The following is a 57043-nucleotide window of genomic DNA, read 5'->3' as shown; positions in this document are numbered from 1 at the left end:
TGCAGATCCTGCGCGCCAACACGCGCATGCCGGACTTCATGGAGGGCGACCTGTGGGCGGGCGTGGCAGCGGTGCGCAGTGGAGCCTTGCGCCTGCGTGAGCTGACCGCCAAATACGGCACGGACCTGTTCCTGATGGCCATGCAGGACTTCATGGACTTGGGCGAAAAGGTTTCGCGCAAGGCCCTGATGGAGCTGCCCAATGCCAGCCTGTTTCTGGAGGAACCGCAGGACGACGGCAGCCTCTTCAAGGTCACCGTACACATTCATGACCACACCTTGACTATCGACTTGCGCGACAACCCCGACCAGTGCGCAGGGCCAACCAACCTGAGCCGGGACGGCGCCGTGGTGGCGGCGCAGATGGTCTTCAAGGCGCTGACGGCACCGCAGGGCATCACCAACGGCGGCACCTTCCGTCCGCTGACGGTGCTGACGCGTCCGGGCTCGCTGTTCGATGCCCAGTCACCGGCGGCTGAAGGCTTCTATTTCGAGAACCTGATCCGCGTGCATGACCTGATCCTGCGCTGTCTGGCCCAGCGGTTCCCCAATCGGCTGCCCGCCGGCAACTTCGCTTCGGTCTGCGCCACCATTATCGGCGGTCGGCATCCGGACACCGGCCGCGTTTTTACCCTGGTGGAGCCAGAGATTGGTGGTTGGGGCGCTGAGCCCGGACGCGATGGCAACAACGCCGTTTATTCCGGGCTGCACGGCGAAACCTACAACTGTCCGGTTGAGGTGTGCGAGGCCCGCTACGGCCTGTACGTGGAACGCATGGCGTTGAACGACGAACCGGGCGGGCATGGGCAGTTCCGGGGCGGTCGCGGCATTTGCATCGACTACCGCGTGCGGGCCGACGGCAGCTTCCTGACCTGCGGCTACACCCGCTCGGTCGTACCACCATGGGGCTTGCAAGAGGGTCTGGACGGCACGCCCAACTACGTCGAAGTCCTGCGCGGTGACCAGCCGCCGCAACGCTACGCCATGGCCAGCGCAGTGCCGCTCAATGCAGGCGACCTGGTACGCGTACGCACCGGTGCCGGCGGGGGCTACGGACCGCCGGCCGCACGCGACCCCGCCGCCGTGCGCAACGACCTGAAGAATGGCTACCTCGACGAACGAACGGCATACGCCGTGTACGGCGTCATGCCCTGACCCCAACCCGCCGCCAAGCGGCGGCCTTCCCATGCGTTCACCTACAACAATAAGAGGGAATCGTCATGTTGCAACATCCGTTGACGCGCTTCGGCGCTGTGGTTTCGCTGGCGCTGGTGCTGGGCAACAGCCCTTCGGCCCACGCCGAACAGTTCATTGGCTTTGGACAACCCGGGTTGCCCGGGCGCTGGGCCCTGGAAACCTTTCCCGTGTTCAACCGCGACGCCGAAGGCAATGTACGTGCTGGCGGCAACACGGTGCTGGCGTACTTTTCCGAAACCGGCTTTACCGACACCACCCGCGATCAATTGCAGTTCTGGGTGGGCGCCGTCCCGGGTTACGCCAGTACCCAAGGTGCGAAGAACACCAGCCCATGGGGAATTGCCTCCCCCAATCTCGGCCTCGCCTACTACTACAACGTGCTTGAACCCACCAGTGCCTACGGCGCTGCGGACTACACCACGTTCTGGGTCAACCCGACACTGATGGTCGAGTTTCCCAACGGCAACAACGAGGTCGCCGGCTACGGTGCCTTTGCCAACCGTTACGCGGTCAGTTTCAGCGTGGCCAACTATTGGCGGCAGGGCAAATTCGCCGCCACTTTCACCCCCGCCGGCGTGCATTACGCCGCACGCAATCGCAACTCCACCGACCTGGGGGACGGCGACCTGCGCCAGCTGCGTGGCGGCATCAGCTACTGGTTCGCCGACATTGCCGCAGGCTACCTGGTGCGCGATGACCTCTGGCTGGGCGTGCATCACGTCTACCACGTCAATAACCGCGCGGCCGCAAGCTTTGCATCGTCGCGTGTGGGAAAGATCGGCCCCTCCATGACCTACACCGGGTTTGCCCAACAAGAGCTCTTCCTGTCCGCCAATATGAATTTCGATTACTACCGCAGCGCCAATCTGCCGCGCTCCACTGAACTGACCATGGCGCTGGTGAAGTTCTTCTAGCCCTGGCACCCCTTTGATGTGAGGACATCGCGCATGGATACTGCAACAACCCCTCCCCTCCAGCCCCACGATGTAGCGGTTTCGGTACGCTGGCTCAATCCGATTGGCTGCCCCACCTTTGATGCACCGATTGCCGACTTACTGCACGGCATTAAACAACCGTCGACCCACGTTGAAGTGGTGTCCTTTGACATGGCGCCCAGTCCGACGCACCTGGAATACCGGACCTATGAGGCACTGACCTATGAACGCACCGTTCGCATTGCGCGTGATTGCGCCCAGCAGCACATCGACGCCTTGGTGATCGGCTGCTTCTACGATCCGGCGCTGGAGGACGCGCGAGAAATTTCCGGCAACTGCCTGGTTGTCGCGCCCTGCCAGTCGAGCCTGCAGGTGGCCGCACAACTGGCCAACCGCTACTCGATTATTGTCGGGCGTGACAAGTGGATGGAGCAGATGCGTGGGCGCGTTCGTGGCTATGGCGCGGGAGATCGACTTGCTTCGATGCGCGCACTCGCAATGGGCGTCGATGAATTCCAGAAAGACCCTGCCCTCACCCGGCGCCGCATTATTGAACAAGCCATTCGGGCCGTCGAAGAAGACGGCGCCGAAGCCATTATCCTGGGTTGCACCATTGAGTTCGGCTTCTTTGAGCAAGTGCAGCGTGAGGTGGGCGTGCCGGTTATCGATCCCGTCGTGGCCGCGTTCAAGATGGCCGAGGCGCTGGCCGGCATGAAGCAACGCTTCGGCTGGTCTCCAAGTCGCGTTGGCAGCTGCGAGCCACCGCCTGAAAGCGAGATCACAACCTTTGGCCTGTTCCAGGGCCCCGTGCCCATCGGCAATCGCGTGGACGCCTAGCGTCTCAACCTTGAGATGGCCGAGCGGCCATCTCCCTTAAAGGGACCTCACCCTCATGAGCGAATCCATTGCAATGCCCAAGCACGAAGCACGCTCCACCCGGCAAGTGGGCGACGTTTTCCGCGATGTGCCCCTGACCCGCGAGCACCTCAAGTGTTGCCTTGCGTTGTTCTTCGTCTTCGCCATCGAGGCGTGGGAGATGATGATCATTGTCTACACCGCGCCGCTGATCGCCCAGGACTTTGCGCTGGACGCTTTAGCCGTCGGCCACCTGATTGGCGCCATGTTCATCGGCATGCTGCTGGGCTCGTTGATCTGGGGCAAGCTGGCCGAACGCATCGGACGCAAGGGGGCGGTGATCTGGAGCCTGGCCAGTTACGGCGTGATCTCGCTGGCCAGCGCCTTCGCGCCGGACTACATCACCCTGTACGTACTGCGACTGCTCTCCGGCGTCGCGGCCGTGGGCATGATGGTGGTCACCTTCGCCCACTACCAGGAGTTGTTGCCTGTGCGCCAGCGAGGCGCCTTGACGGTATACCTGGCGTCGGGCTGGCCAATCGGCATGCTCCTGGCGCTGGGGGCTACCGTGTGGCTAATGCCCTATGGCTGGCGCACGGTCATTGCGGTGAGTTCACTCGGTGGCCTGTGGGCACTGGTGGTCGCGCGCTGGGTGCCGGAGTCGCCGTACTGGCTGGCCAGTGTGGGGCGCCAGCCGCAGGCCCGCGCCGTGCTCGCCCGCCTGAGCCGAGGTGCCGTGCAGGTGCCGCAGGACTGCCAACTGCAGGTGGACACGGTCAACCGCGGTCGGCAACGGGAGCTGTTCGCCCCGGCGTTGTTGAAAGTCAGCGCGTTGCAGATCCTGGTCAATTTCACGTTTTCCTGGGGCTATTGGGGCCTGCAAACCTGGCTGCCGACGTTGCTGCAACAACGCGGCCTGACCCTGCCGCAGAGCTATGGCTTCATCGCGCTGTCAGCGCTGTGCATGATCCCCGGCTACATAGCCGCGTCATGGTTGACCCATCGCTATGGTCGCAAGAAGATCATCGTCGGTTTTATCAGCGCCTCGGTGATCGCCGGCTATGGTTTTGCCAACTCACAAACACTGGAGATGCTGTACCTGAGCAACTTCGCGCTGGCGTTCTTCAGCCTGGGTGCCTGGGGCGTCTGGGGCACCTGGATCGCCGAGTTGTACCCCACCCGGCTACGCACCATCGGTTACGCCTGGGCGATTCTGGCCCAACGCATCGCCAACATCCTCGCCCCCTCCTTGATCGGTGCGCTGGTGGCCTATGGCACCTCGTTCAACATCACCACCACCTTCATCAACGCCTTCATGCTGGTCACCGTGGTGCTGACGCTGTTCATTCCCGAAACCGAAGGCAAGACACTGGACTGACGTGCAACACATCGCGCTTTCACACGCGCCCCTCGGCGGTCACCGACATCCGCCCGTCAGTGACTGCGTTTGAATAGCAGCACGCCGCGAGCTTAACGGATCGCTTCCACGGGTCCGCTACAGCCGCGTCGATCACGACTACCAGAAACGGAATTCACCATGAACAATGAACATCGAGTGCAAGGCATTACCCTCGCCATGCGTCGTGCCCCCTACCAGAACAACGGTGCCACACCTTGGTACTCAACCCTGCACCTCGGCACCCCGGGGCAACCCTTGAAATTCTCGCTGGACACGGGCACCAACATCACCTGGGTCACCTCCAGCCTCTGCGCAGCGGATCGGTGCCAGCACTACAGCGCAGGCCGGTTTGACTGTGAGGCGTCCAGCAGCTTCACCTTCACGGACTGCCTACAACGGCCCTACAGCTTTGGTCCATGGGGAACCATGCAGGTCGAGTCGGGCGCGGACGTATTGCACATCGACCAGACGCCGCTACCCACCCAACTGCTACTGGCGGCGGACTACGACGGTGTGCAGTTTCGCCAATTGGATTGGGACGGCGGCATTGGCTTGCCCAGCAGCAGCGCCTATGTCGACGGCCGTAGCGCGTTCGTGTTTCAGGCGTTAATGAACAGCGGCAAGGTTGATCCCACACACCCCTTCATCGCCTTCGATTGGGATGCCGCATCACGGCGCGGCAGCAGTCAGTTGGGCGGCGTTGATGCCAGCAAGACCCGCGGCCCGCACCTATTTCTGCCGTGGTCGCTCTACAACAAGGTCGCTGGGGTGGAATACATCTGGTCCACGCCACTCACCTCCTACGCCGTCGGCGGCCAGGTGCTGGCCACAGACCTGAGCTTTGCCCTGGACTCCGGTTCCTCTCGGTTCAAGGGAGACGACCGGCTGATGCGCCAGACCCTGGCGTGCATCGCTCAAGGTGGCTCCCCTGACGTGGTCCTTGGTTTTGCCGATGGCGAGATTACACTCGGGGCCAACCTCTACAACGTACTGATTGAGGAAGGCCCCGGCAAAGGCAAAACCCTGCCTCAATTTGAGCCACTCGGCCTGGCCGACCTGATACTGGTGGGCGCATTGGTGATGGAACATTGCTACACCGTCTATGAGTACCGCGTGGTCCAATGCCGTCCGGGTGCGTACTCATTGGCGCCCGCCGGCGTGTGGCTCTTCAATCGCCCAGGCGGTCCGCAGATCATCACGCGTTCGTCCTCGCAACCGTTCGACACGGCCCCCAGACCACTCAGCCATGGAAAGCTCAGCTTCAACGCCGAAGCGCCTTCGCGGCCGATGTCGGCCGCAGGCACCTGGCAGAATGACTATGGTTCGGTCATGACGCTGACGCTTGAAGGGAACCGGATCAGCGGCACATACCAATCCTCGACGGGTTCCACAGGCAAATATGCGGTGGCGGGCTATCAAGCACCCGCCACCAACAACGCAGAACAAGGCCTTCCAATAGCGCTGGCCATCGAATGGCATTCCTTGGGTGATGACCCCGCTGATCCCAGCTGGCACTGGTCTTCCGGGCTCAGCGGACAAATGCTGCGCGTGAAGGACCAGGACAGGCTGGCACTCTCGCACCTGCTGGTGGCCACCCGTGACTTCCCGGGGCTTGCTGACCAGGGCACCTACGTCGACAAGTTGCTGTATCACAGAGTCGCCTGCGAGCCGCAAAAACCACCGGTTAGCGCGCCCACATCAACGCCGGACATTGCAGACCCCCTGAGCGGTACCTGGGCCGCCGTTGATGGAAGCCGCTTGAGCCTACGTGTGCATGCAAGCCAGCACCATGCGTTTGGCTATGTCAGCGGCACACTGTCGGCCAGCACCGGCGAATCCGAGGTATCCGGGTTCACCGACATCAATGCCCGGGGCAACGGCCTACCCTTGCAATCGGTCAGCCTGACGACAACAGCACGCGAAGGCGACACCGCGCTGTGCCTATCCGGCTCGGTCGACTTGATGGATCACAGCTTGACGGTCCTGGTCATGGCCAGCTCGCCAACCAGCGTTGTGCACAGCTATGTGCAGACGCAGGTGAAGTCCCTGACGTTCTATCGGCAAGATGCGCAGCGGATACTCACGAGGCAGCGCGCCGAATGCCTGCCATCGCTCGAAACCTAAGTAAAACGGCGACTGAGGACCCCGCCAAGGGCTCACGCAATAGCCCTGTATGTCACCGGCCTTGGCCTGATTGGGTAGTTTCAGCCAATCAATGACTTCCTTGCCGAGGCCCCTTATGGCACCGACTCACATCGCTTGCGCCTTTCTGTATGTCCTATTGCTGAGCACTGTCTGGCCTGGCCACGCCAGAGACTTGGCCGAGGGCCTTACCGAACAGTCACCTTCGGTGGCACTTGAAAATAAAAACCACCGGTACCCGCAATGGACCGGCATCGGTTCACTGAAAAATGCCTTGGGCCAGACCTGCAATGCCGTTCTGCTGGACACGCGCAATCGCCGGGGTAAGGCCGTCGGTCCGGCGTATGTGCTGACCAGCGGGCATTGTGTGTTCTACAGCTACGGTACAGCGCGCATCCGCCAGGCGTTCAACGCCGATGTGACCTTCAATTACTTTCATGACACCCCCGAACGGCATGCCACCTACGCCGTCAAGACAGCACATTGGAGCAGCATGGCGGGCACTGACCTGGCCATACTCGAACTGGATACGTCACTGGCCGCGCTGGTGGCCAGCGCGATCATGCCACTCAAGCTGGCTTCTCATCGTCAGACATCGGATCGAGAAGTGATCAACGTGGGCGCGCCGACCGGTTTTCTGAAAAAGGGCCTGCGCATGAGTGTCTGCGTGGAGTCGCCCCTGAACAGTTTTGCCGAACACCCCGGCGTGTTTCCCAGCGCCTTGCACAACCGCTGCAACGGTCTGCGCCCAGGCAGCTCCGGCAGCCCGATGCTGGACCGCAACACCAATGAAATCACCAGCATCATCAGCAAGGTCGCGTCTGCCATTCAGAAGGACATTCTCAACAGCTGCCAGAACAACTCGGCGTGCGAAGCGGCCAAATTCAATTACAGCTATCCCGCCAACGACGTGTACTACTGCTTTGTAGACGGTGTTTTCCGTAACGACACCCCAACCTGCCAGCTCAAGGCCGTTGACATCACGCTGGACGAGCCGTGGGATCTGAAACCGTATGTGCACTTGCAACGTGACGCCGCCGACCAAATTACCCGTCCGACCTGGAACCTGAGGTTCTCGATCCAGGAGCCGTTCTACCGATTCAAGGCCGTGAATGACATCAGCGATTGCGCACGCACGCACGGCTACCAAGTCGCTGCCGGCTCTGACGAGGCCTATATCGACCAGCCCATCGGCCCAGTGCTGGGGCCGCATGTGCTATGCATACTCGGCGTGCAAAAGGCCGAGCAGCCGCTGACCCAAGCATTGCTGCGCAATGTGTTCACCCATTCGGTATTCCTGACCAACCCGGCACCGGCCCCGCAGCTCAAGCACCGCTATCACATCGCCTGGGAAAGCCAGCACAACGGTTTCAACCGGCATTACTACTACAGCGTGAACCCGGCGATCAGCACCCTCTGCGGCGATATTGACGACGATCGCTACACCCTGGCCACGGATGGCATTTTTCTTGATATAGCCGAGCTGCCGATCACGCTATGCAGTTATGCGCGTAACAGCGCCGGGCAACCGTCGGCCATTCGTACAGACGTGATCAAAGGTGCGACGGTTCGCTCGCAGCGTCATGCGAGGTGAGGCAGCTGGCCACGGCCTGTCAGCCCACCGGCAACGCTGGGGAGGGGGGTGTTTGCCAGGCTGAGGCGCATCACTACTCCTCCAATCCCTCAGTTGCGCATGGCATAGGCCACGGCGATCTGGCCGGCCAGTCCTTTGCCGCGAGCCTCCCCCATAACGTGCGCGCCAGGATGTCCAGGCCTTTTTCGGTTGCGTTCATACTTCTCTCCCAGCGAAAAAGCGCGGCACAGTGGCCGGGCGGAAAACTGCTCTGAGTATATTCACTGACACAAAGATGCGTTGGCCTGTAGACTCCGCCCCGCTATCAATTTACCCCGGTCACCCCGGGGAAAGGGAGGTCATACAAGTCAAAACTCAAGCCTATAGGCCAGACATTGACGGCCTTCGTGCCATCGCTGTGCTGCTAGTTGTCCTCTACCATGCAAAATTCCCCGTACTGGGCGGGTTCGTCGGCGTAGACGTGTTCTTTGTTATTTCAGGCTACTTGATTACGTCGATTCTGCGCCGGGAAATACTGGCGGATAAGTTTTCGTTCAAGTCGTTTTACATTCGTCGCATCAAGCGCTTGTTGCCAGCCTATGCGTTCATGATGTTGTGTCTTACTATTTACTGCTACAACTACCTCATGCCGGACGACCTTATATCGTTTGCAAAGAGCGCTGTGTACTCATTGGTAGCCGTCAGCAATATTTATTTCTTCTCTGGTACAGGATACTTTGGATCGGCCAGCACCGAGCCTCTGCTGCATACCTGGTCAATTGCAGTCGAAGAACAGTTCTATATCGTTTGGCCGGTAATCATGCTGGGGCTAGCTTGGATCAGCAATAACAAGATCGCTCGCCACATCATTGCAGGCCTGTTCGTTGTGTCGCTGGTCGCATCCGAGTATTACGCAGTAAGCTCTAAAAACGCTGCTTACATGCTGCTGCCGTTCCGGTTCTTCGAACTTATGATTGGCTGCATGCTGGCTCTGTACCAACATCGCATCACCCGATACGCCAAGTTGCCAGGCACCATGTCCGTCGCGGGTGTCGCGCTCATCATCGGCAGCGCCTTGTTGCTGGATGAGTCGTTCGCATTCCCTGGTCTGAATGCACTACCAGTCTGTCTGGGTGCCGCCCTAGTAATTGCTGCGGGCTTTCGGTCTCAATCCGGAATAGGAACCAGGCTACTGGGGTTCGCCACTATTCGCTACGTGGGTAAAGTGTCCTATTCCTTTTACCTGTGGCACTGGCCCGTGCTGGTGCTCGCAGCCTATCGCGGCATAGAACTAACCCACACCAACGCAGCAATCCTGATGATCATTGCCTTTGCTGCGTCTGCGATCAGCTACCACTTAGTGGAAACCCCGTTTCGGAACGTTCGTCAAAAACGTTTCGCTCCGATCTTCGCCGGCATGTATCTGGTGCCTTTGACTGTCATTGCTGTCTTCGCCTACGTGATCATCGAGAACGACGGCTACCGCGCCCAGTCTGGCGCATTGGTGGCCGAACTGGATGAAGCCAACACGTCGCACGTACAGCGCTCGCAATGCATCAGTTTGATGCTGGTTGGCAACATGGAGGAATGCCATCTTGGCGTTGATAAGCCCACGATGGATGGCATGTTGGTGGGCGACTCCTTTGCTAATGCCTACGCCCCATTCGTTGGTGAGCTGGCCAAAGATGCCGGCTTGATGATCCACGACACGACGGCAGGCTCAACCCCAGCCATACCCGGTGTGTTCATGATGGACATGCAAAATAAGTTGTCTACCGTAGAAGCAATAAAGATCGCCAATTACAACACCGAGCGGTTCGAACTGGCGAAAAAGCAGAAGATAGTGATCTTGTCCAACTTCTGGAATAACTACGCTAGCTGGCAAGTCAGGTTCAGAATCCAAAATGAGAAAATGGAGGACGTCACAAACGAAGTCGATAGCCTGCAAATGCAAACAGTCAAAGCGTATCTTGATGCTGGCGTAAAGGTGGTGGTGATCGTTCAGCCATTTGCTGAAATTGGCAGAACCACAGTCAACAAGCTACGCGGCATGAAATTGAGACACGCGGACGCATCGGAAGTAATGCTGCCGCCAGTTGAAAAAAATGCAGACCGCATTGAATACAAGATAAAAAAGGCTTACCCGCAAGTTGTACTGATTGATCCCAATGAGGTGATTTGTAACGAGACGTGCACTTCGGTGGTGGCCGGAAAAATTATATTCAGGCTTGATGGTTCTCATCTAAACGCGTCTGGCGCCGCCGCCCTTGGCGCTGAGTACAAAAAGCTCAAAGGCAACCCCCTGAAAACTCTGTAATGAAAGGGGGCGTATGCGCCCTCGATCAGGGTTTCTTTTAATCAGGATTAAAGATTTGGCTCTTGGCCCGAATTGTGTAAATACGCGGAGTCGACATCGGGCCGGAGCCCTTTACCGTTCACCGCCCTGCTCGACTCCCGCTCAAGATTGATGGCGAGGCTGGGCCTGCCCGGCGAAAGCCATGGGCGATTTGTTTACGGTTCCCGGCACCCACTCCTGGTGTGCTGGTCAAGGGGACCTTCACGGCCCCCTTTGTTTCTCGTTACTCCGCCATTTGACGTATGGCTCTCTCAATGCGCTGACGTCCCGCATGAGCAAGCTTGCTTACACCAGCTTCTTTCGCGACCGCGTATATCAAGCCCTCCCCCGCATGCCCCCGCTGCACCATCTCATCGACCAAAGACCGTAGTTCCGGCAGGCAGATTTCAGATAGCCCTCTTGTAGTGTCTTCGTCGCCGGGCTTCCGGAAGACCACACTGGCGTCCGATTCGATATGAGCCGGCCAGAAAAAGACTCCTGTCTGCTCCTCTTCATGTGAGCGGAATCGAGCACGGGCAATTTGGTCAACGCGATCACGTATCCGTGAGCCGGTTCGTACCCAGCCATGAGCACGGGCAATGCGCCTTGCGAGTGCCGTGTCCAGAACCGGCCCCTCTTGCGTTACGACATGAGCAATCATCTGCTCCAACGTTTCCGTGTAACTCGCCTCAAAGAACTGATCTGGATCGACCAACCCTACTGCCTGACGAGGGTCGGCTTCTTTATAAATCAGATATGCAGAGGGACGAGCAAAATCCAAGACATCCTCATCTGGTGTGATAGATGCAGCCTTGGCGTACTTCAAATCAGGCAACGCGCCTGACGGGTCATTGGATTCGGCCACACTGTCCACTGTGGCAACCACAGCAACCTGACTTACTACCTCAATGACCTCAGCCATAGCTGCGTCGATTTTCAGTCGCTCTACCTCTTGAGCGGCATCGATGACAGCCTGCTTGGCTCGGGACTCAGCAAGGAGTTCGTTCAGACGTAGATGTACCTTTTCGGCAGTTCCAATTGCATCAACCCACCAGTCTGTCGACCATATCCTAACGATCTCCCAACCAAGTCCACGCAGTACAAACTCACGGAGCTTGTCACGATCACGAGCTGTCGCACTGCGGTGATAGGTAGCACCGTCGCATTCAATCCCGGCAAGGTACCGTCCAGGCGCGTCAGGGTGAACAACCCCAAGGTCTATTCGAAAGGAGGAAACGCCAATCTGGGTAAATATCTGCCATCCCTTTTTAGCCAAGGCCGCTGCAACTGCCTCTTCGAATGGGCTGTCAAAACTACCCACGCTACCAAAGTCAGCCTCTGCGAGAGCCTGTGGGCCACGCTCTGCAAACTCCAAGAAGTGCTTAAGATCTCGAACCCCGATCGCTTGCGTACGAGCTAGATCAATATGCTCTGGGCGCAAGGTCGAAAACACCACAAGCTCCTGGCGAGCACGGGTTATTGCCACGTTCAGTCGACGCTCACCACCAGGGCGGTTCATCGGACCGAAGTTCATGGAAAGCACACCGGCAGCGTCTTTTCCGTAGGTGGTCGAGAAATAGATGATGTCTCGCTCATCGCCTTGAACGCTCTCAAGGTTCTTGACGAACACAGGTTCCAGCTCGGACTCAGCGAAATACGAATCGAGTGATGGGTCTTTCCGGCAAGCCTCATCCAGCATGTCCATGATGAGCTTCTGTTGCTCGCCGTTAAAGGTTACGACCCCCACGGTCCGCCCGCTTTCGCGGAAGGCCGGAGACTGTAGGCGGGCAACCAAATCAGCAACTAAATATCTTGCTTCAATTAAGTTTGTTCGCGACCCACCCTTGTCATATACACCCGGGACTGGGCATAACCGTACTGCTTTGTCGGCCGTAAACGGTGATGGGAAAGTCACCAGCTTCGACTGGTAGTATCGCTGGTTCGAGAAAGCGATCAGACTTTCGTGGCGGCTACGGTAGTGCCAGTTCAGATTACGCATTGGCAGATTGGCACTGATGCACTCGTCCAGAATACTCTCGAGGTCAGCCTCTACATCCTCATCTTCAGCGGTCGACTCAGCTCGGTTAAAGAACGAAGTCGGAGGGAGCTGTTTGGGGTCGCCCACCATCACCACTTGCTTCCCTCGGGCCATTGCGCCGATGGCATCCCAGACAGGTATTTGAGATGCCTCATCGAAGATAACGAGATCGAACGGCGTCGAGGCAGGAGGCAGATACTGAGCAATGGATAGAGGGCTCATGAGCAAACATGGAGTCAGCTTGGTTAGCGCTTCTGGCGCACGACTCATTAGCTCCCGCAATGGGATGTGCTTGGTCTTCTTGCCCATCTCATGTCGCAGAACGCCCCACTCTGAAGAGCGACTTACACTGTCTTGGCTTGGTAGGTCGGAACATAGCCGAGCCCGGAGCCAGTCCTTGGTCAACTCGGTGAACTTGTCATCCAAAGCCCGGAAATCGCGAATTCGTTGCTCATGCTCCACGCTGACGAACGTCCGGATCACCTCTTCATTATCGACAGTCGTATTCAGCCACCAGCGGGCGTAATTTACTTCCAATACACGACGGACTTTTCCAGAGCTGATGGCTCCTGTTTCCATCGATTGAACAATCGGAGCCAGGCCGACAGCGTAGGCTTCATCGCGAACCTTCCGCCAAGCGCACCATGCCTTAAGGCGCGATTCAGACGAGACGACAGTTTCGCAGTTTGTCTTGATATCACTTAGCGCCAGGTGAGCAGTTTCGATGACGCCCATTTCGGTGAAATGACCGACAGCCGTCAGGTGCGCCGCTCGCGCCTGTAGCAACTCAAGCTTTTCTCGAAGAGCAACACCGGCATTGGCTATAGCAGCCTCCGGTTCAAGTAGTGCGTTACCATCCCCCAACAGAGTTTGAAGCGGTGTTTTGTAGGCCGCGACCTGCTCAGGATTGAGTGCCAGCTTCGCCACCGCGGTAGCCATCTCCCCCTGAAACGCTGCCGCACTACGCACGACATCAACTTTCGTTTTCAAGTCATTCCAGACAGGAACGATTTCTCGCAGATCGGCCAGATCCACCAACTCTCGCTCAACTGCTGCTCTGTTCTTGAGCAACTCAAAATCAGCTTTTAACGACGAGCCACAACGCCCCTCCTCTACATGAGGATGGTCGTCAACAAGCCGACCGCGTTCCTCTATGCCACGTCGTTCAGCCTGGAAGCGCAGAGCTGCAGTCAGCACGTCAATATCCGTGGTCAAACCGCTCCAGAGAGAGCTAGTTGCTGAGCTGAGATCAACCAGCTCATCTAACCCAGCATCGAGACGAGTCAGCGCACGCAGCCGGCGGAGTTCCTCCTTCAGGCCATCACCTAGCTGGCCCTGCTCAACCAACTGCAAGCCGTCATCGATCCAGGCAGAATTACTTTTCTGAAGCCGCATAGCCTCTTGCAGCTTGATCGCTGTCGCGAGATGCGTTGCTTCGGATTTGGCACCTTGCCAAACAGCAACACACTCATGACCTGGCTCCAGCTCATCGATTGCTCGACGCACCGACCGAATCTCTACCCAAGTAGCGAGATCCTTGCCATTGTCGACTTCACCTGTTGACGTCTGCGTCGGAGCCAATAGCCCAGCGATGCGGCGTTTTCCGAACCAAGACTTAGGCCAGAAAGACTCCTCCGCGTCTTTCCACTCGCGCAGCAGGAGTTCGGTATCAAGTACTTCAATCGCATCAACGTAGGACGCCGTTAGCTGGTGCTTGAGGTCGTCTATCTGACACAGCAATGTGACAGCTTGCCCGAGAACGTCAGTGACATTTTCTGGCCAGGCCGAGCCTAGATCAACGAACGTAGCGCGGCGTTGCTGCAGCAAATCAATGCCTTGTTTAGCTTCAGCAATAATACGAGAGGACCAGAGGGATGAGAGTCTGGAGTTAATGTCCCGGTGTTCGTCGACCCAAGTGCAGCCGTCACTCAGACGTTTAGAAATCGAGCGAGCATCGGGGCGCAGTGCGAAACGCCAATCATGCCCAGCGGCAGCAGGAAGTGCTCGAGAAAGGATCGATAGCCCCTCAAGCGCTGTTGGGGTGTACTCCGTAACAGGAAGCCCAGACAGCTCAACAAAGCGATCGGCAGCTCTCTGGACTTCAAGCACAGCGGGAAGCACGTCACGAGCCGCCTGCACGAATTGTTGCTGCCAATGAGGCGACCACTCTGCTTGGCCTACCCCGGACAAAGCGTTGCCTGCCAGCTGACTGTAACCCACAGCGTGTGCGTTCACTTCAAGGCGGTCGCCCAGCTCTCGAAGTTCAAGCATGGCCTTCTGATCATGCGTTTCCGGAGATGGCCAACCAAGTGGAGCTACTGCCTCATCAACACCCGATGTCACCGTCCCGATGGCATCGTAGATGGTGTAGCCGTTGCGGTGCCGGCGATGCAGACGCTCGACATAAATATTGAGGCTGTCACGCAGGGACGCGAGCCGCTGCGCTTCCACCTCCCATGCGGCAGCATCTACCTGCCCTTTCGCTTCCCAAGCCGACTGTAACTGAGCAAGGACATCCGTTTTCCGAGCTTTGCTGGAGTGAAGTTCAAGGCAGAACTCACCCAGACCGATTTCACGCAAGCGCCGGTACACGACGTCCAGGGCAGCAATTTTCTCAGACACGAACAGCACCCGGCGCCCTTGAGCGATCGACTGGGCGATCATGTTGGAAATCGTTTGGCTTTTACCCGTGCCAGGTGGGCCGATGAGAACGAAGTCTTTACCCTTGGCTGCGGCCATCACAGCCGCAAGCTGAGATGAATCAGATGGCAATGGGCAAAACACATCAGTCGGGCCGTAATCACGGTCCAGTGACTCCGCCTCCGGAAACGGGGTATCGGAGATGAACGAATCACGTGGCGTATCCAGAAGGTGCTGGACTACAGGGCTCTGTCGAAGGTGCTCTGCATTCTCGGCAAGATCCTTCCACATAAGATACTTGGCAAACGAGAACATCGAGAGCACAACGTCCTCGTTAAGCTCCCAGCCTGCGATGTCCTTGATCGCATGACCAACCTTGTTCCAAATACCGGCGATATCCAGACCGGAGTCGTCCCGAGGCAGCTCCTGCTCCAGTGAACCCAAGCCCAGTTCAAAGTCTTGACGCAGCATCTCGATCAGAGTCGGGTTAAAACGAGGCTCATCATCGTGCAGCACCATGGTGAATCCAGAACGCGCACTCTTACGCTCCAAAGTGACAGGAACCAAGACCAGTGGCGCTTTGTACTTTTGTCCGGCCCTATCCTCGCGCGTCCAGCTAAGAAAACCGATGGCCAGGAAAAGCGTGTTGGAGCCACCTTCCTGCAAAGCAGTACGAGCGCTTCGATATAACTCAGTTAACCGGACATCCATTTCGGTTGACGTCAGCGCAACGAATACTTCCCTACGTTTGAGAGCATCTTCAGCATGACGGCGGCGAACATCTTCTCGCTCACGCTGCTCATAGAGTGCGCGCTCACGCGGATCTGCGCCATCCATCAGGTCAGGCCTAGTAAGCAGCTTCAGAGACTGTCCACTCGCAAGAATGTCCTCGAGAGCACCAGGATCAGGCGATTCAAGCTTCAGCGCTCGCTTACCCATTTTGAAATTGAGCAAGTTATTTCGAAGCGACAGATCCAGAAGCTTCCGCTGCCACCGGCCCAAGCGATCTGCTGGGTCTAGCTTGGACAGATCTTCAACCTGTACCTTATTATTGTCATCAGCGAGGCCGATCCCTTCCTCCACAAGAAGCGATGGAGCTTCATCAGTCTCAGCAACGGCGACACGTGCGATCTGAGCCTCTGAGCTGGCGAGCGGTTTGATACGCTGCAAACGGGCGCGACGGATATCTAGCAGCATCTCGAAAACACTTTCAGCGTCTTCGGCTACTTGTTTCGTGCCCATCTCTACCGCATAAGAGAATGGCGGTATCGAGGCGTGGGTAATAAGAGTGGTCTCAAATAGCACGAGTTCCTGAAGCTTCACCCGCTTACGCACTGCAGTGACATCATCCACCACTGCAGTCGTGAACTCTTCTGGCTTAAGCCACAAACCAGCAAAAGCGTGACCATGGGTGAATACGATCACAGGGTTAAGACCGATCTGCTCCAATGCTGCGCAGAAAAGCAGAGTCAGATCGAGACAAGTAGCCAACCCGGAGTCAGCAATCTGACTGGGGCTACGAGTCTTCTGTCCTGATTGTTCAAAGCTGGCCGGCGGCAACGCATAGTCGAGCTTCATGCGCGCCACCGCGCCCCACACTGCCGACGCCAACTGCCAAGCTCTTTTGGGGCCACCCTCATATCCATCAAGTGCCGACGGCTTATCGCTAAGACGAAGCAACTCGGCCGCCTGCTTGAGCAACCGCTCAACCGCTGCATCATTCGGCTGAACAAAAGCCGCAGTCATATCTGGTATATGCCGCAATCCGCCCCACTGGTTTCTGGGCAAAAGGTCTACGACCTGTTCAAGCCGAGCAACTTCCTTGCGACCGCTCTCCGCCTCCTTGTCATCGGCTTCGAGGACAAATGTAAAGGTCGACATTTCTGACTCTGTCAGGCGACTCAACAACGGGCCGTCCAAGACAAGATCAAGCCCAGGTATGACCCGGAAGCTATCTGCAGCGATCTCGTCGATCCGCCAGATCTTGGACTTAAATACCTCGGGGGCAGAGCTAAGCGTAAGAGTGGCATTGACGAAACGATTATTCGTTTCGTTCGAGATACGAAGCTCGCGAATCACAGGGATAGCGTTCTGGAAATCTGCAAGATTTAGCTTTGCTACCAAGGTGGCAAGGACCTTTACTTCCTTAGGCGGGGCTTCTTCTTGGGGTGTGAGGGGCTGAACGATATCGTCCATGCGCAACAATCCTTGTCGTTATGCTCAAGGGAGTGCCGAAACTGACCGGCCAGGGAGCCCCTCTTGAGCTGATGGCGGGATGATATCTCTTATAGTCACAGCCGTAATGTGCCTTTGGTCGTCACTGTTCTCCCAGGCCATCATCGAACGTCAGATACTACGACCGACACAGCTCAATATCGAAAAAGGACGGAAGTCCATCGGGCAAATTTCGATAGTGGTATCACATCGAAAAATCCATCAAGAGCCGGGTGTTCTGTGGGGTAAAAACACTTAAAAACAAAAAGGGGTTGCGAGATAAAATCTCGCAACCCCTTGAATTGTATGGTCGGGACGGAGTGATTCGAACACTCGACCCCTAGCACCCCATGCTAGTGCGCTACCGGACTGCGCTACGCCCCGACTAGGCGTGTTACTGGGTTTGCTTCTTAACGAAGCGAATCGGAATATACCGCAAGCTTTTGAAATGTGGAAGTATTTTAAAAGCCTGAATCACTTTTTCAACACCACCAGCACATCTTCGAGTTCGGAGATCATCTGGCGGATCAGTTGCTTGTATTGGGTGGTGTCGTCTTTGGCCTCATCACCGGACATGCGCTGGCGCGCGCCGCTGATGGTGAACCCCTGGTCGTACAGCAACGCGCGGATCTGTCGGATCATCAGCACGTCCTGGCGCTGATAATACCGACGGTTCCCGGTGCGTTTGACGGGGTTGAGTTGAGGAAACTCCTGCTCCCAATAGCGCAGCACGTGCGGTTTTACCGCACACAGCTCGCTGACTTCACCGATGGTGAAGTAGCGTTTGCCTGGGATGACGGGTAGTTCGTCGTTATGACTTGGTTCCAGCATAAGCCTCAACTCGGGCCTTCAACTTCTGCCCTGGACGAAAGGTGACCACACGGCGAGCCGTGATCGGGATTTCTTCTCCCGTTTTTGGATTGCGGCCAGGCCGCTGGCGTTTGTCCCGCAGGTCGAAATTGCCGAAACCGGACAATTTGACCTGCTCGTTGTCTTCCAGAGCGTGCCTGATCTCTTCAAAAAACAGCTCGACCAATTCCTTGGCCTCGCGCTTGTTCAGACCCAACTCTTCGTACAGACGTTCCGCCATCTCAGCTTTCGTCAAAGCCCCCATACGTCACTTCCTTAACGTGGCGTTCAACCTTTGTTCGAGCGAGGTGAGGATATTTTGTGTCGTGGTATTCACCTCATCGTCATTAAGAGTGCGCGATGGATGCTGCCAGGTCAAGCCAACTGCAAGGCTTTTTCTATGCGGATCAATGCCTTTACCCTGATAGACGTCAAATAGCCTGAGGTCCGTCAGCCATTCCCCTGCATTTTCTCGAATTACTTCCAGAACGGCAGTGGCGGCGACTTCACGATCGGCGATCAGGGCCAGGTCACGACGCACTTCAGGGAAGCGCGACAACTCGCTGAATTTCGGCATCTTGCCCGACGCAACTTCAGCCAGGACCAGTTCAAAAACGAAGACTGGACGGTCCAGACCCAGGGTTTTCGACAGTTCCGGGTGAATGGCGCCGACAAAGCCGACCAAGCGACCCTCGCGCTCGATGCGCGCGGTCTGGCCTGGGTGCAGCGCCGGGTGTTTGCCTGGCAGGAACGTGAACGCATCCAGCGCACCGGCAAAGCCCAGCACCGCTTCCACGTCGGCCTTGACGTCGAAGAAGTCCACGGCGTCGCGGCCCTGTGCCCAGCCTTCCGGCAGGCGGCTGCCGCAGACCACACCGGCCAGCATCGGCTCTTGCTTCAAGCCATCGAGTTGACCGACGAAACGCAGGCCGCTTTCGAACATGCGCACGCGATCCTGCTGACGGTTCAGGTTGTGAGACAGCGCCTTGACCAGGCCTGGCCACAGTGACGAACGCATGGCCGCCATGTCATTGGAAATCGGATTGGCCAGCAACAGCGGCTCGACGCCCGGGTTGAACAGCTCGAATTGCTTTGGATCGATGAAGCTGTAGGTCACCGCTTCCTGATAACCACGAGCCACCAGCAGGCGACGCAACTCAGGCAGATGCGCACGCGCCTCGGCCTTCGGTTGTGGCGCAAGGCGCGCTTGCGGGTAGCGCACCGGCAGACGGTTGTAGCCGTACAGGCGGGCCAGTTCTTCGATCAGGTCGACTTCCAGACTGATATCGAAGCGATGGCTTGGCACTTCAACGTGCCACTGCCCTTCCCCACCCGCAGAGATGGCGAGGCCGAGGGCCGACAGCAGTTGCTCGATCTCGGCAGGCTCAATCACCAGGCCGAGCATTTGCTCGACGCTTTTGGCACGCAGGGTGATGGGCGCAATGGACGGCAGGTACTGTTGGTTGACGGTCTCGGTGATCGGACCGGCTTCGCCACCGGTGATGTCCAGCAGCAGGCCAGTGGCGCGCTCCATGGCTTCACGGGCCAGCTTCCAGTCCACGCCACGCTCATAGCGGTGCGACGCATCGGTGTGCAGGCCGTAGGAACGGGCCTTGCCGGCGATGGCGATCTGGTCGAAGAACGCGCTTTCAAGGAATACGTCACGCGTGGTCGCGGAGACGCCGCTGTGCTCGCCACCCATCACGCCAGCAATCGCCAAGGCGCGGGAGTGGTCGGCAATGACCAGGGTGTCGGCGCGCAGGCTGACTTCCTGGCCGTCGAGCAGTACCAGCTTCTCGCCTTCCTCTGCCATACGCACGCGGATGCCGCCTTGGATTTCGGCAAGGTCAAACGCGTGCAGCGGCTGGCCCAGCTCCAACATCACATAGTTGGTGATGTCGACGGCCGCATCGATGCTGCGCACATCAGCGCGGCGCAGGCGTTCAACCATCCACAGCGGGGTTGGCCTGGACAGGTCGACATTACGGATCACGCGACCCAGGTAACGTGGGCAGGCGTTTGGCGCCGACACTTCAATCGAGCGCACTTCGTCGTGCACGGCGGGCACGCTGGCAACCACTGGACGAGTGACGGGCACGTTGTACAGCGCACCCACTTCACGGGCCAGGCCGGCCAGGGACAGGCAGTCGCCACGGTTCGGGGTCAGGTCGACCTCGATGCTGGCGTCTTCCAATTCCAGGTAAACACGAATGTCCTGGCCCACCGGCGCATCGGCCGGCAGTTCCATCAAGCCGTCGTTGCCCTCGCCCACCTGCAGCTCAGCCTGGGAACACAGCATGCCGTTGGACTCGACGCCGCGCAGCTTGGCCTTCTTGATCTTGAAGTCGCCCGGCAGTTCGGCACCGATCATGGCGAACGGGATCTTCAGGCCCGGGCGCACATTGGGCGCTCCGCACACGACCTGGAAGGTCTCTGCGCCGTTACTGACCTGGCACACACGCAATTTGTCGGCATCCGGGTGCTGCTCGGTGCTCAGCACCTCGCCCACCACCACGCCACTGAATACACCGGCGGCCGGGGTGACGCTATCGACCTCAAGACCGGCCATCGACAGACGCGCAACCAGCGCGTCGCGATCCACCTGCGGGCTTACCCAGCCGCGCAGCCATTGTTCACTGAATTTCATCCTGCTCTCCTAAAGATTCGTTACGACTAGCGAAATTGCGCGAGGAACCGCAAGTCGTTGTCGAAGAACAGACGCAAGTCGTTCACGCCGTAACGCAGCATGGCCAGACGCTCAACGCCCATGCCGAAGGCAAAGCCCGAAAACTCTTCCGGGTCGATCCCGGACATGCGCAGCACGTTAGGGTGGACCATGCCGCAACCCATCACTTCCAGCCAGCCGGTCTGCTTGCAGACGCGGCAGCCTTTACCGCTGCACATCACGCATTCCATATCGACTTCAGCCGATGGCTCGGTGAACGGGAAGAAGGATGGACGGAAACGCACCGCCAGCTCTTTCTCGAAGAACACCCGCAGGAATTCTTCGATGGTGCCTTTGAGGTCGGCGAAATTGATATCGCGATCGACCAGCAGGCCTTCGACCTGGTGGAACATCGGCGAATGGGTGATATCGGAGTCGCTACGGTACACACGGCCCGGGCAGACGATGCGGATCGGCGGCTTGTTCGCTTCCATGGTGCGGACCTGTACCGGCGAGGTATGGGTGCGCAACAGCATGTTCGCGTTGAAATAGAAGGTGTCGTGCATCGACCGGGCCGGGTGATGGCCTGGGATGTTGAGCGCCTCGAAGTTGTGGTAGTCGTCTTCAACCTCGGGGCCTTCGGCAATGCCGTAGCCGATATGGGTAAAGAACTGCTCGATACGTTCCAGAGTCCGGGTGATCGGATGCAGACCGCCCGAGGCCTGGCCACGGCCGGGCAAGGTCACGTCAATGGACTCGGCGGCGAGCTTGGCCGCAAGATCGGCCTCCTCGAGCGACGCCTTGCGCGCATTGAGAACCTCGGTGACGCGCTCCTTGGCAACGTTGATCAGCGCACCGACCTGCGGACGCTCCTCAGCTGGCAAATTCCCCAGGGTCTTCATCACCTGAGTCAATTCACCCTTTTTACCAAGGTAGTGAACCCGGATTTGCTCCAGGGCATTTACATCTTCAGCGCTTTGCACAGCCTCAAGGGCTTGAGCCACGAGCGCGTCCAGGTTTTCCATGTACAGACTCCAGATACAAAATAGGGGAAGAGCTTGAAGGCTCTTCCCCTATTTATGACGTTTACCACCCTGGGCTACAGGAGTAACCCAAGGTGACTGTCGGGGGTACTTAAGCCAAGGAGGCTTTAGCTTTCTCGACAATCGCAGCAAACACCGCTTTTTCGTTCACGGCCAGTTCAGCCAGAACCTTACGGTCGATTTCGATGGACGCTTTCTTCAGGCCAGCGATGAAACGGCTGTAGGACAGACCGTTAACACGTGCACCAGCGTTGATACGAGCGATCCACAGAGCGCGGAACTGACGTTTTTTCTGACGACGGTCACGGTAGGCGTATTGGCCTGCCTTGATTACCGCTTGCTTGGCAACACGGAATACGCGTGAACGCGCGCCGTAGTAGCCTTTAGCAAGTTTCAGAATTTTTTTGTGACGCTTACGGGCCATGACGCCACGCTTAACACGAGCCATGAGTTACTTCCTCTATTCTTGAACCAAAATTAACGAAGGCGCAGCATGCGCTCGACTTTTGCCACGTCAGACGGATGCAGCAAGCTGCTACCGCGCAGTTGACGCTTACGCTTGGTCGACATTTTGGTCAGGATGTGGCTCTTGAAAGCGTGCTTGTGCTTGATGCCGTTAGCAGTTTTCAGAAACCGCTTAGCAGCACCACTTTTAGTTTTCATCTTTGGCATGTTCGGTACTCCGCATTCAGTTGATAAACATAATCAGAAGGCCTGCCGTGCCCTGTTGATTACTTCTTCTTTTTCGGGGCGATGACCATGATCAGCTGGCGTCCTTCCATCTTAGGATGCTGTTCGACCGAACCGTACTCGAGCAGGTCAGCTTCAACCCGCTTGAGGAGTTCCATCCCCAGCTCCTGGTGGGCCATCTCACGGCCGCGGAATCGCAAGGATACCTTGGCCCTGTCCCCATCACTCAGGAAACGTACCAGGTTGCGCAGTTTTACCTGGTAATCCCCTTCCTCCGTCCCTGGACGAAACTTGATTTCTTTAACCTGGATCTGCTTCTGGTTTTTCTTGGCTGCGGCAACCTGCTTCTTCTTCTCGAAGATCGATTTGCCGTAGTCCATCAGCTTGCAGACAGGTGGTACAGCATCGGCGGAAATTTCCACCAAATCGAGCTTGGCTTCTTCAGCCTTAAGAAGCGCGTCTTCAATTGACACAATCCCAAGCTGCTCACCTTCAGCCCCAATTAACCGAACCTCGCGTGCCGAGATATTCTCGTTGATCGGGGCTTTCGGTGCAGCTCGTTTATCTTGTCTCATTTCACGCTTAATAGTAATTACTCCGAATCTGGGCGACCACGCCGGGAAACCGCTTGCGCGAGGAACTCAGCGAACTGGGCGACGGGCATCGAGCCCAGGTCAGCACCTTCACGAGTACGCACAGCGACAGTCTGCATCTCGACTTCCCGATCTCCGATAACCAAAAGATAGGGAACCTTGAGCAAAGTATGCTCACGGATTTTAAAGCCGATCTTTTCATTTCTCAAGTCGGACTTGGCACGAAATCCGCTTTCGTTGAGTGTTTTTTCAACTTCAGCGGCAAAATCTGCCTGTTTATCAGTGATATTCATGATCACTGCCTGGGTCGGAGCCAGCCACGCCGGGAACGCGCCCTCGTAGTGCTCGATCAGGATGCCGACGAACCGTTCGAACGAGCCAAGGATCGCCCGGTGCAGCATAACCGGGTGTTTACGGCTGTTGTCTTCGGAGACGTATTCGGCTCCCAGACGGATCGGCAGGTTAAAATCGAGCTGCAGGGTACCACACTGCCAGACACGGCCAAGGCAATCTTTCAGCGAGAACTCGATCTTGGGACCGTAGAACGCGCCCTCGCCCGGCTGCAGGTCGTACGCAAGGCCCGCGCTGTCGAGTGCTGCGGCCAGTGCAGCTTCGGCGCGATCCCAGAGTTCGTCGGAGCCGACGCGTTTTTCCGGACGAGTGGACAGCTTCATCTCGACTTCGGTAAAGCCGAAATCGCGGTAAACGTCCATGGTCAGCTTGATGAACGCGGCCGATTCAGCCTGCATCTGCTCTTCGGTGCAGAAGATATGGGCGTCGTCCTGGGTAAAGCCGCGCACACGCATGATGCCGTGCAGCGCACCCGATGGCTCGTTGCGGTGGCAGGCACCGAACTCGGCCAGGCGCATCGGCAACTCGCGGTAGCTCTTCAGGCCTTGATTGAACACCTGCACGTGGCAAGGGCAGTTCATCGGCTTGATGGCGTAGTCGCGGTTTTCCGACTGGGTGGTGAACATGTTGTCGGCGTAGTTGGCCCAGTGCCCGGATTTCTCCCACAGGCTGCGATCAACGACCTGCGGGGTCTTGATCTCGAGGTAGCCATTTTCGCGCTGAACCTTGCGCATATACTGCTCGAGCACTTGGTACAGGGTCCAACCGTTCGGATGCCAGAACACCATGCCCGGCGCTTCTTCCTGGAGATGGAACAGGTTCAGGCGCTTGCCGATCTTGCGGTGGTCGCGTTTCTCGGCTTCTTCGATGCGCTGGATATAGGCGGCCAGCTGCTTCTTGTCGGCCCAGGCGGTGCCGTAGATACGTTGCAGTTGCTCGTTCTTCGCGTCGCCGCGCCAGTACGCGCCGGACAACTTGGTCAGCTTGAACGACTTGAGAAAGCGCGTGTTCGGCACGTGCGGGCCACGGCACATGTCCACGTATTCTTCGTGGTAGTACAGACCCATGGCCTGCTCGTCCGGCATGTCTTCCACCAGGCGCAGCTTGTAGTCTTCGCCACGGGCGGTAAACACGTCGATCACTTCGGCGCGCGGGGTGACCTTTTTGATCACGTCGTAATCTTTTTCGATCAGCGCGTGCATGCGCTGCTCGATGGCGGCCAGGTCGTCCGGAGTGAAAGGACGCTCATAGGCGATGTCGTAATAGAAGCCTTCTTCGATTACCGGACCGATCACCATCCTGGCGGTTGGGTACAGCTGCTTGACCGCATGGCCGATCAGGTGCGCGCAAGAGTGGCGAATAATCTCGAGCCCCTCTTGATCCTTGGGCGTGATGATCTGCAGGCTGGCGTCGGAGGTGATCAGGTCACTGGCATCGACCAGCTTGCCGTCGACCTTGCCGGCCACGGTGGCCTTGGCAAGGCCGGCACCAATGGATGCGGCGACCTCGGCTACGGAAACCGGATGATCGAATGAACGTTGACTGCCGTCGGGTAGAGTAATAGTTGGCATGGCGCCTCCTCTCCTAGTGGTGACCCCTACCAAAGGTCACGTGGGTTGGGATGAGCCAGTACAAGATCCAACACCAGGCCGTTCAATGCTGAACGCCTGCCTTACAGCGGCAGGAGCCTTTCGGCCAACCGATAATCGAACCAGAGTGACTGGAGTGAACAAAAAAGAGCCCTGGCAAGGCGGCAAATGGCACGCCTGGAAAAAGCCAAGCCCACGATGCTAGCACAGATGAACGGTCATCGCGCCGCCACGACCGGGGTAAAGGCAAATTCCATGCTTTAGGGCCGCAAAAGTGAACTTGAGCTGTACGTCGCGCCTCAAACACCCCGAGAATCGCCGTTCGTCCTCGACCCAAAGGAGCATCCCATGATGCGTTTTACCTCGACCCTCGCCCTCGCCGCTTCCCTGGCATTCATTTCGCTCGGCGCGCAAGCCGCGGCGCCATCGAACTGGCCAGACGGCGCCCGTGACGCGTTCGTCAAAGACTGCAGCGCTGCGGCCAGCCAGAACGTGGACGCCAAAACCGCCAAAGATCATTGCGAATGTGGCGCCAACAAGATCAACGCCGAATTGAGCACCGCGGAAATCAAGGAATTGATGACCAACCAGAACGCCAGCCCGGAGCTGAAGAACAAGGCAGTCGCGGCTATTTCGTCCTGCAAAGTCGTCAAGAAAAAGTAAGAACGTCTGCTGATCAGACGTCCGTTTTGCCAAAAAAACAGCCTGAAAACTGCTATTTCTCACAAATTACGTAGCTTTTACGGCTTTTTTTAACAGCTGATATTTCGCCGCAAAGCCCCGTAGAACGGGGCTTTGCGCCGGATACTCGACTAAACGCAACGCGATTGATTAGCAAACAATGCCTTGGGGGGGCTCCCAAGCCGAACATTTCGACTATGATAGCCCTGTGTGCCCAGTTGGCCTGAGCAGCACAGCACTACTGAAAATATATGTTTCTTGGAGATACACCATGTCTAATCGCCAAACCGGCACCGTTAAATGGTTCAACGATGAAAAAGGCTTCGGCTTCATCACTCCTCAAGGTGGCGGTGACGACCTGTTCGTACACTTCAAAGCTATCGAAAGCGACGGTTTCAAAAGCCTGAAAGAAGGCCAAACCGTTTCCTTCGTGGCTGAGAAAGGCCAAAAGGGTATGCAAGCTGCACAGGTTCGCGGCGAGTAATCTCCGCTGAGCTAAAAAAACCCCGTCCATGTGACGGGGTTTTTTATGGGCGCTGCAAAAGCCGCAGGCTATCAGCCGCAATTGACCCGCGTGATCACCAGATTATCGTCGGTGTTCAGGTTCAAGCGGTCGGAGCGGTATTCCAACGTGATCATGTCGTTGGGCTTGAGGATGCGTGCATTCTGGGCACCGGCACGGGTACGCGCCTGCTCCAACAGTTGAGGCGAGGCTTTCTGGCCGATCGTGTACTCGGCGGCCTTCGACTCACAGCGGCTATGACCGGCGTCGGTCACGCCGGCATCCTTGCCTGGCTCAGAGGCACCCGGGGTGCTGCAACCCGCCAACGCGAGCGCCGCCAACAAAGTACCGAATGATGCGAGCTTCCAAGGCATGAAGCCTCCTATGATAAAAAAGTGAACAGAGATCGTGCGACAGCGATGCAACCGATTGGTTTCAAGACGTTAACGCCTCACCCGCAAGTCTGCCTGAGTCATGCCAGGCAAGCGTCCAGTCAATCGTGACCAGATATGAACATGCTCAGTAGATATCGATGTAGTCGGACGACGGCGCTGGCCAGTTCTGCTTCAGCGCGTTGAAAATCTGCGTCACCCAGACCTCGTCACTGGCAGCCACATTGCCTACATACCCCGACCCCTTCGCCCAGGTCTCCAAGCGAAACAGCAGCCCGTCGATATCTACGCCGCCTACAACCTTTCCTGAAGAGATGTAGGCAATACCGGCCCTGGTGACCCGAAGCTGGGCATGTTCATCGTCACTGGCACTGGCAATCAGTTGGCGCACAGCTGCCAGCGTAAGACTCTCAGGCTTATTCAAATCGATCTGCACGCGGTGTTTCCCGGCCAATAAACAGGCCGACAGTGTCGCACACCCCTCCCCTCATGCCTAAGTAGCAGTGCCAAACCCCGCGTAAAATGGTTAACTGCGCCCGCTCAAGCCGCACGCCAGCGCATCGCCCAGTACCTAAAGCCCGCGAGATTTCCCATGACCACCGTAACGCTCCAAGCCGATATCAAAGCCAAATGGCCCCAGGGGCAAAGCTCCTACAGTCCCGGCAGTGCGGAGGAATTGGCGATCATTGGGATCGACCTGCTGGTCAAGGAGCTCGGCACCCAGGGCGCACACGCCTTCATCGGCCAGGTATTCGAGAAATACCCGACCGATTACGACGGTGCACAGGCGCGCGAGTAGGAACCGGCCGGCGAACGCCGACCGGCAAGCGGTTTACTTCAAACGTGCCAGGCGCTCGGTCAGCAGATCGAAAAAGCCCTGGGCATCGCCGTTCTCGACCCAAAACGCATTCTTCTCCTGCTTCAAGCCGTCGTACCAATCAACGATGGTCTGGCCGAAGGTCGGGCCTTCCCGGCTGTCGACGACCACGTTGACCTGACGACCAGTGAACAGCGATGGCTTGAGCAGGTAGGCGACCACTGTGGCGTCATGCACCGGGCCGCCTGGAATGCCGTAGTGCTCCATGTCACCCTTGACGTACTCGTTAAGGATATTGCTGACGACCTTGCTCGCGTTGTTGTTCAGGTCTGCGATCTTCTTCAGGCGCGCTTCGCTGGTCAGCACTTTATGGGTGACGTCCAACGGCAGGTAGGTCAACTTCACGCCACTTTTAAGCACAATTTCGGCGGCCACCGGGTCGGCGAAAAGGTTGAACTCGGCCACCGGCGTAATGTTGCCGCCATTGAAGTGCGCGCCACCCATTACCACCACTTCCTTGATGCCCTGGGTGATTTCCGGCGCCTGGGTCAATGCCAGGGCCAGGTTGGTCTGCGGACCGAGCATGGCGATGGTGATGCTGTGGGGTTTGGCGGTGGTCAGGGTCTTGATCAGGTAATCCACCGCGTTGCCATCAGCCAGGCCTTGTTTCGGCTCATGCACGGTGACACCGGAGATACCTTCCTTGCCATGGATATTCTCGGCATAGATCGGCTTGCGCAGCAGCGGCGCTGGAGCACCCGCGTAGACCGGGATGTCTTCGCGTGCTGCCCACTCGCGCGCCAGGCGGGCGTTGCGGGAGGTTTTGTCCAGGCGCACGTTGCCGGCCACTGTCGTCAGTGCGCGAATGTTCAGTTCCTCCGGAGAAGCCATCGCGAACAGCAAGGCAACCACATCGTCGGCACCGGGGTCGGTATCGATGATCAGGTCGATTTTTTCCGCCGCCTGGGCGCTTGCAGCTGTGAGTGCGGACAAAAGCAAAACACTCCGGAACAGGTTTTTCAGGGAGGGAAGACCACGTTGCATAAAACACTCCTTGTCGTAGGGGGACTCTAGAAGGTTACGCCGGATACCAGCGCGATATTGCAGTAAGGCTGACATTCGCCGGTGCGCACGACCGCGCGCGCACTGCCACTCAATTGCTTGAACGCTTCATGACTGAGCAGGCGTCGCTCGCCCAGCGCAGCCTGATCGGCCAGCGCATTGAGCTCGACCAGCGCCGCAGGCTGCTTGAGCAGGATTTCTTCAGCCAGCACGTGGCTTTCCACCTGCATTTCGCTGAGCACCACGCGCAGGGTGCTGATGAAATCCGGAATGCCCTGGGTCAGCGCCAGGTCGATCAATTCGACGCCGGGCGGCACCGGCAGGCCGGCATCCCCGATGACCAGGATGTCGCCGTGCCCCAATGATGCGATTACGCGGGACAGGGCGATATTGAGCAGAGGTGTCTTTTTCATGAGGGCACAAAACCTTGTACGTCGTGCAGCGTAGGAATGGAAGGCTGGGCGCCGGCACGGGTCACCGACAACGCGGCCGCGACCTGGCCAAAACGGATGGCCTCGGCTTCGCTCTTGCCCGCAGCCAGCGCCGCGGCAAAGCCACCCACGAAGGTATCGCCGGCAGCCGTGGTGTCCACCGCCCGGACCTTGGGCGCGACCAAGTGCTCGAAGCTGTTGCCATCAGTAAACAGTGCGCCCTGAGCACCGAGGGTGATGATGACTTTACCGGCGCCCGCCTTGATCAACGCTGTCGCGGCGAGCTTGGCGCTGTCGAGCGAATCGACCGCAACACCGCTCAAGGCGCTGGCTTCACTTTCGTTGGGAATCAGGTAGTCGATCGAGGCATACCACTCGGCCGGCAAGGGCCCACTGGCCGGCGCCGGGTTGAGGATCACCGTCTTGCCGAGCTCGCGGCCGCGCTTGAGCGCATGCTCGACGGTGTCCATCGGCACTTCAAGCTGGCAAATGATCACGTCGGCAGCCTGCAACACCGCATCGCAGGCCGTCAACGACTGGGGCGTCAACTGACCGTTACTGCCCGCCACAATCACAATCGCGTTCTGGCTGCTGTCATCCACCACGATCAGCGCAACCCCACTGGAGCCGTCCACGGTGCTGACGGCCTGACAGTCGATACCTTCGACCAGCAGCGCATCGCGCAATTGGTCGCCATAGGCATCGCTGCCGACGCAGCCGATCATGGCCACATCCGCCCCCAGGCGCGCCAGGGCGACGGCCTGATTGGCGCCCTTGCCACCGGGGACGGTGGAAAACGTCTGGCCGATCAGCGTTTCACCGGCTCGCGGTAAGCGACTGGCGCGGGTGACCAGATCCATGTTCAAGCTGCCTACTACCACTACGTTCGCTGGCATACATCAGTACTCATCAATTCGGTTCAGCGGTATTGGGCAAACACACCCGCCAACGGCGCCGTCGATTCACGCAAGACAATGCTTGGCGTCACGATGCGTTGATCGACCGGCAGTTGGGGTGTCGCTATACGTCGCAGTAATAATTCGGCCGCTGTCTCACCCAGCTGTACGATCGACTGCCCGACCGTGGTCAACGCAGGATAGACATAGCGGCCCATTTGAATGTCATCGAAACCTATCACCGACAGCTCGCCCGGCACGCGGATATTGCGCTCTGCCGCGGCGCGAAGCACGCCAAAACCGATCATGTCGTTGCAGGCAAAAATCGCACTGGGCGGTTGCTGCGCAAGCAGTTGCACGGCGGCGGCATAACCGCCGGTGCTGGTGAAATCACTTTCGCGGATGCGCTCGGCGACTGCTTCAACGCCCGCCTCGCGCAGCGCACGGCGATAGCCTGCCAGGCGCATTTGCGCCACGCGCGTATGGGCAGGGCCGGCGATGCAGGCAATGTCACGATGGCCCAATTCAAGCAAGTGCCGGGTCGCCAGGTAGGCACCCTCTTCATGATCGATGCGCACCAGGTCGACGTCGATACCGTCCAGCGCCCGGTCGACGATCACCATGGGCGTGCGCACCGCGCTCAAGCCAGCGGCAAGGCCGCTGTCATCGCCGCCCACCGAGGTCACGATCAAGCCGTCGACGCGCTTCTCCAGCAGCACACGCAAATAGCTGCGCTGCTTTTCGGCGTTGTCGTCGGAGTTGCAGAGGATCACGCAATAGCCATTGCGCTCGCAGTAATCCTCGATGCCCCGGGCCAACTCCGCGAAGTACGGGTTGAGGCTGTTGGGCACCAGCAGCCCGATCGTCGCCGTGGTCTTGGCCTTGAGCGAGCGCGCTACCGCACTGGGCACATAGTCCAACTGCTTGATCGCCGCCTCGACCTTGACGCGCACCGGTTCGCTGACCGGGCGCGTCTTGTTCACCACATGGGACACCGTGGTGTAGGAAATGCCCGCGAGCGCCGCCACATCCTTGATCGTTGCCATGGCTCAGCCCCGCCGACTGGCGCGCTGGCTGCGGTACGTATCGAGGACCACGGCGATCACGATCACGGCACCGGTAATGATGCGTTTGGTGGGTTCTGTGGCGCCGATCTGCGCCAGGCCCGCCGCCAGTACCGAAATAATCAGCACACCAAAGAACGTGCTGATGACCGAGCCGCGCCCGCCCATCAGGCTGGTACCGCCGATCACCACGGCGGCAATCACTTGCAACTCAAGGCCCGAGCCGGCATTCGGGTCCGCCGCTTCCAGGCGCGAGATCTGGAACAACGCGGCCACGCCGGCGAGCAGGCCCATCAGGCTGAACACCAGGATTTTATAGGGCTTGGGGTTGATGCCGGCCAGGCGCACCGCTTCTTCGTTGGTACCGATACCGATCAGGTAACGACCGAACACAGTGCGGGTCAGCACCAGCTGGGCGGCGATGATCACCAGCAACGCAATGATGAACGACGGCGAAATCCCGAACGCGATTGGATTGGACAGCCAGGCAAACGAGTCACCGATATAAGCGGTGCGCGAGCCGGTCATCTGGTAAGCCACGCCCCGGGCCATCTCCAGCACGCCAAGGGACACGATAAAGGACGGAATACGCCACGCCACGGTGATGGAACCGGTAAGCGTGCCGGCCAATGCGGCGCAGCCCATGCCCAGCACGGCGGCCGGCAATACACTCCAGCCCCAGCTGAGAATCGCCACGCTGACCGCCGACGCCGCCAACGCCAGTACCGAGCCAACCGAGAGGTCGATACCACCGATGATCAGGATGAAGGTCATGCCCACCGCCAACACCATCAGGTCCGGAATCTGGTTGGCCAGGGTGCTGAATGTGTCATAGGACAGGAAGTGATCGCTGAGCACCGAGAACAGCGCAATCATCGCCAGTAACGCGCCCGCCAGGCCCAGGTAGGTGCCCACGCCGTAGAAGTTGCCGCTCGCTTTACCGGGGGAAGTGGTTGTTTTCATGGGGTATTCCTAGGCGCTGCATCGTTGAGCAGCGCGTCACGTTTGTGATAGCCGGCAAAGGCGGCGGCGAGCAATTCGTCCTGGGTCCAGCGGTCGCGCTCGAAGGTCTCGATCAGGCGTCCGGCAGACAATACGCCGATGCGGTCGCAGATCAGCATCAGCTCGCGCAGATCGCTGGAGACCACCACCAGCGCTTTGCCCTGGCGCGTCAACTCGCCGAGCAAGGCATAAATGTCGAACTTGGCACCGACGTCGATGCCACGCGTAGGCTCATCGAAGAGCATCACCGAACAATCGCGCTCCAGCCAGCGGCCAATCACTACCTTCTGCTGGTTACCGCCCGAAAGCTCGGAGACCAATTGCGCCGGGCTGGAACTGCGGATGCGCATGGCGTCGATCTGACGCTTGGCCAGGGCGGTTTCATCGCGACTGTTGACCAGCCCGCCCGCCGAGATTTCCGGCATGTTGCCCAAGGCGATGTTGGCGCTGATGGACTGGGTCAGCAGCAGGCCCTCACCCTTACGGTCTTCGGTGATCAGGGCAATGCCATGGGCGACCGCGTCGACCGGCGAGCGAATGCTGACCACGTTGGCCTGCGGCCCCAGCGCCACCGTGCCGCTGTCGGCTGGGTCGGCACCAAAAATCAGGCGCAGCAACTCGGTACGACCGGCGCCGATCAGGCCGGAAATACCGTAGATTTCACCGGCGCGCACCTGGAAGGACACGTCGCGGACCTTGTCCGCGCGCGTCAGGCCTTTGACCGTCAAGGCCGGTTCGCCGATAGTGCGCGGGCCCAGGTCGATGTGCTCGCCCAACTCGCGCCCTACCATCAGGGTCACCAGTTGTTCACTGTTGTAATTGGCCATCGGCTCGACACAGACCAGCTTGCCGTCGCGCAATACGGCAATGCGCTGGGCCACACGGGCCAACTCTTCAAGCCGATGGGAAATATAGATAATCGCCACGCCCCGGGCCTGCAGGCGGGTGATTTGTTCGAACAGCATCTCGACTTCACGGGCCGTGAGCATCGCCGTCGGTTCGTCGAGAATCAGTACATGGCAGTCACCAATCAGATTGCGGGCAATCTCGACCATTTGCTGATGACCAATGCCCAGGCTGCCTACCAGGGTGTCCGGGTCGATTGCATCCAGGCCCACCTGGGCCATGGCTTCGGTCGCGGCCGCGCGCAACTGTTTGCGGCTTATCCAGCCACCACGGCTGGGCAGGTTATGCAGGAACAGGTTTTCAGCCACCGTCAGCGTCGGCAGCAGGTTGAGTTCCTGCATGACCATGCGCACACCCAGCGCTTCGGCCTGGGTGCGGCTGGCGGGTTGATAATCCTGACCATTGAACTGCATGTTGCCGGTGGTCGGCGTGACCAACCCGCCGATGATCTTCGACAAGGTACTTTTGCCTGCGCCGTTTTCACCGGTCAGCGCCAACACTTCACCACGATTGAGCGTGAGCGTGACGTCGGACAGAACCGGTTGGGCATAGGTCTTGCCGATACCGCTGACCGAGAGGACAGCGTTCGGGGCGGAAGATGACATAGGAAAAATCTCCAGGCGCCCGCTCAGGACGAGCGGGCGCTGTTGGCTACTGCCGGGATTACTTCTTGAGGACGAGTTCGACCGGGGTTTCGATCACACCATCGGTGGCCTCGACCTTCTCGCCCTTGACCAGCTTCAGCGCATTCTGGATACCGAACACGGCTTGCTGGGCGGCGGCCTGGTCGGCGGTTGCCAGCACGCGACCGTCCTGCAGCATCGGCTTGATGGCTTCGATGTTGTCGTAGCCCACCACCAGCACTTTGCCGGCCTTGCCTGCCGCGCGTACGGCGGAGACGGCGCCCAGCGCCATGTTGTCGTTACCGGCCAGAAGTGCCTTGAGGTCCGGGTATTCGCTCAGCATCGCCGAGGCGACTTTCTGGCCCTGGTCGATTTCCCAGTTACCGGATTGAGTGGAGACGATCTTCATGCCTGCCGCATCCATCGCATCCTTGAAGCCTGCGGTCCGCTGCTGGGCGTTGGTGGTGGTCGGCACGCCTTCGATGATACCGACCTTGTCGCCCGCAGCCAGTTGCTTGGCCAGGTAGTCACCGACCAGCTTGGAGCCTTTGCGGTTGTCCGGGCCTACGAAGGGAATATCGAGTTTCTTGCTTTTCAGCACGTCCGGGTCCAGACGGTTGTCGATATTGACCACCTTGATGCCGGCATCCGAGGCTTTCTTCAGCACGGTGACCAGCGCCTTGGAATCGGCGGGTGCGATGACGATGGCGTTGACCTTGGCCAGGATCATCTGATTGACGATATCGATCTGCGCGCTGGTGTCGGTTTCGTTCTTGATGCCGTTGGTGATCATGTCGAAGTCGGCGGCGTGGGATTTCTGGTAGTCCTTGGCGCCCTCTTGCATGGTCACGAAAAATTCGTTGGCGAGGGACTTCATCACCAGGCCGACCTTGGGTTTGGCGGCAGCGTCGTCAGCGAATGCAGAAGAGAGAGGCAGGGCAGCGGATGCGGCGGCAAGCACAGCGACAGCGAGAAGACGTCCTGCAAATGGCAGCTTCATGGGTGTACTCCGATCTTATGATTATTGTGAGCAACGCTCGCGCCGAAGAAACATCTCGCAAACGTTTGCGTTGTCAGAACTATGAGAACCTTGTCGAGATTTGTCAACGGTCGGCACTCACCTTTCATCCTGAAGATACCGTTCACTCCGGCGCTGGTTGAAACGACAGGGCTGGCGACGATTTCACACAGAACCCCAGGTAATTACCATCAAGGCTTTCGGACAACCGAACATCAATGCCCCATGCGTTCGGAAAGCCGGACAGCAGCGTGTCAGAGGAGCCCGAACAAGCAATTTAAGTTGTTTTAAATCAATAAGTTATTTTATCCATTCTTTCATGATTGGCCTGGTACAAATCCTGCTATTTCTCAGCGCCTCGGACGTTCAGAGTCGCCCGGGTGTTCTGGATACATCTGCTACCGCACTCGTCAAAACCAGAGAGAAAAATAATGAAATCTGCATTGAAATCCTTTGTTCCTGGGGCGATGGCCCTCCTGCTGCTGTTCCCTGTCGCCGCTCAAGCGAAAGAAGTCGAGAGCAAGACCAAGCTCGCCAACGTGGTAATCCTCGCCACTGGCGGCACCATTGCCGGTGCGGGTGCCAGTGCTGCCAACAGCGCCACCTACCAGGCCGCCAAAGTCGGCATCGAACAATTGATCGCCGGTGTTCCTGAGCTTAGCCAGATCGCCAATGTACGCGGCGAACAAGTGATGCAAATTGCGTCGGAAAGCATCAATAACGAAAACCTGCTGCAACTGGGTCGCCGCGTCGCCGAATTGGCCGACAGCAAGGACGTGGATGGCATCGTGATCACCCACGGTACCGATACCCTCGAAGAAACCGCCTACTTCCTTAACCTGGTTGAAAAAACCGACAAGCCTATCGTGGTGGTCGGCTCCATGCGCCCGGGTACTGCGATGTCGGCGGACGGCATGCTCAACCTGTATAACGCCGTTGCCGTCGCCGGTAGCAAGGACGCACGCGGCAAAGGCGTGCTGGTGACCATGAACGACGAGATCCAATCGGGTCGCGACGTGAGCAAGATGATCAATATCAAGACCGAGGCGTTCAAGAGCCCGTGGGGCCCATTGGGCATGGTCGTTGAAGGCAAATCCTACTGGTTCCGCCTGCCGGCCAAGCGTCACACCCTGGATTCGGAATTCGACATCAAGACCATCAAGAGCCTGCCTGACGTTGAAATTGCCTACGGCTACGGCAACGTGAGCGACACGGCCTACAAAGCCCTGGCCCAAGCCGGCGCCAAAGCCATCATTCATGCCGGCACCGGCAATGGCTCGGTGTCGTCCAAGGTCGTTCCGGCGCTGGTGGAATTGCGTAAACAAGGCGTGCAGATCATCCGCTCTTCGCACGTCAATGCCGGTGGCATGGTGCTGCGCAACGCTGAACAGCCAGACGATAAATACGACTGGGTGGCAGCCCTTGACCTGAACCCGCAGAAGGCCCGCATCCTGGCAATGGTCGCCCTGACCAAGACTCAGGACAGCAAAGAGCTGCAACGGATATTCTGGGAATACTGATTCCAGACCTTCCTGAAAGGGTGGCGAGGTAGCGTGCTTCCTCGCCACATCAGGTTCACGCCTAAAACTTATTGCAACAAATCACAGCAAATTTCCAAATTCGCTGTCAGACGGACGTCTTTGAATTTAAGCAGTTGCGAAAATACCTACAGTTAAATACTGTATGTGCGTACAGCTTACTAAGGAATACTCCGTGGCAAAGCCCTCCTCCGCAGCACCCGCAGCGCCTGACGCCTACCAGCGCCTGGCCATTCGCGTACAAAAAATCATTAATTCGACCAACGCCCAGAAAGCCAAGGCGGCGTTGATCTTCCGCCTGCCGGATGAGCCCGAGGACGAGTGGGCGCGCCTGCTTGAAGAAATTGCGGAAAACGACAACGTTACTCTCGCCTACAGGGATGACGGCGGCGTGCAGATTTTCTGGGTTGTGCCGAAGGAAGATTGATTGAATGAGTGTCCGTTTTTTCGCTGTGTGCTGCCTGTTTTTTGCTGTCACCGCCAACGCCCAAGCCCCACGAACCTTCAGTGAAGCCAAGAAAATCGCCTGGAAGCTCTACGCCCCCCAATCCACCGAGTTTTATTGCGGCTGCAAATACGCCGGCAACCGCATTGACCTGAAAGCCTGCGGCTACATCCCGCGCAAGAACGCCAACCGCGCCGCGCGCATCGAGTGGGAACACATTGTGCCCGCCTGGCAGATCGGCCATCAGCGCCAGTGCTGGCAAAATGGCGGGCGTAAAAACTGCACGCGCCATGACGACGTGTTCAAGCGTGCCGAAGCCGACCTGCACAACCTGGTGCCGAGCGTCGGCGAGGTGAATGGCGACCGTAACAACTTCAGCTTCGGCTGGCTGCCGGTGCAAAGCGGGCAATACGGTTCATGCCTGACCCAGGTGGACTTCAAGGCCAAGAAGGTCATGCCGCGCCCATCGATTCGCGGGATGATCGCACGCACCTATTTTTATATGAGCAAGCAATACGGCCTGCGCCTGTCGAAACAGGATCGCCAACTGTATGAAGCCTGGAACAAGACCTACCCGGCGCAACCCTGGGAGCGCCAGCGCAACCAGACGGTGGGCTGTGTGATGGGCCGAGGCAATGAATTTGTCGGCCCGGTGAACCTGAAGGCCTGCGGCTGAGGGTGGGCGCAATCGGCGCCCACCCGACCCGTTACTGCGCGACCTTGTGTTCGATGACCTCCGACACGGTGTCGGTTTTCTTGGCCCGGGCCATCTTTTCGTTGAGCAGCGTCTGCTTGGCCTCAGCCTCGGCCTTGGTGGCAAACGGGCCAAGCAGCACCTGGTCCTTGCCGTCTGCCTTCACGATGTAAAAATTGAAACCATGCTCCAGCAACCAGGCGGTCAAGTCAGTGAGCGCCTGCAGCTTGTGATCCGGCGGGCCCACCCATACATCCCATTCCTGCGCGGCAATCGCACCGGTTTGCGGCTGGCTTTCGGTCACGACGGGCTTGGCCTTGGGGGCATTGACAGGCTCACCTTCGCCGCATCCGGCCAATGCCAACACTGCAATTGCCATCGCTACTTTACGCACTGCCCTGCTCCTTCGAAGATAAAGAGGCGACTTTACCATTCACTGTCTATTCTGGCCGTCATAAACGTTGGCTTAAACAATGCGAATCATGTATCGCGACCTGTATGATGCCGCCATGGGAATTAATGTCGCCTCTATGCGTCCTAAAAGAGGCAGTCACAGGGAAGCGCTTCGCAGTAAGCTACGCACATCCGACACCTGCCCTGTCTGAACATGTGTCCTTAAAAGTAATCAAGGAGAAGTCCATGCTTATACTCACCCGAAAAGTTGGTGAAAGCATAAACATCGGTGATGACATTACGATCACCATCCTGGGCGTTAGCGGCCAGCAAGTACGAATCGGCATCAACGCCCCCAAGGATGTTGCCGTGCATCGCGAGGAAATTTATCAGCGCATCCAGGCCGGCCTCACTGCGCCGGACAAAAACCAGACGCCTTAAAGCACCTCCAGTAGCCAGCCTTTTGCTTTACCGTAACGGCTGGCGAAAACCTGATCGGCCCATTCGCTTTTTTTATCCACGCTGTACGCCTCGTACATGTCCCCGCGCTGCAAGATGAAACTGCCATGATGCCAGGAACTTGTTGCATCATTCGCAGCCAAATCCCACGTCATCCTGCGGTCCGAGTGCATTCAGGAGCACGTCGATGAGGCCAACCGTTACACAGCCCATGGTTTCCCTGTCCTGGACAATCACCTTGCTGATAGGCCTGGTATTCCTGGCGCTCGGGTATGTACTGCGATTGGAAGTCCAGGGGGCTGTCGACGCGGCGGACCACTCGTGGCTGGACCTGGCATTACTGCTGTGCGCCTACCTGTTTGCGTTCTGCCTCAAGCCGATGCAGAAGACCGTCTTGCGCAAGTTATGCCAGCGTGAGGCGCATCGCGCGCATCAAAAAGCAACACGCTGACGGTCTTCCCCTTCCCGCACGGCCAGCCGGCCATCAGCTTCTCGCAGCACTTGCAGTCCTTCATACCCGTCGATACAGGCATGCTCGGTCTCTATGGCAGCCAGGTGCGTCGAGGTCACCACCATCACATCCGCTCCCGCCGCTTCTGCGGCTCGAATGCCGACCGTCGCATCCTCGAACACCAGGCAATCCTGCACCGGCACGCCCAGGCGCTGGGCACCGAGCACGTAACACGCCGGATCTGGCTTGCCGCTGGCGACATCTTCGGCCGTCACCATTATCGCCGGCACGGGAATACCCGCAGCTTCCATTCGACGCAGGGCCAAGGCCTTGGGCGCAGACGTGACCAGTGCCCACTGCCCGGCAGGCAAGCGCTTGAGGAAATCAACCGCGCCGCCAATCGCCACGATGCCCTCGACATCGTTCACTTCAGCGTCGGTAATCCACGCCGCTTCGGCTTGAGCGTTTACGCCCGGCAACGCCTGGCGCGTGATCGTATCAATCGCGCGGGCGCCATGGATGGTGGTCAGGAACGCCTCCACATCCAGGCCATGGCGTTCGGCCCAACGGCTCCATACCCGCTCGGCGGCGGCAATGGAGTTGAGCAGGGTTCCGTCCATATCGAACAGAAAGGCCCGGTAATGCCGGGTAAATACGGCAGGATTTTGGCTGGACACGACGCGGCTTCCCCCCAGGTGTTCAAGCAAATGATCGATGTCATGCAATCTACGGTTCACCTCGCCACTTGTAAACGTTGCGAGGCGCCCGCCCCAAACCTTGAATGACGAACTTGTCATCATCCTGTTGGTTGGCTGTTCAGGTCGCCTGGTTACTGTGGACTCACTGCCGGCGGCTCATCAGGACCGGGAACACGTGCTGGACTACCGGGTGCAAGGCATCGGTTGCGCCAGTGACAATTGATCAGGCTAAACTGGCGCAACCCATTGAATCAGGGCATTTCCCATGAACATCCTCGTAGTCGAAGACGAACCCAAGGCCGGCAACTATCTGCTCAATGGCTTGCAGGAACTGGGCTACAGCGTCAGCCTGGCCCGCGATGGCGTGGACGGTTTGCACCAGGCCCTGGAAACGCCGTTCGACGTGATCGTGCTCGATGTGATGATGCCGAAAATGGATGGCTGGGAAGTGCTGCGCCGCCTGCGCAGGGAGGCCGATACGCCGGTGCTGTTCCTGACCGCCCGCGATGATATCGCTGACCGCATCAAGGGCCTGGAGCTGGGCGCCGACGATTATCTGATCAAGCCCTTCTCCTTCGCCGAACTGGTCGCGCGCCTGCGCACCCTGACCCGACGCGGCCCGATTCGGGAAGAAGAACACCTGCAGATCGCCGACCTGCAAATCGACGTGCTCAAGCGCCGCGTCACCCGCGCCGGCACGCGCATTACCCTGACCAATAAAGAGTTCGCCCTGCTGCACCTGTTCGCCACCCACCAGGACCAGGTGCTGTCACGCTCGCTGATTGCCTCGCGGGTATGGGACATGAATTTCGACAGCGACACCAACGTGGTCGACGTGGCCGTGCGGCGCCTGCGCTTGAAAATCGACGATCCGTTCCAACTCAAGTTGATCCACAGCGTGCGTGGCATCGGCTACCGCTTCGATACCCAGCCATGAGCCGCAGCCGCCATTACTCGCTGACCCTGCGCCTGGCGTTGATCTTCGCCCTGCTCGCCTTTGCCTTGCTGGCCACCCTCGGCGTGGCCCTGTACCGCGAGCTGGAGCGCGAGCTGATCCGCCGCGACGACACCGCGCTGATCTCCCGCGTCGATCAACTGCGCAATCTGCTCAGCGACAGCAACACCCTGGACCTGATCAAGACCAAACCCGAGTTGTTCCAGAACATGCTCGGCAATCGTGAATCCGTATTGAGCATCGCGGCCCCCGGTCAACCACCCTTGCTGCTGGTGAACCCGGCCAATATCGAACTGCCTGCGATAGAGCCGGTGCCCGGGAATCACGTACTGGCGCTGAGCGATGTACAGCACTTGCCAGGGCTCAACGGCATTCCCTTCTCGACTGTCGCGGCGACCATCAACGCCGGTGACCTGGGCAGCCTGCAAGTCACCAGCGGCCGCCTGATGACCGAGCGCACCGCGGTACTCGCCAGCTATCGACTGAGCGTTTATATCCTGGCGAGCATCGCTGCGATCATCCTGGCATTGGCCGGTTACCTGCTGGTGCATCGCGGCTTGCTGCCCTTGCGCCGCCTGGCCCGGCACGCGCAAGGGATCGGCGTCGGCAACCTGGCCGAGCGCCTCGACAGCGAGGGCGCCCCGAAAGAACTGCTACCGATGATCGAGTCGTTCAACACCATGCTTGAGCGTTTGTCCAAGGGCTTTGTGCAACTGGGCCAGGTCTCGACCGACATGGCCCACGAACTGCGCACGCCGATCAATAACCTGCTCGGCGAAACCCAAGTTGCCCTGCAGCAGCAGCGCAGCGTCGACAGCTACCAGCAACTGCTGGCGTCCAATGTCGAGGAGCTTGAACGCCTGGCGCGGATGCTCGACAACATGCTGTTCCTGGCGCGCACCGACCCGGCCAGCGCGTTGCGCCAACGCCAGGCGCTGGACGCGGCAGATGAAGTGGAGCGCATCGCCGATTATTTCGAAGGGTTGGCCGCTGACGCGGGCATGCACATCGTTGTCCAGGGCAAAGGCGTGATCTGGGCTGAGCCGATGCTCCTGCGCCGCGCCCTGGCGAACCTGTGCGCCAACGCCATCAAGTATGGAGCGCCGGGCTCGACGCTGAGCGTCCAAGCGATTGCAACCGACGAGGGCGTCAACGTGAGGGTCAGCAACCAGGGTGAGACCATTCCCGCCGAGCATCTGCCGCGGCTGTTCGAACGGTTCTACCGAGTGGATGAGTCCCGCGAGCGCTCCTCCCAATCCAATGGACTGGGGCTGTCGATCGTGGCCACCATCATGCAACTGCATAACGGGCGGTATCGGGTCAGCAGTGAGGACGGCATCACCACTTTCGAGCTGTTTTTTCCCGCTCGAGACTGAATCAGCTCACCCGACCACCTGTTTCCACGATATCCGCCTGGGTTTGCCAAGCCGCCAAGACCGCCAGGCGCAAGCCCTCCACCAACACAGGCAATTCCATCGACGGCTGACCGAACTGCGGCAAGCCCGGCACATGGATAAACCCACTGCGCACCGCAGAACCTGCCAGCGCATGCTGCAATCGATAAAACACCTGATTGCACACAAAAGTCCCCGCCGTCTGCGAAACCGAGGCCGCAATACCCGCCTCACGCACCGCCCTGACCATGCTCTTGATCGGCAATGTCGAGAAGTAAGCGGCCGGGCCACCCTCCACCACCGCCGTGTCAATCGGCTGGGCGCCCAGGTTGTCCGGGATGCGCGCATCATTGACGTTGATCGCGACGCGCTCGATGGAAATATCACAGCGCCCGGGGCCCAGGCCGGTCGCGATGACCATGGCCGGTTGCAGCTCCTCAATCAGCTGAAGCAAGGTCTCTGCAGCAGTGGCGAAAGCGCAGGGCAATCGGCGCGCGACGATCCGCACGTCATCACTCAGTTCCACCCCTTCCAGCAGGCGCACCGCCTCCCAGGAGGGGTTCACCACGTCGTGGTCGAAAGGCTCGAAGCCGGTCAGCAATAGGGTTTTCATCCTGGCCTCACATCAACAGATAAAGCAGCACGATATTGACCACCAGCATCATCAACGCGGTGGGCAATTGGGCCTTGATCACCGCGTTCTTGTCCGGCAGTTCCAGCAATGCTGCCGGCACGATATTGAAGTTGGCCGCCATCGGTGTCATCAGCGTACCGCAGTAGCCGGAGAACATGCCGATCGCGGCCATGACCGCCGGGTTGCCGCCGTAGATGCCCACCAGCACCGGCACCCCGACGCCGCCGGTCATCACCGGGAACGCCGCGAAGCCGTTGCCCATGATCACCGTAAACAACGCCATGCCCAGCACATAGACCATTACCGCCACCAATTTGAAATCCAGATTGATGTAAGTGGTGGTGATGTGGGCGACCGCCGTGCCAACCCCGGCTTCATTGAACAACAGCCCGAGCATGGCCAGCATCTGCGGCAGCACCATGGCCCAGCCCAGGGCTTCGGTCAGGCGACGCGATTCGCGCAAGGCCTGCACGGGCGTATCGCGAGTCAGCCAGCAGGCCAGGCCAAGGGCGATCAGGCAGCCGATGCCGAGAGAGACAAAGGTGGTGTTCTTCGGATCGAGCAGCGGCACACCGCCGATTTCGGTGTGCTTGAGCAATACCGAGCCAATCACCGTGGTCAGCGGAATGGCCAGTGCGGGTATGAATAGCTTGTGACCCAGGCGAGCGGCACTGGCGCGGGATGCCTTGTCATGCAATTGCGCATGCTGGCCACGGCCGACGCCCCCCAGGCCGGCAATCAACGCCATCACCACGATGCCGCCACCGATGACCACCGAAGGCAGGCGCTCTCCCACCAGGAACGGAATGGCAAACAGCAGCCAGAACAGCGACGTCGACCAACGCTTGGGATGGGTGCGATCCAGCAGGATCATGCCCGCGGTGATCAGCAACAGCACACCGGCCAGCCAGTACAGGTATTGAATGGAAATAATCATTGCGCAGCCTCCACCAAGGGAGCGGCGCTCATCTCACGGGTCAACCGTCGATCAAACCGATGCAGTCGAATGGCATGAATGATAAAGGCACAGATCGCCGTCGGGATGCCCCACACCGCAATATGCAGCGGCTCCACATCGATCCCCGAGCCCAGCAGAAAGGTATGCATCAAGGCGATCGCACCAAAGGCGACGAAGATGTCCTCACCGAAAAACAGCCCCACATTGTCCGTGGCGGCGCACATGGCCAATACCTTGTGACGCAGCTTGTCCGGCAGCTTGCCGTAGCGTTTTTCCGCCGCACCTTCGGCCATCGGCGCGAGCAATGGCCGCACCATCTGCGGATGCCCACCCAGGCTGGTCAGCCCCATGGCCGCAGTGGATTCACGTACAAACAGATAGATGATCAGCAGACGCCCCACCGTCGCGCGCTCGAAACGGGCGATCCAATTCTGTGCATGCACGCGCAGGCCATGTCGCTCCAACAGGCCAATCACCGCCAGCGGTAATAACAGGATCAATTGCAGCGCACGGGTCTGGAGGAAACCATCCCCCATGGTGGCGAGAATTTTCTCCAGCGGGAACTGGGCAGCGAGCCCGGTGGCGATAGCGGCGGCGGTAACCACCAGCAACGGATTGAAGCGCAATACAAAGCCGACCACGATGACAAGTACGCCGATCAACGGCCATAAATTCACAACAGTTTGCATGGCGAAGAGGTCCTTTAGTGCGCGCTGCGGCGCCATTACAGCAGGATGTGAGCAAAGGGCTCACAGCATGAAAGTGGCGCGCAGTCGGCTCGGTTTTTTTATTGTTGACCCGGAAGGTCGAGCAGTGGCGGCAACTTTGCTGCCTTGAGGCGGGAGGTGTCCAACAAGAAAAACTGTTGCTGCAAACCAATAAATTTTGTGGATATTGGTACTGTGCGATTGGGTGACTGGAGGGATTCGGGATTCGCCCTATACTCAACGATGATGCGCCTGCGCAGCATCCAGGGTGCTATTGTCGACAATGAGGGCTCCAGCTATGTATGCCGGTCAGATGAGCAGTATGGCGACAGCAATTGGCGAGATACGCTGCCAGATGGTGGTCCAGATCATTTGTCTGCTGTCGGTGGCGACGCTCTTCTGTTGACCGAGACACCAGCGCCCCAAAACGCTGTTGATCTGATCGTTCCCATGCTCTGCGTGGGAATGCCTCACTGGACGCTCCGCGTCCCGCTTTCAGCGCAAAATTCACATCTGCGCAATGGTGACGCGGAGCGTCACGCGATGCATTCCCACGCGGAGCGAGGGAACGATCAAATTCCAGACAACAAAAAAGGGCCCACCTTTCGGTGAGCCCTTCCAGACCGCCCAGCAGAGCGGATTTTGTTTGGTAGGCGCGATTGGACTCGAACCAACGACCCCCACCATGTCAAGGTGGTGCTCTAACCAACTGAGCTACGTGCCTGCTGTGAGGCGGAATTCTACGGAATTCCGTAGGGGTGTCAACATCTTTTTTGCAGCTAACCCTATGAATATGCGAATTTTTTATTCGCGGGTCAGGCGCCCGTGAATTACGGGTGGCTGGCAGGCTATTTTCAACTCAGGTAGGATCGCCGCACTCGTAAAAAATATAAAACAGAGGTTCCAGGATGGCGAACACCCCCTACCCCCAGTCGTATTACGCCGCCTCCGCGAACGCGGTTCCGCCGCGTCCGGCGCTGCAAGGTGAGGTCGAAACCGATGTTTGTGTGATTGGCGCCGGTTATACCGGTCTTTCCAGCGCGCTGTTTTTGCTCGAGAACGGCTTTCGCGTGACGGTCCTGGAAGCCGCCAAGGTAGGTTTTGGTGCGTCCGGTCGTAATGGTGGGCAGATCGTCAATAGCTACAGCCGCGACATTGATGTCATCGAGCGCAGCGTCGGGCCCACGCAGGCGCAGCTGCTGGGTGAGATGGCCTTCGAGGGCGGCAGGATCATTCGTGAGCGCGTGGCCAAATATCAGATCCAGTGCGACTTGAAGGATGGCGGTGTGTTCGCCGCGCTCAACAGCAAGCACATGGGCCACCTGGAATCACAGAAGCGCCTGTGGGAGCGTTACGGCCATACGCAACTGGAACTGCTGGATGAGCGTCGCATCCGCGAAGTCGTGGCGTGTGACAACTATGTAGGCGGCCTGCTGGACATGAGCGGTGGGCATATCCACCCACTCAACCTGGCATTGGGCGAAGCAGCGGCCGTCGAGTCCCTCGGCGGCACAATTTTTGAGCAGTCGGCCGCCGTGCGCATCGAGCGCGGCGCCAACCCGGTGGTGCATACCGCCGAAGGCAAGGTCAGGGCCAAGTTCATCATCGTTGCGGGCAATGCTTACCTGGGCAACCTGGTGCCGGAGCTGGCGGCCAAATCAATGCCGTGCGGCACCCAGGTGATTACCACTGCGCCATTGGGCGACGAATTGGCCAGGACCTTGTTGCCGCAGGACTACTGTGTCGAAGACTGCAATTACCTGCTCGACTACTACCGCCTCACGAGCGACAAGCGCCTGATCTTCGGCGGCGGCGTGGTGTATGGCGCACGGGACCCGGCGAATATCGAGGCGATCATCCGGCCAAAGATGCTCAAGGCGTTCCCGCAGCTCAAGGACGTGAGGATCGACTACGCCTGGACCGGCAATTTCCTGCTGACCCTGTCGCGTCTGCCGCAGGTGGGCCGCCTCGGCGACAACATCTATTACTCGCAAGGCTGCAGCGGCCATGGCGTGACGTATACGCACCTGGCCGGCAAGGTGCTGGCCGAGGCATTGAGAGGCCAGGCCGAGCGCTTTGACGCCTTTGCCGACCTGCCCCACTACCCGTTCCCGGGTGGACAGCTGTTGCGCACGCCCTTTGCCGCAATGGGCGCGTGGTATTACGGGCTGCGGGACAAGCTGGGTTTTTGATGAACAAGGGGAGCCGGTTCGCCGGCTTCTTGCCCGGAACGACAAATCGCGAACACAAAAAACCCCGGTCTTTCGACCAGGGTCTTTGCTATCGAATCAAGGTCCGCCAATGGCTTCGCTTGTGCTTCAAGGCGTTCAGTGGGCCTTGAAGCTGATATGGCGCAGCGGACGGGACTCGAACCCGCGACCCCCGGCGTGACAGGCCGGTATTCTAACCGACTGAACTACCGCTGCGTATCGCTTGGCTGACTGAGCGTAAAGCCTCAATCACCTTTAAACATCTGATCGATCAACCTGGGTTGTTCAATCTCAAGTCCGACACATCGAACCTGGAAAATATGGCGCAGCGGACGGGACTCGAACCCGCGACCCCCGGCGTGACAGGCCGGTATTCTAACCGACTGAACTACCGCTGCGCGTCGGTGCAACCTTTAACGTTGCGTCTTGCCCTAAGGCAAAACTCTCAAGAAGTGGTGGGTGATGACGGGATCGAACCGCCGACCCTCTGCTTGTAAGGCAGATGCTCTCCCAGCTGAGCTAATCACCCTTTGCTTCGTTGAGGCCGCGAAATTTACGCAGATAGCGGACCTAAGTCAATAGCCCGCTTGAAGTTTTTCTGAAAAAGACAAAAATGCTTCAAGACCGCCCTACTCGCTGTAGATCATCTTCTTGCTCATGCCGCCGTCCACCACGAACTCCTGTCCGGTGACAAACCCGGCCTGGCGCGACAGCAGCCACGCCACCATGGCCGCCACGTCCTCCACCGTCCCTACCCGGCCCGCCGGATGCTGCGCATGGTCGGCATCGGTAAGCGGCTCGGCCCGCCGCGCAGCAGGATCTCGCGCATCGATCCAGCCGGGGCTGACCGCATTGACCCGCACTTCCGGCCCCAGGCTCATCGCCAGGGCGTGAGTCAGCGCCAGCAGGCCACCCTTGCTCGCCGCGTAGGCTTCGGTGTCCGGCTCCGACTGGCGGGCCCGTGTCGAGGCCAAATTGACGATAGCGCCACCATGGGCGCGCAGGTACGGCGCGCAATGCTTGGCCAGCAGCATCGGCCCACTGAGATTGACTGCCAGCACGCGGTTCCAGTACGCCAGGTCAAGGCTTTCCAGGGTGATATTGCGTGGATCGGCCACCGCCGCATTGCACACCAGCGCATCCAGGCGCCCAAACTGCCCCAATACCTCGGCGACACCCTGGGCCACTTGCTTCTCGTCGGCCACGTCCATGGTGATAAACCAGGCATTCTCGCCCAGCACCTTGGACACCTTGGAACCGCGCTCGCGGTCCAGGTCGGTCAACACCACCTGCCAGCCTTCGCTGATCAGCCACGCGGCAATCCCGAGGCCAATGCCGCGCGCGGCACCGGTCACCAGTGCAACGCGCCCATTACTGGCCGCTGCGGCCTCCATGGACCACTCGATCACAAAGCCGCCAGGCCGCGGGCTAGGTCAGCCTGCAAGTCGGCGACATCTTCCAGCCCGACCGCGACGCGAATCAGGCTGTCACGGATGCCCGCCGCTTCGCGCTCATGCGGCGCCAGGCGCCCGTGGGAGGTGGTGCCCGGGTGCGTGATGGTGGTTTTGCTGTCGCCCAGGTTGGCGGTGATCGAGATCAGTCGCGTGGCATCGATAAAGCGCCAGGCGCCCTCTTTGCCGCCCTTCACCTCGAAACTCACCACTGCGCCGAAACCGCGCTGCTGGCGCTGGGCCAATGCGTGCTGCGGATGACTCTTGAGGCCGGCGTAATGCACCTTCTCGATACCGTCCTGCTGTTCCAGCCACTCGGCCAGGGCCTGGGCGTTGGCGCAATGGGCCTTCATGCGCAGGCCGAGGGTTTCCAGGCCTTTGAGGAAGATCCACGCGTTGAAAGGGCTCAGGGTCGGGCCGGCGGTGCGCAGGAAGCCCACCACTTCCTTCATCTGCTCGCTGCGACCGGCCACCACGCCGCCCATGCAACGGCCCTGGCCGTCGATGAACTTGGTGGCCGAGTGCACCACGATGTCCGCGCCCAACTTCAACGGCTGTTGCAGGGCCGGGGTGCAGAAGCAGTTATCCACGATCAGCATCGCGCCCTTGGCGTGCGCCACTTCGGACAGCGCGGCGATATCCACCAGTTCAGCCAGCGGATTGGACGGCGACTCGACGAACAGCAGCTTTGTATTGGCCTTGATCGCCGCATCCCACCCGGACACATCCGCCAGGGGCACGTAGTCCACTTCGATACCGAAGCGCTTGAAATACTTCTCGAACAGGCTGATGGTCGAACCGAACACGCTGCGCGACACCAGCACGTGGTCGCCGGCGCTGCACAGGCTCATCACCACCGCCAGGATGGCAGCCATGCCGGTCGCCGTGGCCACCGCCTGCTCTGCGCCTTCCAGGGCGGCGATGCGCTCTTCGAACGCACGTACGGTCGGGTTGGTATAGCGCGAGTAAACGTTGCCCGGCACTTCACCGGCAAAGCGCGCGGCGGCGTCGGCCGCCGTGCGGAACACATAACTGGAGGTGAAGAACATCGGGTCACCGTGCTCCCCTTCCGGGGTACGGTGCTGGCCGGCGCGCACAGCCAGGGTATCGAAAGCTACGCCATCGAGGTCGCTGTCCAACCGACCGGCATCCCATTCCTGACTCATGCTGCCACTCCTCACATATTCTTTATTTAAGATACAAAACCGGCCCCTCAGGGCCGGTGTCTACTCAGTTGTTGTACAGATCGATGATCGCACTGACCGCCTGGGTCTTGATCTTCGACGAGTCGTTGCGCGCCTGCTCGATCTTGTTCAGGTAGGCGTCATCGATATCACCGGTCACGTACTTGCCATCGAACACGGCGCAGTCGAACTCGGCGATCTTGATCTTGCCGCCGCCCACCGCCTCGATCAGGTCAGACAGGTCCTGGTAGATCAACCAGTCGGCACCGATCAGGTCAGCCACGTCTTGCGTAGAACGATTGTGGGCGATCAGTTCGTGGGCGCTCGGCATGTCGATACCGTACACGTTCGGGTAGCGCACGGCAGGCGCCGCAGAACAGAAGTACACGTTCTTCGCACCGGCTTCACGGGCCATCTGGATGATCTGCTTGCAGGTGGTGCCGCGTACGATCGAGTCATCCACCAGCATAACGTTCTTGCCGCGGAATTCCAGCTCGATGGCGTTCAGCTTCTGGCGTACCGATTTCTTGCGTGCGGCCTGGCCGGGCATGATGAAGGTACGGCCAATGTAGCGGTTCTTGACGAAGCCTTCGCGGAACTTGACACCCAGGTGGTTGGCCAGCTCCAGCGCGGCGGTACGGCTGGTGTCCGGGATGGGGATGACCACATCGATGTCGTGCTCGGGACGCTCACGCAGGATCTTGTCGGCCAGCTTCTCACCCATGCGCAGGCGTGCCTTGTAGACCGATACGCCGTCGATGATCGAGTCCGGACGCGCCAGGTAGACGTGTTCGAAGATGCATGGCGTAAGTGTCGGCGCAACCGCGCACTGACGGGTGTGCAGCTTGCCGTCTTCAGTGATGTAGACCGCTTCACCCGGTGCCAGGTCGCGGATCAACGTGAAGCCCAGCACATCCAGGGATACGCTTTCGGAGGCGATCATGTACTCGACGCCTTCGTCGGTGTGACGCTGGCCGAACACGATCGGGCGGATGCCGTGGGGGTCACGGAAACCAACGATGCCGTAACCGGTGATCATCGCCACCACGGCATAACCACCGACGCAACGGTTATGCACGTCGATCACTGCGGCGAACACGTCTTCTTCGGTGGGCTGCAGCTTGCCGCGCCGGGCCAGCTCGTGGGCGAACACGTTGAGCAACACTTCCGAGTCGGAACTGGTGTTGACGTGGCGCAGGTCGGATTCGTAAATCTCCTTGGCCAGCTGTTCAACGTTGGTCAGGTTGCCGTTATGCGCCAAGGTAATGCCGTAAGGCGAGTTGACGTAGAACGGTTGAGCTTCGGCCGAGGTCGAGCTACCGGCGGTCGGGTAACGCACATGACCAATGCCCATGTGCCCGACCAGGCGCTGCATATGACGCTGGTGGAACACGTCACGTACCAGGCCATTGTCCTTGCGCAGGAATAACCGGCCGTCGTGGCTGGTCACAATACCGGCAGCGTCCTGGCCGCGGTGCTGGAGGACGGTTAGCGCGTCATACAGCGCCTGATTGACGTTCGACTTACCGACGATACCGACGATGCCACACATGCGACGCAACCCCTACTTAATGAATCTTGACTGAACACTCTTACTGAGGCGTTTTGGCCGGCAAGAGGTGTTCCTTGAACGGAAGATCAGCGGGTACGCTGATTCCGCTGGCCAGCCACTGACTGCTCCACCCCAGAATGAGGTTCTTGGACCAATCTGCAACCAATAGAAATTTTGGCACGAGTACCGACTCCTGCCACCACGCATCCTGCTGTACCGGCCCCAGGCTCAACAGCCCGACCGCCACGACCACCAGCAACGCGCCACGCGCGGCGCCGAAGGCCATGCCGAGAAATCGATCGGTCCCGGACAGGCCGGTGACACGTATCAACTCGCCAATCAGATAATTGACCATTGCCCCCACCAGCAGCGTGGCGATGAACATGATGGCGCAGCCCGCGATGACGCGGGCCGAAGGCGTCTCTATGTACCCGGCCAGGTAGACCGACAGTGAACCACCGAACATCCAGGCGACGACTCCTGCGATGATCCAGGTCAGCAACGACAGTGCTTCTTTGACGAAGCCGCGGCTCAGACTGATCAACGCGGAGATGGCGACGATTGCAACGATCGCCCAATCAACCCAGGTAAATGGCACAGTGCAGCCTACGTACGGATAAGGCGGCGCATTTTAGCAGAGCGCCGGGCTATCGGTAAGCGGTGATTACGGGTGCTTTGCAAATCAATCAATTGGGCAGTGGGAACACTGTTTCAAGCCCCCTCCCACATTTGACTGCATTCCAGGCTGAAATCGAAGGAACTCAACCGCGCTCGGGCTGGAAACGGGTCACAAACCCCTTGAGGTTCTGCTGGCGATCTAGCAAATCGCGCAGGCGATCCGCTTCGGCGCGCTCGATCAGCGGCCCGATAAACACCCGGTTCTTGCCATCGGCGCTGCGGATATACGCGTTGTAGCCCTGGGCCCGCAGCTTTTTCTGCAAGGCGTCGGCGCCTTCACGGTTGCCCAGGCTGGCCACTTGAATCGACCAACTGATCGGCAACCCATTCGGGTCGATACGAGTCTGACCTACGTCCGGCTTGCCCGGCGCGGCAGGTTGTGGCGCGACCGGCTTGGGCGCAGGTGTCGGCGCGGCAGGCTTGGCGGCTGCGACAGGCGCTGACGGAGCCGGTTTGACCACAGGAACACTCGGCTGCACCGGCATGGAAGGCGCCTGCTGGGCAGCGACCTCGGCATCGGTCGGCACGGGCTCTTCCTCAGACAGGGCCTGCGGTTCAGGCACTACCACCGGTTCCACCTGAACCTGGGGCACCACCGGCGCCTGGGGCGCAGCGGGCGCTTCAACCACTACCTGGCGCTGTTCGTCCTGACGGGAAAACAGCATTGGCAGGAAAATCACCGCCAATGCCACCAACACCAGGGCTCCGACCATTCGCTGCTTGTATGCGCTATCGAGTAATGCCATGTGCAGCTTCCTCCGTGGAGCGCCGGGCCAGCCATTCGAGCGCCTCGGCAACACAATAAAATGATCCGAACAACAGAATCTCGTCGTCGGCCGTCGCCACCGCACATTGCGCCTCAAGGGCGGCAGTGACGCTTGCATACGACGCCACCGGCGCACCAAGGTTCTGCAAGGCGATTTGCAGTTCAGCCGCCGCACGGCTACGCGGCGTATCCAGCGGCGCAACGGCCCAGGACTCTACGCTGGCGAGCAACGGCGCAACCACGCCATCAAGATCCTTGTCAGCCAGCAAGCCGAACACCGCCAGGCGACGGCCGGACAATGGCGTGCGCATCAGCCGTTGCGCCAGGTATTCTGCAGCGTGGGGGTTATGACCCACATCCAGCAGCAGGTTAAGACGCTTGCCTTGCCACTCGACGGTGCGCCGATCCAGGCGCCCCACAACCCGCGTCGCCAGCAGGGTTGCGGCAATTTGCCCGGCATTCCACGGCAGATCCAGCAACAGATAGGCTTGCAGCGCGAGCGCGGCATTCTCCATCGGCAGGTTCAGCAGCGGCAAATCGCGCAGCACTACCTGTTGACCCCGAGCATCGCGCCCGGACCATTGCCAATGCTGATCGTTGATCTGGAGATTGAAGTCGCGCCCGCGCAGGTAGAACGGGCAATCGAGCTCCCGCACCTTGTCCAGCAAGGGTTGCGGTGGGTCTGGATCACCGCACAGCGTAGGTTTGCCGGGGCGAAAGATCCCGGCCTTTTCGTAAGCCACGGATTCGCGGGTATCGCCCAGGTAATCGACATGGTCGACACCGATACTGGTGACCAGCGCCACGTCGGCGTCCACCACATTGACCGTGTCCAGACGCCCGCCCAGGCCCACTTCCAGCACGACGATATCGAGTTGCGCACGCTCGAACAGCCACAGCGCCGCCAGGGTGCCCATCTCGAAATAGGTCAGGGAAATGTCGCCACGCCCGGCATCGAGGGCGGCGAAGGCTTCGCAGAGTTGCGCGTCGCTCGCGTCGACGCCATTGAGCTGCACCCGCTCGTTATAGCGCAGCAGGTGCGGCGAACTGTAGACGCCGACTTTCAGCCCCTGGGCCTGCAGCAGCGCGGCGACAAAGGCGCAGGTCGAGCCTTTGCCGTTGGTGCCTGTTACGGTGATAACACGCGGTGCCGGGCGCCCCAACCCCAGGCGGGCCGCTACCTGTTGCGAGCGCTCCAGGCCCATGTCGATGGCGGACGGATGCAACTGCTCGAGGTAGGCGAGCCATTCGCCCAGGGTACGTTGGGTCATAGGTTTGCCGGCACCGGCGGCACGACAATCGGCTCGACTTTAGGCGCGACGTAGACAGGCGTTGGCAGGCCCATCATTTGCGCCAGCAGGTTACCCAGGCGTGGCCGCAGCTCACCGCGCGGGATGATCAGGTCGATGGCGCCGTGTTCGAGCAGGAACTCGCTGCGCTGGAAACCTTCCGGCAATTTTTCACGCACGGTCTGCTCGATGACGCGCGGGCCGGCAAAGCCGATCAGGGCCTTGGGCTCGCCGACGATCACGTCGCCCAGCATCGCCAGGCTGGCGGAAACGCCGCCGTATACCGGGTCGGTCAATACCGAGATGAACGGAATGCCTTCTTCGCGCAGACGCGCCAATACCGCCGAGGTCTTGGCCATTTGCATCAGGGAAATCAGCGCTTCCTGCATACGCGCGCCACCGGAAGCGGCGAAGCAGATCATCGGGCAGCGGTTTTCCAGGGCATAGTTGGCGGCGCGCACGAAACGCTCGCCGACGATGGCACCCATGGAGCCGCCCATGAAGGAGAATTCGAACGCCGACACCACCACCGGCATGCCCAGCAACTTGCCGCTGACGGAGATCAGCGCGTCTTTCTCGCCGGTCTGCTTTTGCGCGCCGACCAGACGGTCCTTGTACTTCTTGCTGTCGCGGAACTTGAGACGGTCGACCGGCTCCAGGTCAGCGCCCAGCTCGTTGCGGCCGTCGGCGTCGAGGAAGATGTCGATACGCGCGCGCGCGCCAATACGCATGTGGTGGTTGCACTTGGGGCAAACGTCCAGGGTCTTTTCCAGCTCCGGGCGGTACAGCACCGCGTCGCAGGATGGGCACTTGTGCCACAGACCTTCAGGAACCGAGCTTTTCTTCACCTCGGAACGCATGATCGAAGGGATCAGTTTGTCTACTAACCAGTTGCTCATGCTTTCTTTCTCCAGTACCGGTGGCTTGAACACAGCCCCGCGTATGCCCTTGAGCTAAATTCATATGTGGCGATGATGTCGGCGGGACGGGGTCAGAGGTTCGACCAGCCATTTCCCGCCTGTATCCTCAGCCTTCCAGACAACCTGCCAGCGCAGGGTTGCCACTTCGTTTCCGGGCCTCCCGCGGGCGGCGCCGGTGCTGTTTTACACAGTGGTAGTTATGGACGGCGGCAGACTGCCAGCCGTCACATCGCACCGCTGCTGTTGCGCACGGCCTGCATGAACGCGCGAATCCTGGCGTGATCCTTGATGCCCTTGCCCTGCTCCACCCCGCCGCTGACATCCACGGCATACGGCCGAACCTGCTCGATGGCGGCGCCGACATTCGACGGGGTGAGCCCACCGGCCAGGATCAGCGGCTTGCTCAAGCCCGCCGGGATCAGCGACCAGTCGAACGCTTCGCCCGTACCGCCGGGAACGCCTTCGACATAGGTGTCCAGCAGAATCCCGCGCGCGCCCGTATAAGCGGCACAGGCGGCGGCGATATCGTCGCCGGCCTTGACGCGCAGCGCCTTGATATAGGGACGCTGGTAGCTCTCGCATTCGTCCGGGGTTTCGTCGCCGTGAAACTGCAGCATGTCCAGCGGCACGGCATCCAGGGTTTCATTGAGTTCACACCGGCTGGCATTGACGAACAAGCCCACGGTGGTCACGAACGGTGGCAGCGCGGCGATGATGGCCCGGGCCTGCAACACATCCACCGCGCGTGGGCTCCTGGCGTAAAACACCAGACCTATGGCATCCGCCCCCGCCTCGACCGCCGCCAACGCGTCTGCGATGCGGGTAATCCCGCAAATCTTGCTGCGAACGGCTGACATATCGTAGAAACCTCAGGGATTGAACCGAGAAAGTCCCGGATGGTAACAAAAGCGCTTGCGGGCGTCAGCCGCCAAGTTCGCTGAAACCGGTGAGGAAGTGTGGCCCGATAAAACGCTCCGGCAGTTCGAACTCGTCGCGGTACTCCACCTCCACCAGATACAGGCCGAACGGATGCGCCGTCACCCCACCGGTACGGCGCACGCGGCTTTCCAGCACTTCCCTGGCCCATTCCACCGGACGTTCGCCGGTACCGATGGTCATCAACACACCCGCAATGTTGCGCACCATGTGGTGCAGGAATGCCCCGGCACGGATATCCACCACAATCATCTTGCCATGACGGGTCACGCGCAGATGGTGGACTTCTTTGATCGGCGATTTGGCCTGGCATTGGCCGGCACGGAATGCGCTGAAATCATGCACCCCGACAAGATGCTGCGCGGCCTCGGCCATGCGCTCGGCATCCAGCGGGCGGTGGTTCCAGGTAATTTCCTGGTTCAAGTGCGCCGGGCGGATCTGATCGTTATAAATCACGTAGCGGTAGCGCCGGGCGATGGCCTTGAAACGCGCATGAAAATGCGCCGGCATGACCTTGGCCCACGTGACGCTGACGTCATGGGGCAGGTTGATATTGGCGCCCATTACCCAGGCCTTCATCGAGCGTTCGGCCTGGGTGTCGAAATGCACCACTTGGCCGCAGGCATGCACCCCCGCGTCGGTCCGCCCGGCACACATCAGCGACACCGGCGAGTCAGCGACTTTCGACAAAGCGTTTTCCAGGGTTTCCTGCACCGTCAGCACGCCGGATGCCTGGCGCTGCCAGCCGCGATAGCGCGAGCCTTTGTATTCCACGCCGAGGGCGATGCGGTAAAAGCCTGCGGCCGCCATTTCGGCGGCCGCGTTATCTATATTTGCCAAGAACTGAGAGCCTGATGAGTTGCGCGAAGGCGGGCATTATAAAGGCGACGGCTGCGCGACGGGCGCTTTTGTTGGGGAGGGGCGCCAAGCCAACTGTGGGGAGAAGCACGCCCTGCCCCACAGTGGAGGTTTATCAGCCTTCAGATCCGGCCGAGCATTTCCTTGGCCTCGCCGCGCTGGCTCTCGTTGCCCTCGGTCAGCACTTCGGACAGGATGTCCTTGGCGCCATCGGCATCGCCCATGTCGATATAGGCCTGGGCGAGGTCCAGCTTGGTGGCGACCTCATCGGTGCCCGAGAGGAAATCGAACTCGGGCTCATCGTCACCGAGCGCGGCATCTTCAGCCGTGAACGATGGCTCGATGGAGGGATGCTCCAGGCTCTGGGACAGACGGTCCAGCTCGGCGTTGACGTCATCCAGCTCCGACGCGAAGGCGTCCGGCTTGGCCGCCGATTCGGGCTCGTCCGCCAGGGAGAGGTCGAAATCTTCCGGCAAATCGAAGTCATCCAGGGCCGTAGGGGCCAGGGTCGGCGGCTCGACGGCAGGCGCATCCTTCATCTGCTCTTCGAGCCCGGAGAGGAAGTCATCATCCGATTGCGCGGACGCCGGTGCATCCAGTTGCAGATCCAGGTCGAAGTCCGACAGGTCGTCGGCACTGGCATTGGCTGCCGTCTGCTGCTGAAGAAGCGCCTCGAATGTCTGCTGATCGTCGTTGACCTCAGCCGGCGATGCCGCCTCCAGCTCGTCCAGGCTCAGATCGAAATCGGTATCCACGGGCTCTGGCGCAGGCGCAGCCGGCTTGTCTTCCAGCAAGTCCTTGACGTACTGGGCATCCAGGGCCGCAGCGGCCACTGCCGCACTTACGCCTGCCGCCAACACCGCCATGGCAGGGAAACGACTTTTGAGCTGCTCGACCTGGGCATGGTTTTCACCGTTGGCCACCAGTTGACGCTCCTGGCTGACGAAACCGTCCTTGTTATTTTGCAGCCCGTACACTTCCATCAATTTCAAACGCAGGTCGCTGCGCTTGGGCTCGCGCTTGATCGCTTGCTCAAGTACATCGGCCGCCTGGTTCAGGTGGCCACGGTCGATATGGGACTGGGCCTGGGCCAGCGCATCGCTGGCGTTCTGTGGGGCAACCGCAACCGCCAGCGGCGCAAGCACCGAGGCGACGCTCGGCACGACCGGCTCAACCACCGGAGCGCGTGCAGGCGTGGGTGCAGGCGCGGGCGTCGGCGCAGCATTCAGCGGCGCCACTTCCAGGCCTTCGAAACTGTCGGAGGGCAGGTCGCGCTCCAGGCTCGATGTGAACTCCGGCTCTTCAGCCAGCGCTCGCGCCATGCGCAGGTGCTTCTCTTCTTCAAGACGGGCGTTGCGATGGCGTACCCACA

General features: G+C 59.4%; 54 protein-coding genes and 5 tRNA genes (1 of these 59 cut by a window edge). 20 read left to right on the top strand and 39 right to left on the bottom strand.

Features of this window, described 5'->3' with window-relative positions:
• The 7 genes from BFP96_RS06695 to BFP96_RS06665 form a co-directional block, all read left to right on the top strand.
• Positions 1–1154 carry the 3' portion of a hydantoinase B/oxoprolinase family protein gene (locus tag BFP96_RS06695; protein WP_065935870.1) on the top strand. The gene continues 505 nt to the left of window position 1, outside the view, so the window shows 1154 of its 1659 coding nt (coding positions 506–1659); the start codon falls outside the window, past its left edge; the stop codon is at positions 1152–1154.
• Between the two features lie 65 nt (positions 1155–1219).
• Entirely contained in the window at positions 1220–2110 is an 891-nt protein-coding gene (locus BFP96_RS06690; RefSeq protein WP_065892494.1) for a hypothetical protein, read from the top strand.
• Between the two features lie 33 nt (positions 2111–2143).
• Positions 2144–2968: an aspartate/glutamate racemase family protein gene (locus BFP96_RS06685; protein ID WP_065892493.1), complete on the top strand. Its 825-nt coding sequence runs from the start codon at positions 2144–2146 to the stop codon at positions 2966–2968.
• Between the two features lie 55 nt (positions 2969–3023).
• Positions 3024–4364: an MFS transporter gene (locus tag BFP96_RS06680; protein WP_065935869.1), complete on the top strand. Its 1341-nt coding sequence runs from the start codon at positions 3024–3026 to the stop codon at positions 4362–4364.
• 159 nt (positions 4365–4523) lie between these two features.
• On the top strand, positions 4524–6509 hold the full coding sequence (locus tag BFP96_RS06675) for an avidin/streptavidin family protein (RefSeq protein ID WP_065935868.1): 1986 nt from the start codon (positions 4524–4526) through the stop codon (positions 6507–6509).
• Between the two features lie 115 nt (positions 6510–6624).
• Positions 6625–8121 (top strand): trypsin-like serine peptidase, encoded by a 1497-nt coding sequence (locus BFP96_RS06670; protein ID WP_065935867.1) that lies wholly within the window; start codon positions 6625–6627, stop codon positions 8119–8121.
• A gap of 274 nt (positions 8122–8395) precedes the next feature.
• Positions 8396–10417, top strand: coding sequence for an acyltransferase family protein (locus tag BFP96_RS06665; protein ID WP_083216595.1), 2022 nt, complete (start codon positions 8396–8398; stop codon positions 10415–10417).
• A 262-nt stretch (positions 10418–10679) separates the two neighbouring features.
• Here BFP96_RS06665 and BFP96_RS06660 read toward each other — a convergent pair whose 3' ends face one another.
• From BFP96_RS06660 to thrS, 10 genes are all read right to left on the bottom strand, one after another.
• Positions 10680–17309 (bottom strand): DUF3320 domain-containing protein, encoded by a 6630-nt coding sequence (locus tag BFP96_RS06660; protein ID WP_065935866.1) that lies wholly within the window; start codon positions 17307–17309, stop codon positions 10680–10682.
• Between the two features lie 325 nt (positions 17310–17634).
• Positions 17635–17711, bottom strand: a tRNA-Pro gene (locus BFP96_RS06655).
• 90 nt (positions 17712–17801) lie between these two features.
• On the bottom strand, positions 17802–18158 hold the full coding sequence (locus BFP96_RS06650; RefSeq protein WP_003174972.1) for a MerR family transcriptional regulator: 357 nt from the start codon (positions 18156–18158) through the stop codon (positions 17802–17804).
• Positions 18139–18441 carry an integration host factor subunit alpha gene (gene ihfA, locus BFP96_RS06645; protein ID WP_002553164.1) on the bottom strand — a complete coding sequence of 101 codons (303 nt, stop codon included), beginning with the start codon at positions 18439–18441 and terminating at the stop codon, positions 18139–18141. The genes BFP96_RS06650 and ihfA overlap by 20 nt, the downstream gene beginning before the upstream one ends.
• Positions 18442–18444: 3 nt before the next feature.
• Positions 18445–20823: a phenylalanine--tRNA ligase subunit beta gene (gene pheT / locus BFP96_RS06640; RefSeq protein WP_065935865.1), complete on the bottom strand. Its 2379-nt coding sequence runs from the start codon at positions 20821–20823 to the stop codon at positions 18445–18447.
• Between the two features lie 26 nt (positions 20824–20849).
• Entirely contained in the window at positions 20850–21866 is a 1017-nt protein-coding gene (gene pheS, locus BFP96_RS06635) for a phenylalanine--tRNA ligase subunit alpha (protein WP_003192486.1), read from the bottom strand.
• A 109-nt stretch (positions 21867–21975) separates the two neighbouring features.
• Positions 21976–22332, bottom strand: coding sequence for a 50S ribosomal protein L20 (rplT, locus tag BFP96_RS06630; protein WP_003192488.1), 357 nt, complete (start codon positions 22330–22332; stop codon positions 21976–21978).
• A 29-nt stretch (positions 22333–22361) separates the two neighbouring features.
• A complete protein-coding gene (gene rpmI / locus BFP96_RS06625; RefSeq protein ID WP_002553160.1) occupies positions 22362–22556 on the bottom strand; it encodes a 50S ribosomal protein L35 in 195 nt (64 codons plus the stop codon).
• 59 nt (positions 22557–22615) lie between these two features.
• Complete coding sequence (gene infC / locus BFP96_RS06620) at positions 22616–23167, bottom strand: translation initiation factor IF-3 (RefSeq protein ID WP_170827566.1); 552 nt, start codon at positions 23165–23167, stop codon at positions 22616–22618.
• Positions 23167–25089, bottom strand: a complete 1923-nt coding sequence (gene thrS / locus BFP96_RS06615) for a threonine--tRNA ligase (protein ID WP_065887180.1) — start codon at positions 25087–25089, stop codon at positions 23167–23169. The genes infC and thrS overlap by 1 nt, the downstream gene beginning before the upstream one ends.
• A gap of 366 nt (positions 25090–25455) precedes the next feature.
• Here thrS and BFP96_RS06610 point away from each other — a divergent pair, with 366 nt between their 5' ends.
• The gene (locus tag BFP96_RS06610) at positions 25456–25770 is read left to right on the top strand and encodes a hypothetical protein (protein WP_083205615.1); all 315 of its coding nucleotides are present in this window, start codon (positions 25456–25458) and stop codon (positions 25768–25770) included.
• A 289-nt stretch (positions 25771–26059) separates the two neighbouring features.
• Positions 26060–26272: a cold-shock protein gene (locus BFP96_RS06605; protein WP_003234260.1), complete on the top strand. Its 213-nt coding sequence runs from the start codon at positions 26060–26062 to the stop codon at positions 26270–26272.
• A gap of 71 nt (positions 26273–26343) precedes the next feature.
• On the opposite strand, the gene BFP96_RS06600 is transcribed toward BFP96_RS06605, so the two are convergent.
• Together BFP96_RS06600 and BFP96_RS06595 are read right to left on the bottom strand one after the other, a co-directional pair.
• Entirely contained in the window at positions 26344–26664 is a 321-nt protein-coding gene (locus BFP96_RS06600; RefSeq protein WP_065887177.1) for an I78 family peptidase inhibitor, read from the bottom strand.
• A gap of 145 nt (positions 26665–26809) precedes the next feature.
• Positions 26810–27118 carry a hypothetical protein gene (locus tag BFP96_RS06595; protein WP_065892484.1) on the bottom strand — a complete coding sequence of 103 codons (309 nt, stop codon included), beginning with the start codon at positions 27116–27118 and terminating at the stop codon, positions 26810–26812.
• A gap of 156 nt (positions 27119–27274) precedes the next feature.
• Between BFP96_RS06595 and BFP96_RS06590 the strand changes: the two genes are divergently transcribed.
• On the top strand, positions 27275–27481 hold the full coding sequence (locus BFP96_RS06590) for a hypothetical protein (RefSeq protein WP_065935864.1): 207 nt from the start codon (positions 27275–27277) through the stop codon (positions 27479–27481).
• Positions 27482–27514: 33 nt separating this feature from the next.
• Here the strand turns inward: BFP96_RS06590 and BFP96_RS06585 are convergent, their stop codons facing one another.
• The 7 genes from BFP96_RS06585 to BFP96_RS06555 are packed head-to-tail and all read right to left on the bottom strand — an operon-like array spanning position 27515 to position 34483.
• Positions 27515–28543 carry a nucleoside hydrolase gene (locus tag BFP96_RS06585; protein WP_065887172.1) on the bottom strand — a complete coding sequence of 343 codons (1029 nt, stop codon included), beginning with the start codon at positions 28541–28543 and terminating at the stop codon, positions 27515–27517.
• 26 nt (positions 28544–28569) lie between these two features.
• A complete protein-coding gene (rbsD, locus tag BFP96_RS06580) occupies positions 28570–28974 on the bottom strand; it encodes a D-ribose pyranase (protein WP_065887170.1) in 405 nt (134 codons plus the stop codon).
• Positions 28971–29888 carry a ribokinase gene (gene rbsK / locus BFP96_RS06575; RefSeq protein WP_065935863.1) on the bottom strand — a complete coding sequence of 306 codons (918 nt, stop codon included), beginning with the start codon at positions 29886–29888 and terminating at the stop codon, positions 28971–28973. Before rbsK ends, rbsD begins: the two co-directional genes overlap by 4 nt.
• A gap of 23 nt (positions 29889–29911) precedes the next feature.
• Positions 29912–30934 carry a LacI family DNA-binding transcriptional regulator gene (locus BFP96_RS06570; RefSeq protein WP_065892482.1) on the bottom strand — a complete coding sequence of 341 codons (1023 nt, stop codon included), beginning with the start codon at positions 30932–30934 and terminating at the stop codon, positions 29912–29914.
• A gap of 3 nt (positions 30935–30937) precedes the next feature.
• Entirely contained in the window at positions 30938–31915 is a 978-nt protein-coding gene (locus BFP96_RS06565; RefSeq protein ID WP_065935862.1) for an ABC transporter permease, read from the bottom strand.
• Positions 31912–33465, bottom strand: coding sequence for a sugar ABC transporter ATP-binding protein (locus BFP96_RS06560; protein WP_065892481.1), 1554 nt, complete (start codon positions 33463–33465; stop codon positions 31912–31914). The genes BFP96_RS06565 and BFP96_RS06560 overlap by 4 nt, the downstream gene beginning before the upstream one ends.
• A 58-nt stretch (positions 33466–33523) precedes the next feature.
• Positions 33524–34483 carry a sugar ABC transporter substrate-binding protein gene (locus tag BFP96_RS06555; RefSeq protein WP_065892480.1) on the bottom strand — a complete coding sequence of 320 codons (960 nt, stop codon included), beginning with the start codon at positions 34481–34483 and terminating at the stop codon, positions 33524–33526.
• Positions 34484–34932: 449 nt separating this feature from the next.
• Here BFP96_RS06555 and BFP96_RS06550 point away from each other — a divergent pair, with 449 nt between their 5' ends.
• The 3 genes from BFP96_RS06550 to BFP96_RS06540 all read left to right on the top strand — a co-directional run bounded on the left by BFP96_RS06550 (position 34933) and on the right by BFP96_RS06540 (position 37160).
• Positions 34933–36021 (top strand): asparaginase, encoded by a 1089-nt coding sequence (locus BFP96_RS06550; protein ID WP_065887159.1) that lies wholly within the window; start codon positions 34933–34935, stop codon positions 36019–36021.
• A gap of 193 nt (positions 36022–36214) precedes the next feature.
• The gene (locus tag BFP96_RS06545; protein ID WP_170827563.1) at positions 36215–36466 is read left to right on the top strand and encodes a DUF1654 domain-containing protein; all 252 of its coding nucleotides are present in this window, start codon (positions 36215–36217) and stop codon (positions 36464–36466) included.
• Positions 36467–36470: 4 nt separating this feature from the next.
• Entirely contained in the window at positions 36471–37160 is a 690-nt protein-coding gene (locus BFP96_RS06540) for an endonuclease (protein WP_065935861.1), read from the top strand.
• A gap of 31 nt (positions 37161–37191) precedes the next feature.
• Here BFP96_RS06540 and BFP96_RS06535 read toward each other — a convergent pair whose 3' ends face one another.
• Positions 37192–37557 carry an SPOR domain-containing protein gene (locus tag BFP96_RS06535; RefSeq protein ID WP_065887156.1) on the bottom strand — a complete coding sequence of 122 codons (366 nt, stop codon included), beginning with the start codon at positions 37555–37557 and terminating at the stop codon, positions 37192–37194.
• Positions 37558–37817: 260 nt separating this feature from the next.
• Here BFP96_RS06535 and csrA point away from each other — a divergent pair, with 260 nt between their 5' ends.
• Positions 37818–38012: a carbon storage regulator CsrA gene (csrA, locus tag BFP96_RS06530; protein ID WP_003192511.1), complete on the top strand. Its 195-nt coding sequence runs from the start codon at positions 37818–37820 to the stop codon at positions 38010–38012.
• Here csrA and BFP96_RS30820 read toward each other — a convergent pair.
• Positions 38009–38185: a hypothetical protein gene (locus BFP96_RS30820; RefSeq protein ID WP_170875986.1), complete on the bottom strand. Its 177-nt coding sequence runs from the start codon at positions 38183–38185 to the stop codon at positions 38009–38011. The two genes, csrA and BFP96_RS30820, sit on opposite strands and share 4 nt — an antisense overlap.
• Positions 38186–38217: 32 nt before the next feature.
• Here BFP96_RS30820 and BFP96_RS06525 point away from each other — a divergent pair, with 32 nt between their 5' ends.
• On the top strand, positions 38218–38481 hold the full coding sequence (locus BFP96_RS06525; RefSeq protein ID WP_065935860.1) for a hypothetical protein: 264 nt from the start codon (positions 38218–38220) through the stop codon (positions 38479–38481).
• Here BFP96_RS06525 and BFP96_RS06520 read toward each other — a convergent pair.
• A complete protein-coding gene (locus BFP96_RS06520) occupies positions 38463–39158 on the bottom strand; it encodes an HAD-IA family hydrolase (protein ID WP_065892478.1) in 696 nt (231 codons plus the stop codon). The genes BFP96_RS06525 and BFP96_RS06520 overlap by 19 nt on opposite strands.
• 100 nt (positions 39159–39258) lie before the next feature.
• On the opposite strand from BFP96_RS06520, the gene BFP96_RS30815 reads away from it, so the two are divergent.
• Genes BFP96_RS30815 through BFP96_RS06510 form a run of 3 tightly spaced genes read left to right on the top strand, consistent with a single transcriptional unit; the run spans position 39259 to position 41510 of the window.
• Positions 39259–39402 carry a hypothetical protein gene (locus BFP96_RS30815; protein WP_158254510.1) on the top strand — a complete coding sequence of 48 codons (144 nt, stop codon included), beginning with the start codon at positions 39259–39261 and terminating at the stop codon, positions 39400–39402.
• A gap of 42 nt (positions 39403–39444) precedes the next feature.
• Complete coding sequence (locus BFP96_RS06515) at positions 39445–40116, top strand: heavy metal response regulator transcription factor (RefSeq protein ID WP_065887152.1); 672 nt, start codon at positions 39445–39447, stop codon at positions 40114–40116.
• Positions 40113–41510, top strand: coding sequence for a heavy metal sensor histidine kinase (locus tag BFP96_RS06510; protein WP_065935859.1), 1398 nt, complete (start codon positions 40113–40115; stop codon positions 41508–41510). Before BFP96_RS06515 ends, BFP96_RS06510 begins: the two co-directional genes overlap by 4 nt.
• Position 41511: 1 nt before the next feature.
• On the opposite strand, the gene pcp is transcribed toward BFP96_RS06510, so the two are convergent.
• The 3 genes from pcp to BFP96_RS06495 are packed head-to-tail and all read right to left on the bottom strand — an operon-like array spanning position 41512 to position 43809.
• Complete coding sequence (pcp, locus tag BFP96_RS06505) at positions 41512–42141, bottom strand: pyroglutamyl-peptidase I (RefSeq protein ID WP_065935858.1); 630 nt, start codon at positions 42139–42141, stop codon at positions 41512–41514.
• Positions 42142–42148: 7 nt separating this feature from the next.
• Positions 42149–43099 (bottom strand): DUF979 domain-containing protein, encoded by a 951-nt coding sequence (locus tag BFP96_RS06500; protein ID WP_065935857.1) that lies wholly within the window; start codon positions 43097–43099, stop codon positions 42149–42151.
• Entirely contained in the window at positions 43096–43809 is a 714-nt protein-coding gene (locus BFP96_RS06495) for a DUF969 domain-containing protein (protein ID WP_065935856.1), read from the bottom strand. Before BFP96_RS06495 ends, BFP96_RS06500 begins: the two co-directional genes overlap by 4 nt.
• A gap of 156 nt (positions 43810–43965) precedes the next feature.
• Between BFP96_RS06495 and BFP96_RS30995 the strand changes: the two genes are divergently transcribed.
• Entirely contained in the window at positions 43966–44439 is a 474-nt protein-coding gene (locus BFP96_RS30995) for a hypothetical protein (RefSeq protein ID WP_177343729.1), read from the top strand.
• Between the two features lie 35 nt (positions 44440–44474).
• Here the strand turns inward: BFP96_RS30995 and BFP96_RS06490 are convergent.
• Positions 44475–44551, bottom strand: a tRNA-Val gene (locus tag BFP96_RS06490).
• 184 nt (positions 44552–44735) lie between these two features.
• On the opposite strand from BFP96_RS06490, the gene BFP96_RS06485 reads away from it, so the two are divergent.
• Positions 44736–46019, top strand: a complete 1284-nt coding sequence (locus BFP96_RS06485; protein WP_065935855.1) for an NAD(P)/FAD-dependent oxidoreductase — start codon at positions 44736–44738, stop codon at positions 46017–46019.
• 157 nt (positions 46020–46176) lie between these two features.
• Here BFP96_RS06485 and BFP96_RS06480 read toward each other — a convergent pair.
• From BFP96_RS06480 to BFP96_RS06420, 13 genes are all read right to left on the bottom strand, one after another.
• A tRNA-Asp gene (locus BFP96_RS06480) sits at positions 46177–46253 on the bottom strand.
• Positions 46254–46358: 105 nt separating this feature from the next.
• Positions 46359–46435 (bottom strand) — tRNA-Asp (locus tag BFP96_RS06475).
• Between the two features lie 55 nt (positions 46436–46490).
• Positions 46491–46566: transfer RNA gene (locus BFP96_RS06470), tRNA-Val, on the bottom strand.
• Between the two features lie 100 nt (positions 46567–46666).
• Positions 46667–47431 carry an SDR family oxidoreductase gene (locus BFP96_RS06465; RefSeq protein ID WP_065892472.1) on the bottom strand — a complete coding sequence of 255 codons (765 nt, stop codon included), beginning with the start codon at positions 47429–47431 and terminating at the stop codon, positions 46667–46669.
• 11 nt (positions 47432–47442) lie between these two features.
• Positions 47443–48654, bottom strand: a complete 1212-nt coding sequence (locus BFP96_RS06460) for an O-succinylhomoserine sulfhydrylase (RefSeq protein ID WP_065935854.1) — start codon at positions 48652–48654, stop codon at positions 47443–47445.
• A gap of 64 nt (positions 48655–48718) precedes the next feature.
• Positions 48719–50224 (bottom strand): amidophosphoribosyltransferase, encoded by a 1506-nt coding sequence (purF, locus tag BFP96_RS06455; RefSeq protein WP_065935853.1) that lies wholly within the window; start codon positions 50222–50224, stop codon positions 48719–48721.
• A 40-nt stretch (positions 50225–50264) separates the two neighbouring features.
• The gene (locus tag BFP96_RS06450; protein ID WP_003234314.1) at positions 50265–50822 is read right to left on the bottom strand and encodes a CvpA family protein; all 558 of its coding nucleotides are present in this window, start codon (positions 50820–50822) and stop codon (positions 50265–50267) included.
• Between the two features lie 163 nt (positions 50823–50985).
• On the bottom strand, positions 50986–51648 hold the full coding sequence (locus BFP96_RS06445) for an SPOR domain-containing protein (RefSeq protein ID WP_065935852.1): 663 nt from the start codon (positions 51646–51648) through the stop codon (positions 50986–50988).
• Positions 51632–52939: a bifunctional tetrahydrofolate synthase/dihydrofolate synthase gene (gene folC, locus BFP96_RS06440; protein WP_065935851.1), complete on the bottom strand. Its 1308-nt coding sequence runs from the start codon at positions 52937–52939 to the stop codon at positions 51632–51634. Before folC ends, BFP96_RS06445 begins: the two co-directional genes overlap by 17 nt.
• Positions 52936–53856 carry an acetyl-CoA carboxylase, carboxyltransferase subunit beta gene (gene accD, locus BFP96_RS06435; protein WP_005789754.1) on the bottom strand — a complete coding sequence of 307 codons (921 nt, stop codon included), beginning with the start codon at positions 53854–53856 and terminating at the stop codon, positions 52936–52938. Before accD ends, folC begins: the two co-directional genes overlap by 4 nt.
• 245 nt (positions 53857–54101) lie before the next feature.
• Positions 54102–54734, bottom strand: a complete 633-nt coding sequence (locus BFP96_RS06430; protein ID WP_065895784.1) for a phosphoribosylanthranilate isomerase — start codon at positions 54732–54734, stop codon at positions 54102–54104.
• A gap of 64 nt (positions 54735–54798) precedes the next feature.
• Positions 54799–55623 (bottom strand): tRNA pseudouridine(38-40) synthase TruA, encoded by an 825-nt coding sequence (truA, locus tag BFP96_RS06425; RefSeq protein ID WP_065892466.1) that lies wholly within the window; start codon positions 55621–55623, stop codon positions 54799–54801.
• 170 nt (positions 55624–55793) lie between these two features.
• Positions 55794–57043 (bottom strand): FimV/HubP family polar landmark protein (locus tag BFP96_RS06420; RefSeq protein WP_305885251.1); only part of this gene is annotated, 1250 nt, incomplete at its 5' end.

This window comes from Pseudomonas sp. 34 E 7 (assembly GCF_900005715.1).
Taxonomy (GTDB): Bacteria; Pseudomonadota; Gammaproteobacteria; order Pseudomonadales; family Pseudomonadaceae; genus Aquipseudomonas; species Aquipseudomonas orientalis_A.
Note: the sequence above shows the minus strand (reverse complement) of the source record. Positions and strands in the feature narration are given on the sequence as shown.

What these genes read in the sequence shown, in the direction of transcription:
- BFP96_RS06500 (WP_065935857.1), bottom strand. Translation starts at nt 43,099, where the DNA reads ATGATTATTTCCATTCAATACCTGTACTGGCTGGCCGGTGTGCTGTTG.
- truA (WP_065892466.1), bottom strand. Translation starts at nt 55,623, where the DNA reads ATGGCGGCCGCAGGCTTTTACCGCATCGCCCTCGGCGTGGAATACAAA.
- pheS (WP_003192486.1), bottom strand. Translation starts at nt 21,866, where the DNA reads ATGGAAAACCTGGACGCGCTCGTGGCTCAAGCCCTTGAGGCTGTGCAA.
- BFP96_RS06465 (WP_065892472.1), bottom strand. Translation starts at nt 47,431, where the DNA reads ATGGAGGCCGCAGCGGCCAGTAATGGGCGCGTTGCACTGGTGACCGGT.
- BFP96_RS06665 (WP_083216595.1), top strand. Translation starts at nt 8,396, where the DNA reads ATGCGTTGGCCTGTAGACTCCGCCCCGCTATCAATTTACCCCGGTCAC.
- BFP96_RS30820 (WP_170875986.1), bottom strand. Translation starts at nt 38,185, where the DNA reads ATGACGTGGGATTTGGCTGCGAATGATGCAACAAGTTCCTGGCATCAT.
- folC (WP_065935851.1), bottom strand. Translation starts at nt 52,939, where the DNA reads ATGACCCAACGTACCCTGGGCGAATGGCTCGCCTACCTCGAGCAGTTG.
- BFP96_RS06485 (WP_065935855.1), top strand. Translation starts at nt 44,736, where the DNA reads ATGGCGAACACCCCCTACCCCCAGTCGTATTACGCCGCCTCCGCGAAC.
- BFP96_RS06680 (WP_065935869.1), top strand. Translation starts at nt 3,024, where the DNA reads ATGAGCGAATCCATTGCAATGCCCAAGCACGAAGCACGCTCCACCCGG.
- BFP96_RS06660 (WP_065935866.1), bottom strand. Translation starts at nt 17,309, where the DNA reads ATGGACGATATCGTTCAGCCCCTCACACCCCAAGAAGAAGCCCCGCCT.
- ihfA (WP_002553164.1), bottom strand. Translation starts at nt 18,441, where the DNA reads ATGGGGGCTTTGACGAAAGCTGAGATGGCGGAACGTCTGTACGAAGAG.
- BFP96_RS06535 (WP_065887156.1), bottom strand. Translation starts at nt 37,557, where the DNA reads ATGGCAATTGCAGTGTTGGCATTGGCCGGATGCGGCGAAGGTGAGCCT.
- BFP96_RS06600 (WP_065887177.1), bottom strand. Translation starts at nt 26,664, where the DNA reads ATGCCTTGGAAGCTCGCATCATTCGGTACTTTGTTGGCGGCGCTCGCG.
- pheT (WP_065935865.1), bottom strand. Translation starts at nt 20,823, where the DNA reads ATGAAATTCAGTGAACAATGGCTGCGCGGCTGGGTAAGCCCGCAGGTG.
- pcp (WP_065935858.1), bottom strand. Translation starts at nt 42,141, where the DNA reads ATGAAAACCCTATTGCTGACCGGCTTCGAGCCTTTCGACCACGACGTG.
- BFP96_RS06560 (WP_065892481.1), bottom strand. Translation starts at nt 33,465, where the DNA reads ATGTCATCTTCCGCCCCGAACGCTGTCCTCTCGGTCAGCGGTATCGGC.
- csrA (WP_003192511.1), top strand. Translation starts at nt 37,818, where the DNA reads ATGCTTATACTCACCCGAAAAGTTGGTGAAAGCATAAACATCGGTGAT.
- BFP96_RS06555 (WP_065892480.1), bottom strand. Translation starts at nt 34,483, where the DNA reads ATGAAGCTGCCATTTGCAGGACGTCTTCTCGCTGTCGCTGTGCTTGCC.
- BFP96_RS06685 (WP_065892493.1), top strand. Translation starts at nt 2,144, where the DNA reads ATGGATACTGCAACAACCCCTCCCCTCCAGCCCCACGATGTAGCGGTT.
- accD (WP_005789754.1), bottom strand. Translation starts at nt 53,856, where the DNA reads ATGAGCAACTGGTTAGTAGACAAACTGATCCCTTCGATCATGCGTTCC.
- BFP96_RS06605 (WP_003234260.1), top strand. Translation starts at nt 26,060, where the DNA reads ATGTCTAATCGCCAAACCGGCACCGTTAAATGGTTCAACGATGAAAAA.
- BFP96_RS06445 (WP_065935852.1), bottom strand. Translation starts at nt 51,648, where the DNA reads ATGGCATTACTCGATAGCGCATACAAGCAGCGAATGGTCGGAGCCCTG.
- BFP96_RS06650 (WP_003174972.1), bottom strand. Translation starts at nt 18,158, where the DNA reads ATGCTGGAACCAAGTCATAACGACGAACTACCCGTCATCCCAGGCAAA.
- BFP96_RS06670 (WP_065935867.1), top strand. Translation starts at nt 6,625, where the DNA reads ATGGCACCGACTCACATCGCTTGCGCCTTTCTGTATGTCCTATTGCTG.
- BFP96_RS06510 (WP_065935859.1), top strand. Translation starts at nt 40,113, where the DNA reads ATGAGCCGCAGCCGCCATTACTCGCTGACCCTGCGCCTGGCGTTGATC.
- rbsD (WP_065887170.1), bottom strand. Translation starts at nt 28,974, where the DNA reads ATGAAAAAGACACCTCTGCTCAATATCGCCCTGTCCCGCGTAATCGCA.
- BFP96_RS06565 (WP_065935862.1), bottom strand. Translation starts at nt 31,915, where the DNA reads ATGAAAACAACCACTTCCCCCGGTAAAGCGAGCGGCAACTTCTACGGC.
- BFP96_RS06610 (WP_083205615.1), top strand. Translation starts at nt 25,456, where the DNA reads ATGATGCGTTTTACCTCGACCCTCGCCCTCGCCGCTTCCCTGGCATTC.
- rpmI (WP_002553160.1), bottom strand. Translation starts at nt 22,556, where the DNA reads ATGCCAAAGATGAAAACTAAAAGTGGTGCTGCTAAGCGGTTTCTGAAA.
- BFP96_RS06675 (WP_065935868.1), top strand. Translation starts at nt 4,524, where the DNA reads ATGAACAATGAACATCGAGTGCAAGGCATTACCCTCGCCATGCGTCGT.
- BFP96_RS06460 (WP_065935854.1), bottom strand. Translation starts at nt 48,654, where the DNA reads ATGAGTCAGGAATGGGATGCCGGTCGGTTGGACAGCGACCTCGATGGC.
- BFP96_RS06540 (WP_065935861.1), top strand. Translation starts at nt 36,471, where the DNA reads ATGAGTGTCCGTTTTTTCGCTGTGTGCTGCCTGTTTTTTGCTGTCACC.
- BFP96_RS06585 (WP_065887172.1), bottom strand. Translation starts at nt 28,543, where the DNA reads ATGCAACGTGGTCTTCCCTCCCTGAAAAACCTGTTCCGGAGTGTTTTG.
- BFP96_RS06570 (WP_065892482.1), bottom strand. Translation starts at nt 30,934, where the DNA reads ATGGCAACGATCAAGGATGTGGCGGCGCTCGCGGGCATTTCCTACACC.
- BFP96_RS06550 (WP_065887159.1), top strand. Translation starts at nt 34,933, where the DNA reads ATGAAATCTGCATTGAAATCCTTTGTTCCTGGGGCGATGGCCCTCCTG.
- purF (WP_065935853.1), bottom strand. Translation starts at nt 50,224, where the DNA reads ATGTGTGGCATCGTCGGTATCGTCGGTAAGTCGAACGTCAATCAGGCG.
- rplT (WP_003192488.1), bottom strand. Translation starts at nt 22,332, where the DNA reads ATGGCTCGTGTTAAGCGTGGCGTCATGGCCCGTAAGCGTCACAAAAAA.
- BFP96_RS06525 (WP_065935860.1), top strand. Translation starts at nt 38,218, where the DNA reads ATGAGGCCAACCGTTACACAGCCCATGGTTTCCCTGTCCTGGACAATC.
- BFP96_RS06515 (WP_065887152.1), top strand. Translation starts at nt 39,445, where the DNA reads ATGAACATCCTCGTAGTCGAAGACGAACCCAAGGCCGGCAACTATCTG.
- BFP96_RS06430 (WP_065895784.1), bottom strand. Translation starts at nt 54,734, where the DNA reads ATGTCAGCCGTTCGCAGCAAGATTTGCGGGATTACCCGCATCGCAGAC.
- thrS (WP_065887180.1), bottom strand. Translation starts at nt 25,089, where the DNA reads ATGCCAACTATTACTCTACCCGACGGCAGTCAACGTTCATTCGATCAT.
- BFP96_RS06495 (WP_065935856.1), bottom strand. Translation starts at nt 43,809, where the DNA reads ATGCAAACTGTTGTGAATTTATGGCCGTTGATCGGCGTACTTGTCATC.
- BFP96_RS06590 (WP_065935864.1), top strand. Translation starts at nt 27,275, where the DNA reads ATGACCACCGTAACGCTCCAAGCCGATATCAAAGCCAAATGGCCCCAG.
- rbsK (WP_065935863.1), bottom strand. Translation starts at nt 29,888, where the DNA reads ATGCCAGCGAACGTAGTGGTAGTAGGCAGCTTGAACATGGATCTGGTC.
- BFP96_RS06690 (WP_065892494.1), top strand. Translation starts at nt 1,220, where the DNA reads ATGTTGCAACATCCGTTGACGCGCTTCGGCGCTGTGGTTTCGCTGGCG.